Raw genomic sequence first — 57671 nt, forward strand, 5'->3', positions numbered from 1 at the left:
CATGTTGTAAGTGCCGCTAATTCCTTCTAGTTGGTTGAGGAACCATAGTCTTTCTTGAGCTGAGGATAGGGGTAGTTGTTCACTATCGGTTCTTGGTTGAATCGGAGGAAGACTTAATTGGTTTTCTGTGGTCAGTAATTGGCTTAATTTCGGCGAAATAAGAGCGATTGTAGGGCTTTGAAATACTTCCCTTAGGGAGATTTCTCTGTTGAAGGTCACTCGCAGTTGGGAAATTAATTGGGTGGCGAGTAGGGAATGTCCTCCGATTTCAAAGAAGTTGTCATGTATTCCTACATCTTTCACTCCTAGAACCAGAGCGAAGATGTTGGCGATTATTTCTTCGGTTGGGGTACGTGGCGCTACATATTCCTGTTCTCGGGTGAAGACCCCATCTGGTGCTGGTAATGCTTTTGTGTCTACTTTGCCATTGGGTGTTAAGGGCAGGGTGTCTAAGGTAACGAAGGCACTGGGCACCATATAGTCTGGTAGTTTCTGCTTGAGGAATTCTCGTAGTTGGTTGGTGCTTAGTGATTCGTTCTCACTGACTATGTAGGCGACTAGGCGTTTGTTACCAGGAAGATCTTCTGTTGCAATTACTACGGTTTGTTGGATGTGGGGGTGGGTGGACAGGACTGCTTCGATTTCTCCTAGTTCGATGCGGAAACCCCTGATTTTAACTTGGTTATCGATGCGACCAATAAATTCGATGTTACCGTCTGGTAGATATCTCGCGAGATCTCCGGTTTTGTAGAGTCGTTCTGAAAAGGAACTAGAGAAGGGATTTTGGATGAATTTTTCCGATGTTAGTTTTGGGCGGTTGAGGTATTCTCGGGCTAGTCCATCACCACCTAGGTATAATTCTCCTGGTACTCCTATGGGTAATGGTTGCAAATTTGGATCGAGAATATAGCTTTGAGTATTAACAATTGGACGACCAATAGGAATGGTTTTTTTGCTCATTCTTTCGTGGCAGGTGTAAAAATGCGTATCAATACAAGCCTCTGTTGGCCCATACAGATTGTGTAAAGTAGCTTGGCTTTGTTGTTTGAAAAGACAGTATAGTTCAACAGGCAAAGGTTCGCCCCCACAAAATACTCGCTTTAAATATTTACAAATGGCTAAATTTCTTGTCTCTAAAAGCATTCTTAGTAACGAGGGAACCAATTGAAGCACGGTAATTTTTTGTTGGTTAATTACCTCAATTAGATAATCACTATCTTGATGTCCCTCTGGTTTGGCGATTACTAATTGTGCTCCTACCAATAATGGGGCATAAAATTCCCAAATTGAAGCATCAAAGCTAAATGGAGTCTTTTGCAAAACTTTATCAAGTTTAGTTAAAGGAAAGGTTTGCCCCATCCAGCGCATATGGTTGGCTAACGCTTGATGAGAGATTGCCACACCTTTGGGAACTCCTGTAGAACCAGAAGTATAAATCACATAAGCCAAATTATGTGAATGAACCCCAACATCAAGATTCTCCCCACTATATTGCTCTATGGCACCCCAATCACTATCCAAGCAAACCACCTGGGCTTGATTTTGTGGCAAAGATTCTAGTAACGACTGTTGAGTCAACAACACTTCAACACCCGAATCGCCCAACATATAACTCAGTCGTTGGTGAGGATAATTAGAGTCCAGGGGTACATAAGCACCACCCGCCTTGAGTATCGCCAACAGTCCTACCACCATCTGTACAGAACGTTCCACACAAATACCCACCAATACTTCTGGTCCTACTCCCAAGCAAAGTAGGTGATGTGCTAGTTGATTCGCCTTTTGATTTAATTGATGGTAAGTCAACTGCTCTTGTTCAAACACCACGGCCACAGCATCTGGTGTTTTCTCTACCTGCTCTTCAAATAACTGATGAATACATTTTTCTTTTGAGTATTCCGTTGCAGTATCATTCCACTCCACCAACAGTTGATGACGTTCCTCTGCACTCAATAAAGGTAACTCACCCACCACTAGTTGGGGATTTTCCACAATTGCTGACAACAAGTTCTGGAAATGAGTGGCCATGCGAGCAATGGTAGACCGATCAAATAAGTCCGTGTTGTACTCCCATTCACCTATCAATCCCATGTCTGTTTCCGTCATTGACACGAGCAAATCAAACTTAGAGGTAGTACTTTGTTGATTGAACTCACTCAAACTCACACCGGGTAAGTCTAATTTCCCCATCGGTGCATTCTGTAGCACAAACATCACCTGGAACAGGGGGGCATGACTCAAAGACCGTTGGGGTTGCAATGCGGATACTACCTGTTCAAACGGTACATCCTGATGTTCATAAGCGAGTAGTGTGGTTTCCCTGACTTGTGTAAGCAACTGCGAAAAACTGGGATTATCTTCAAAACGGGTTCTCAACACCAAAGTATTGACAAAGAAGCCAATCAGTGACTCGATTTCCTGGCGGTTGCGATTGGCTATGGGTGAACCAATTAAAATATCAAATTGCCCACTGTAACGAGACAGTAAGGTGGCAAAAGCTGCCTGTAGCGTCATAAATAAGGTACTACCCGAGTTCCTGGACAACTGTTGCAACTTCTGGGTTAATTCAGTGCTTAAACTAAAACTTTCACTACTGCCGTGGTAACTCATTACATGGGGACGAGGACGGTCTGTGGGTAATTGTAATAATTCTGGAGCACCCTCTAATTCCTGTTTCCAGTAATTGAGTTGGTTTTCTAGGATTTCCCCAGTTAACCATTGTCTTTGCCAAAGAGCAAAGTCAGCATATTGAATCGCTAATTCGGGTAAGGGGGATGGTTCTGATGCAACAAAAGCTTGATATAAACGTGATAGTTCTTCGATTAATATCCCCATCGACCAACCATCAGAGACTATATGGTGCATGGTCAGCACTAACACATACTCGGTAGTGTCTAGTTGCCATAATTTAGACCGGATTAAGGGTGCTACCTCTAGGTCAAAGGGGGTTGTTGCTTCCTGTTGTACAAGTTGCTGTAAAATAGTTTCCCGTTCTGCTTCTGGGTATTGTTGTAGGTCTACTACATTGATGTTGATGGTGCTGTGGGGGTGAATTACCTGTATTGGTGTGCCATTGATAGTCCGGAAACTTGTCCGTAGTACTTCGTGACGATGGATTATTTCTGATAAGGCTTGTTCTAGGGCGTTAATCACCAAGTTTCCAGTGATGCTCAGGGCTGCTGGCATGTTGTAAGTGGCGCTAATTCCTTCTAGTTGGTTGAGGAACCATAGTCTTTCTTGAGCTGAGGATAGGGGTAGTTGTTCACTATCGGTTCTTGGTTGAATCGGAGGAAGACTTAATTGGTTTTCTGTGGTCAGTAATTGGCTTAATTTCGGCGAAATAAGAGCGATTGTAGGGCTTTGAAATACTTCCCTTAGGGAGATTTCTCTGTTGAAGGTCACTCGCAGTTGGGAAATTAATTGAGTGGCGAGTAGGGAATGTCCTCCGATTTCAAAGAAGTTGTCATGTATTCCTACATCTTTCACTCCTAGAACCAGAGCGAAGATGTTGGCGATTATTTCTTCGGTTGGGGTACGTGGCGCTACATATTCCTGTTCTCGGGTGAAGACCCCATCTGGTGCTGGTAATGCTTTTGTGTCTACTTTGCCATTGGGTGTTAAGGGCAGGGTGTCTAAGGTAACGAAGGCACTGGGCACCATGTAGTCTGGTAGTTTCTGCTTGAGGAATTCTCGTAGTTGCTTGGTGCTTAGTGATTCGTTCTCACTGACTATGTAGGCGACTAGGCGTTTGTTACCAGGAAGATCTTCTGTTGCAATTACTACGGTTTGTTGGATGTGGGGGTGGGTGGACAGGACTGCTTCGATTTCTCCTAGTTCGATGCGGAAACCCCTGATTTTAACTTGGTTATCGATGCGACCAATAAATTCGATGTTACCGTCTGGTAGATATCTCGCGAGATCTCCGGTTTTGTAGAGTCGTTCTGAAAAGGAACTAGAGAAGGGGTTGGGGATGAATCGCTCTTGGGTTAGTGCATCATTACCCATATACCCACGAGCCAAGTAAGGAGTACGAACATATATTTCTCCTATTTCTCCGATGCCAGCAAGCTGCTGTAAAGTATTTAAAATCAGTAACTGAGCATTGGAGATTCCTTTGCCTAAAGGCAGAGTATTTTTTGAACTTACCAGATGGTCTACGGGGTTAGGGATATAGAAATACCCCATTGCCTGAGGGGTTTCCGTCGCTCCATAGAAATTAACTATTCTCACACAGGGAGCTAGCTTGTACATTTTTGAAACATGGTCTTGAGTTAAGACATCTCCACCAAAAAATACATACCTCAAGCTATTAAGTGTGAGTTTGGTTTCAAAAAGCAGTTGTGCCATCGCTGGAGTCAGATGGGTAATGCTAACCTGTTGTTGCTCCATCCAACAAGCTAACTGACCGGGAGTTTCTATATCCTCAAGGTCAGGAATACATAAGGTAGCCCCCAGCCATAAGGGTGTCAATATATCTCTCAATAAGGGGTCATGGGCAAGTCCCGAGAGCATACTGAATCGGTCTGATTCGTGAAGTTCAAATGTCTGTGAGTGCCAATTGAGGAAATGAGCTAGGGGTCTGTGGGTGCCCTCGATCCCTTTTGGTTGACCAGTTGAGCCAGAGGTAAAAGCTATATAAGCTAAGTCATCTAGGTGAATGTTTACCTCTGGAGCATCAGTAGAAATTCCCTCTAAATTTAAGTCTGGGGTAATTTTAAGACAACAGCATAACTTATTTACTTCCTGTTGTAGTTCACCCTTAAGTGAATCTGTGGTAATCTCAAGGCAAGCGCGAGGTTTTCCAAGGCGAAGATAATTAATAAGACGAGCTACAGGATAAGCAGGATCGAGAATCATAAAAGCTGCACCGGCTTTGATGACTGCCAGTATTGCCCAAACTAAACAAGCGCTACGATCGCCTACTATGGCAACAACGTCTTGGTTTTTGATGCCCAATGCTAGCAAATAGTTGGCAAGTTGATTGGCACGGTTTGAAAGTTCGGTGTAGTTCCACTTGACCTGTTTATCGATAACAGCTAATTGTTGTGGAACCCTTGTTGCTTGTCGGTCAAATCGAGTATGGAAAGCATCAGACCATTCACAACTTAGTTTCTCCACTGGGTTGGGCAGCAAAGATTTAGCTTGGGGAGTGACTAAAGAAAAATCCGTGATCGTCTTTTGGGGATGTTGGATAATTTGTTTGAGTAAATGCTCGAATTGATGGAGCATTTCTCCCATTCTTGTGCCTGTAAACAAATCGGCATTGTAGAGTAATTTTAGTTGTATTTCCTGGTTTGATTCCGCTGCATACAGTGTTAAGTCAAATTTTGAATTAGCCGCTTCGCTTGTGTCAAATTGTTCGACTTTTAACCCTGGTAATTCCAGTTTTGTTTCTGACAAATTGAGCATGTTGAATAATACCTGGAACAGGGGGTTATAACTCAGCGAGCGCGAGGGTTGTAGTTCTTCAACTAGTTTCTCGAAAGGCACATCTTGATGAGCATAAGCATCTAAGGTTACTGAACGCACTCGTCTCAACAATTCCCGAAAACTGGGATTACCTGAGAGGTCAGTGCGTATCACCAACGTATTCACAAAAAAACCAATCAAAGGCTCAATCTCACGGCGATTGCGATTGGCTATGGGTGAACCAATTAAAATATCTTCTTGACCGCTGTAACGATGTAGTAAAGTCCCAAACGCCGCTAACAGAGTCATAAATAAGGTAGTACCACTATCTCGAGACAGGGTTTGTAACTTCTGGGTTAATTCAGTATTTAAACTAAAACTTTCAGTCCGACCCTGATAAGTTGGCGCAGTTGGGCGAGGGTAGTCAGTAGCTAACTGTAATAATTTGGGAGCACCCTCTAATTCCTGTTTCCAGTAATTAAGTTGGGTTTCTAGTATTTCTCCAGTTAACCATTGTCTTTGCCAAAGAGCAAAGTCAGCATATTGAATCGCTAATTCCGGTAACGGGGATGGTTCTGATGCAACAAAAGCTTGATATAAACTTGATAGTTCTTCGATTAATATCCCCATTGACCAACCATCAGAGACTATGTGGTGCATGGTCAGCACTAACACATACTCACTGCTGTCTAGTTGCCATAATTTACACCGGATTAATGGTGCTACCTCTAAGTCAAAGGGAGTTGTTGCTTCACGTTGTACTTTTTGCTTTAAGATAGTCTCCCGTTCTGGTTCTGGGTATTGTTGTAGGTCTACTACATTGATGTTGATGGTGCTGTGGGGGTGAATTACCTGTATTGGTTTGCCATTGATAGTCCGGAAACTTGTCCGTAGTACTTCGTGACGATTGATTATTTCTGATAAGGCTTGTTCTAGGACTAACACATTTAGGTTACCGGTGATTTCTAAAGCACCGTGCTCAATATAAGGAGCTTTTGACCCTTCAACTTGATCAATAAACCACAGTCGTTCTTGACTAAAAGATAGGGGTAATTTTTGGTCTCTAGGAATAGCTTTAATTGGTGGGTAATTAGTATTATTACCTTTACCAAGTTGTTGCAAAAAAACTATAATTTCTGCTTGACGTTCAGCTATTTTTTGGCGTAGCGCAGGGGTTAGAGTTCCTTTATTAACACGACAAAGGAGTTTTTCACCGTTGGTTGAGATATTAATGCCCTGGTTTTGAAGCCAAGATATAAATTCAACTATATTTACCTGGTTGTTATTCATAATTAAATCTCTATTATTTCTTCATCTATTGCCAGATGATCTGGAACTTGTAATACTCTATGAGCTACCTCTAGATACTCAGCTACATTCTTAAAGCCCATAAAAGCGCTAATCAACTCTAATCCAGAAGGGTATAACAGTAAAGCCCGTTCTCCTACCTAGCATTGATTGGAGATGGGCTGCGTACGCGAAGCGGTTCCAAAGGAACATCGCTGTTGCTTGTCTATCTAATTCCCCATAGGTAAGACTCCCTGATTCGGTTTCTCCGTTTTGCAGAAAGATATAGGCAAGCTGATTAGGCATAGCTTGCGATCTTTCGCTTAATAAATCAACTAAACTAAAAAAGTTTGACTCGCTATTGGGGAAAAAATTGACACAAGTCATTACTTAGCTACTCCCAATACAAGCAGTTCAAAAAATTCAGATACCAAGAATTCAACAATCAAGTTGTCAATCCACAGTAAAGCCAAAGAAGTAGTTGAATTCCAACGCTTACTCACGGCTCGTAACTTGGCTGAGTTTGTGCTCGAGCCAGGTGCTTATTAGGTCAGGGTATTCCCATTTTAACTAAGCGCGATCAGTGAGTGATTGTGCGTTGGAAGTCAGAGCACCGAATTAGATTATATAGTCATACCACATTATCGGGTAAGTTAATCGACAAATTTAGCTTTTAGTGATCAAGGTAGGGCTGGCAAATCCCTAGTATTCGTTATGCGATCGCCATTATTGCCAAGTCGTGAACGAACCATTGTTATTCTACTATAGACGAATGGCCAAAGTGTTAAAGTTTTAAACAAAACTTTACAAAAATCAGCCCATTTTTCCGATATTTATAGGGCTCTTCCGGAGTAACTATGCCGTTGTGTTAGTTAAAATAACGAAGGATTGGAAAGACTGGGAGGAGCCTCTGATGATACTAGAAAAACTCCCTTCGTAAGGTAACTATGACGGGGTTAAATACAAGGTAGTTTTTCGATTAGTTGATGCCGCCGATTGTGGCATTACTCAACAGCGGTAACGGGTGTTCATTGTTGGCATCATAAAAGAGTTAACTTTCCCTAAGTCTTTCCAAAAAAAAACCTTTTCTCGATAGCTTGTCGATTGGATTAAATTAAAAGCAAAAAAAATAGCCTAGGTGCGCTTTCCGTTGGCGAATTAAATTCGCCACGGGTCGCACCTGTAGATATTATTTATACGGCTATTTTAGTGCTGCAAACGCTATGTCATGTCTATCACTTTCCGAATCAATCCGGATCTGATCCTACCGGATCAGATCGGGGGGGAAACCCCCCCAGAAATTCAACCTATTAACCCCAATTTGAAGACTTGGTTGCAAAACTAATTACTTGCCCAGGAATCCCGGTCGGCTGCAAAGGGCTCCAGTCGGAAACATCTGCATACCCCAGTGCACAAAGACCGTAAATAGTATTGGTTACTGCTTCAGGAGAGCCCTTAATGCACTTAATACGTTGTTTCTTTGAATTATTGTCTTGATTCGGAATAAAGTCTTTAGACATGAGTAAAAAACTTAATTACGTTTACAGTGATTATTGTAATGATTATATATTTAATTGTCAAGGGTTTTGATATTTTTTTTTGGAGGTAATTTGATAATGAATTTCAAAAAAATATTCGCGTAGCGAACGTTATTGAAAAATCGGCTAATTAAAAGAGCTATATCAGCGCGCAATTACCGTCAATCGAATAACAAAGGGAATAGGAAACAGGGTGCATCTTTGGTTAAATCTTTGAGAATATACTGAGGTAGCAACAAGTCGATCTCTCAGGTCTTCCACTCTCAGATTTGGGCATTACAAAAAGGCGATTGGCCGTAGGCCACGCTACGCGATGAAGCGTTCGCAAAGCGTGGCCCAAAGGCCTCAGCTTCCGCTAAAAGCGATCGCTTTTATATTGGTGGCAAAACCAATCGTGCTTTGGTCACCTTTGAACGGGAATTGATTGAGATTTTAGAGCAGGTGGGTGAATCATCCCAGACCGTAGAACCTTTACTAGCTAAATCTGCTTAGAGCAATCCTAAATCATTTGGGTGCGGCTCTTTTAAAAGTACGGTAGACTAGATCTCAGTAAAACTGACAAATTAGTCAGAGTAATAGTTTGAGTCAATACCTCCTGGTGGGTGACCAGCTGAAAAAGTCAGCAGTAGTTCAGGAAAAGTTTGGACCTATGCAACCATCGATCTCAAATGAAGACATGTTTTTCTCACAAGCGCGAGAGCTATTTGAAGAAATAGTGGACTGGCTGGGTTCAGATAGTGTTTGCGGTTTACAACATGGGGAATTAGAGAGTAAACTGCTTGAAAACGGATACGAACTATTAAGACGACTGCTGCAAGGTTACTTCGACAGACGAAGTGATGACGAGATCGAAGGAGAATGCTTAGGTAACGACGAAGCCAAGAGAACCCATAAGAAGAGATTTACAAGGAAGCTGACAACAATATTTGGCACGATCATCGCCAATCGAATCGGTTATGGTGGACGAAAAATAACTTCCCTCAACCCACTCGATGCCGAGTTAAACCTACCAGTAGAAAAATACTCCCACGGACTGAGAGAGCGAGTGGCTGTCGAAGTAGCTCGTTCAGGGTTTGGCGAAACAGTCGAAATCATACAGAAAACAACAGCCGCAAAAGTTGGTAAGCGACAAGTTGAACAATTGGCTGATCAAAGTGCTTGTGACTTTGATCAATTCTATGCTCATCAACAAGCACAATCGGTTGAATTGAAGGAGACGGGGGAAATAGTAGTTATTAGTGTGGATGGCAAGGGTGTTGTCATGCGTACAGAAGACTTACGTGCTCCCACGCAAAAAAGAGCGCTGGCAAATAGCAAGAAGTTAAATAAACGATTAACTAAGGGGGAAAAACGCAATTCAAAGCGAATGGCAACAGTGGCTTCAGTTTATACCATCAACCCTTTTGTTCGTACACCTCAACAAATTGTCAGCACAGAAGAAGAACACAAAAAAATCAAACGACCCAAACCAATCGGTAAGCGTGTTTGGGCAAGTTTAGTTAAAGAACCATCACTTGTTATAAAAGAAGCTTTTGACGAGGCATTACACCGCGACCCCAATCAACACAAGCGTTTTTGCGCTCTGGTCGATGGTAACAAGACACAATTATCGCGCTTTGAAAAAATTTGCTCGCGAACACCATCTCAAGTTAACGATTGTCCTGGATATTATTCATGTGATTGAGTATCTGTGGAAGGCTGCATTTGCCTTCTATTCGGACACTAGTCAACAAGCCGAAGTTTGGGTTAGTAAACGTTTACTGCTGATCCTTGAAGGTAAATCGAGTACAGTTGCTGGGGGTATGCGTGGTAGCGCTACAAAGCGCCAACTTTCTGCATCACAACGTCAGCCAGTGGATAAGTGTGCCAGATATTTACTCAACAACGCTGCTTACCTCAAATACCACGATTACTTGAAAGCTGGTCTTCCCATTGCCACTGGGGTTATTGAGGGCGCTTGTCGTCACTTAATCAAAGACAGGATGGACATTACCGGGGCTAGATGGAGTCTTATGGGTGCTGAGGCGGTTTTACGTCTGCGCTCGCTTTATGTTAGCGGTGATTGGCAAGAGTATTGGCCCTTTCACTTAAAGCAAGAGCATAAACGTAATCACTTGTCTTTGTACAAAGATGGCCTTCCTTTGATGAAACGACTAATTCAAGCTCGTTGCTCTATTACTGCTCCTCCTACTCTTCCGATACCTCTCTAAACCTGACCAAACGTCTTTCCAAAAGAGCCACACCCAAATCATTTGTCAAATCACTGCACTTCTTAAAAACTAGCTCCAACTCCGGTATCATCTGCCTTCTGCCTTCTGCCTTCTGCCTTAAAGCAGTCCATTTCTTTCACGAATCAGATAGGATTGCTATAGTATTTAGCGATGCAGTGGCCTGACGGGGGTTTCCAGCAAAACCGTACTGCATCGCTTTTATTGTGCTTTCAAATTTACAGCAGTTTTCAATACGGGATTAAAAACCGCTGTATGATTAAATTCAAGACTTTTCTAAGATATAAATAGCTCTTGGAGATGAAGGAAGCAATTCATCACGCTGATAGTTAGCATATTCTTCTACCAGTCGAAAGCCAGTTAAATGAGCTTGTAAGCGGATTTCATTGGGTAGGACAATTCCTGTTTTTCTAGGATGACTAAAGTGAAAACAACTCTCCTTTGATGAGACCAAATATTGCAGTATTGTCATCTGATACATTCCGATCGGGTCGTAGCTTCGATCCTCAGTCATTTTTACAAAGTTTCCATCAGGTAACTGACGGCTACGGGTAATCGTTCGACGATATCCCCCTTGCAGATAATAACCAGGATTATCAGTAATAATTAAAAGACGTGCTCCAGGTTTTAAATGTGTTGAGATACATTGAAATGCGCGGTAGCGATCCTCTACTTCTGATATCTCACCCAAAACTTCCCCTGATAAGAAAGCAAAATCAAATTGCCGTTTCAGCTCAAAACGACGGATATCCCCATGAATCAGTTCAAGCTGTCCTTTTTTTAACCAATCACTCAGGTTAACTCGTGCCTGATTGAGCATTCCTGCATCAATTTCAATCCCTGTGACTTGAGCTCCTTTTTCCAGCAGGTGAATGCTGAACCGTCCCGAACCGGAAGCTAATTCTAAAACCTCCATACCAGGAGAAATATAAGAGAGGACAAACGCCTTGTAGTCCTCTGGTAAACTAATCAGCACATCGTAAAGCTCTCCACTAGAGTATTGAGAACGCAATCCACGGCAAGCAACAAATCGCTGTAACCCTAAAAATGGATTAGTATTTTTCCTCGTTAGGGGATCTTCCTCCAGCATTAATCCGGCAGCAGCAAAGCTTAACAGAATTTCTGAGCGCGTAAGGATCGCAGTCTTCTCCATCTTCTCCTTACCATCAGAATGGTGACGAACACCACCAATCCAATCCACCGTAACTGGTTTTGTGATCTGGTCAATTACCTCAACACCATCATCCCAGTGTCTTTCCATCAAACCTAAATTGGGTGGATCAACTACCATCACAACAATCCGTCCATCAGGACCCAATGTCTGTGCTAGGGTGACAATTTTTTGATAGCGTTCTTCTACCTGATGCACGCTGTCTAAAACACCGGGAAGCAGAATCAAAAGGTCATAGTACTGTTTTTGTCCTTCTAGGGAAGTGAGATCCTCAATTTGTTCATAGGTGCATTGCGCAGCAGATTCTCCGAGAGGGTTCCATTTTTGGGCTAATAAAGCAAAGACTTCCTTTGCCTGTGAGCCAATTACCCCTACCGGACCATTGACTCGTAGATCTGCTAAACCATTAACTAGATCGTCAGTGTTAATAAAATTCATGTTCACCTCTGTGATTGTTAATTATTAAATGACTTGACCAATGACTTGACCCCAAGGCAAGCCGATCGAAATTCTCCACTCATCGACTCGACCCTAATTTGAATCACTTAACCATGAATACCAAATCTGCTTGGTCATTACCCCTTGATCAAAATCCACCAAATCTTTTTATACCAGTAATCTAGGGCTATGGGCATGTCTGAGGGTATGGGGACAGGATGTTGGTATAAGTGAATTCTCAAACAGATAATCCTTAATCTAAAGCCATTTTTATATTTTATACATTTTCAGTTTCAAACTTTTCTCTGAATCCTTTAGGAAGTAACCGTGGCACTCCTTAAAGACTTGCGGTTTATCCAGACACTAAATAAATAGTGTCCCGAATACTGTTGCCAAATAAACACTATTATTGTTCGATACAAAATTCCTCTATAAATTGAGGAATTTTGTAGGGATAATACTTATTGATTTTGAAAAGCCTTTAGGACTTTTAAATTAACCCACGTTTCCCTAATTTCAGGCTTGATGCAGCATTTTATCAAATTGAAAACACCATCACATTAATATTGTATGAAGATTTTTTACATTTGTGCGACATTGTGTTTATTATAATTCAATAGCGACTCTATAACATATAGTGGTGCAACATGTTTGGATTAACACTTTAACAAGTAGAACATGGTAAACCCAAATTAAGTGACAGCTTAATTTTATTTTAAGTTTTAAGTTAAGTAATTTAAACATAATTTAATCTAAATTTTAACCATTTCATAGGTGCGACCCGAACGCGCCCCGCGTCGGCTTTGCCGATAGGTGCGACCCAAGGCCGGGTTCCCCGGCCATTGGAAAGCCCACCTATAGCGAATTTAATTCTTAATGGGTCAAGGGCACCTAAAACTTTAAAATGTCCATTTTGTCAATATATCTAAGACTATAAATCACAATTCTTATGATTATGATTATTTTTATATAAATGATGGAAATTTAACATTTTGGGTACTTTTAAGGTCTGAAAACTTCTGTGAGCCAAGGAAAAATGTCAATTACCTCAAAATGCCTGAAACCCTTATAAATCCTGAATTATCTACGCCTTCAAGGTGAATCCCCTTTCCAATCTGGGGTGATCGGTTATTTGATGTTAAGATTTTTTTGTCAAAGTGCCAAAATATCACATCTATTCAAGTTTTTCAATTATTCTGGAAACTTTTTGTGTTAAGCTTGTGTTAAGTTTGTGTTAAGTTTAACATTTTTTTTATGTTTAAAAGTCCAATTATTTAATCATGCTGTGATAAAATTATCTGGAGTGAAAAAAAATTGGTAAGCGCAATAAAAATTGATATGAAATGTAATCGATATAAAGGATTATGACCATAATAAACCTTAGTTATTAGTGCTATTTAAAGTTAAAAATAGTACGTATTACACGGCATTTTTATTGATTATTGCCCTTACCCTGTGCAAAAAAAGTAAAAACAGTGATCTCATGACCAAGATTAATCAAGGATCATCAAAAACGGCTGAGGAATGGTGTGGCACTACTACAGAAATGCCCTGGCACCAAGGGGTCAAAAAAATCCCAGTCTTAGATAAAGAAAGACTAGATTCACCAACTACAATCGATAGCCAGGCTCTGCGCGAAATTGATCAGGAATATCTATGTTGGGGGGATACTGTTCACTATCAAGAGCGACCAATCATTGTAACTGGTTGTAAGGGGGGATTGGTTTTCGACGATGAGGGTAAATCCTATATCGATACGGGAATGTGGCACTCAAGTTGTAACTTTGGCTATCGCAATCCAGAGATTGAATCAGAGGTTACTAAACAACTCCATACATTACCTCAAGCCAATGGCGACTTTCTACATCGTGAAAAATTATTAATCGCCAAACAAGTAGTAGATGCGATGTATGAAAGAACAGGTGTCAAAGGCCGAGTATCTTTTAATGTGGGCGGCGCACTTGTGGTGGAAGATGCCCTAAAGATTATTCGTAAGAACACCCGCAAGAATAAAGTAGCTGTGATGATGGGTGGTTATCATGGTCGCTCTCTTGGTACTCTCAACCTTTCGAGTAGTCATCGATATCGACAGTATTTTAATGAGTTTTCAGAACGGGCAGTTATGTTTCCGTTTGCTAACTGCGCTCAGTGTTTCTATGAAAAGGAACCAGAAACCTGTGACTTATACTGCGATCGCATGATTCGGAAGGCATTTTCCAACGAATTTTATGGCATCGCAAGTGAAACCAGTTCAGAGGTCGGTGCTATAGTTGTAGAACCTTGTCAGGGACGAGGCTACACCATCCCACCCACGGATTTCTTTAAAGGGTTTATCAGCGAGTTACGAGAGCACGGACTTCTTGTATTTGATGACGAAATTCAAGTTGGGATGTACCGTACTGGTAAATTATTTGCCTTCGAACATTTTGGGTTTGTGCCAGATATTATTACTTTGAGCAAATCCTTCACCAATGGTTTGAGTCCAGTTAGCTTAGTCTGGGCGCGAGAAGACCTAGTAGCACCAGACTTTTTCACTCCTGGACACGCTCACAGCAATTTTGCTAACCATCCTCTCGGAACTGCTGCTGCTTTAGCAACATGGCGTTATATGCTGGCACAAGACTACGAAACATCAGTACCAGCAAAAGGTTTGTACTTTTTGACCAAACTACAGGAACTCCAAGCCCGTCATTCCTGTGTTTATAGTGTAGATGGACTGGGACTGTTACTTAACATGGTTTTTGCTGATGAAAAGGGTATACCTTACAAAGGGTCTGCCAAACTAGCAGCAACCATTGCTCAAGACAATGATTTTATTTGGAAAGATCAGAGTTGGCGCATGATTCTCCAAACCGGAGGATACGACCTGAACGTTTTGAAATTTGCTCCTTATCTTGATATCAGCTACGAAGAAATTGATTGCACTATTGGTGTTTTAGACCAAGTGCTACACAAGCTTGATATCCTATTATGTCCAACCGCTGAAACCTCAGGAGCTATTTAATGAGAGCAGCAGTTTTATCCAAAGCAAATCAAGTAGAAATTCGCGAGTTTCCTGAGCCTAGCAAGACTCAAGATAATGAAGTAATTGCTAAGGTAGAATTTGTGGGAGTCTGTAAAACAGACCAGCAACTAACCGCAGCAGGCTTAGATAAAGACTGTATTCTTGGTCATGAAGTAGTCTGTAGCTTGCCTAATCAAAAAGGTCATTTTGCCCTCAATAATGAGATTTCCTGTGGAAAATGTAGTTATTGTTTAGAGGGATTAACTAGTCACTGCCTCAATCTCCAAGAACTTGGAGTAAATGAACATGGAGGATATGCTGAGCAAATTTGTGCTCCTAGAAATTCCTTACATCCTTTTGAATTCTCTAATCCAACTTTAGGGGTGCTGATTGAGCCGTTAAGTTGTGCAGTAAGAGGAGTAAAACGGATTATAGCTGGTGTTAATCTATTAGCTACTTCACACCCTAAAGTGTTGGTGATTGGGGGAGGGATTTCAGGTACTCTAATTACCTACCTCCTCAATCATTCCCCCAACTTCAAGGGAGAGATTAAAGTTTACGATATCACCAAAGAGCCGCTCCCTTGGCTAAACAAATTGGGAATTGAACGGATCCAAGTTCCAGAACCAAACCAGGCACACGTGGTGGTGGAATGTTCTGGTTCACCAGGGGGTCTGGCTACAGCACTGGATCTTGTTCGTAAAGGGGGTTTAGTCTGTATCTATGGTGTTCCTAAACCAGGGATTTCTTTACCGATTTCTCCCCATGAGTTATTTATGCGAGAGATTGCGGTAGTGACATCTTTTGCTGGTGCTACAGACGAAACCATTGCGGCTGCGATCGCATCCATCAAGGGCGACGAGGCATTCTTTGAACAACTGTTGGGTCGGTTTATCCCTCTAGAGAAGCTTCCTATAGAATTGACTAATTGGAGTCCACAGCCTGGAACCCGAACTGTTGTAGATCTCGACGCTTGAGGAAGATTCTGATGCAGGATGTAGCTGTGATCTTTGATATGGATGGTTTACTAATTGATAGTGAACCGTTTTGGTCTAAGGTAGAAATCGAAGTCTTCAATGACCTTGGCATTCCCATGAACGAGAGTATGTCTTCTCAAACAATGGGTTTGCGAAACGATGAGGTGGTCAAGTATTGGTATGCTCGATTTCCTTGGACTGGTATGAGCCAAGCTGAGGTATGTCGAACAATGATTGCTCGGATGAGTGACCTATTGATGACCATGGGACAACCGATGCCAGGTGCAATTGAAACCGTAAACTTGTGTCGGGAATTAAACTTACCCCTAGCCCTAGCCACGTCATCTCCCATCGGTCTAATTGATACAGTACTCAAACGGCTCGATTTAAAGGATGCCTTTGATGTGATTACATCAGCAGAAGCCGAGGAATTTGGTAAACCCCATCCAGCAGTATATCTCACCGCTAGCCGTCGTCTGGGTATAGAACCAACCAAGTGTGTTGCCTTAGAGGATTCGGTTCGTGGCGTGATTAGTGCCAAAGCTGCCAGCATGGCATGTATTGCAGTTCCAGCACCAGAAAATCTAGAGGATGAACGTTTTGCGATCGCAGATGTCACCCTTGAATCCCTAGAACAAATCACTGAGCCTTGGCTGAAAAAGTTTTTAGCTGAATATAGCTAGGCTAAACCTCACCTAAACATGTATGTATACGGAGGTAGAGATCCACGTGCTATCAGCTAATCCCGATTAGCTCTTGGGCTGATGGCTATTAGCTGATAGCTGAGCACTCAAGGTTAGTGGACAGTAAACAAGATTGGAGCAGGATAGTATGACAACCATGCAGGCTGCGGTCTGGTATGGTCCAGGACGTGAGAACTTTCGCTTAGAAAAAATAGACCGACCTGAACCTAGCCCAGGGGAAGTATTGATACAGGTTCAGAGATGTTTCTTTTGTGCGATGCACGCACGGGCCGTATTAGTGGGACACGCCAAGCATCATCCTCCAGTCATTTTTGGTAGGATGCTGGCAGGAGATGTTGTTGCTGTAGGGGAGGGTGTTACCAAAGTCAAACCAGGGATGCGCGTTACCGTCAACCCAGAAAAACCCTGTGGAGAGTGTTTTTACTGTCAGCGAGGAGCATTAGGCCATTGCCTCAACCCAACTAAGTTACAACCCGGTGGCATGGCTGAGTTTGTATGCGTTCCGGCTTCCCTGGCTAGCGGAATTGTTGAACTGCCTTCATCGATTCCCTATGAATTTGCTGCCTATACAGAAACACTAGCCTGTATCCTTCAGGGTATTGACTTATCTAATATTGGTTTGTCCGATTGTGTGGTAATTATTGGTGATGGCGGTGTGGGACTGACCTTCCTTCAGCTAGCGCGCTTGAGAGGTGCTACCAAAATTATTCTAGCTGGCAAACATGATGATTCTCTGGAACAGGCATCAGCTTTGGGTGCTGATCGTACCGTTAATGTTACCCGAGAGTCTCTCAAAGAGATAGTTATGGCTCAAACCGACGGTTATGGTGCTGATGTGGTTATTGAAGCCGTTGGCTCTGGGGAAACCTATGAGCAGGCATTGACCCTGCTCAGGTGTGGCGGTACCGCAGTTGGGTTTGGTGGAACACCCCCGGGAACTGAGTTTCGGGGCAATCCTAATTTAATTCATTATCGTTCCCTCAAGATTTATGGTAGCTATCGATATACTCCAGAGCATTTTCGTCAGGCCATAGAACTAATTTGCACAAAGAAGATTGATCTAGAACCGATTATTACCAATACTATTCCCTTCTCAAAATTAACAACAGAAGCAGTTGATATCCACAATCAACCGGATTGCCGAGCCTTAGTGATTGATTTTTAAGAAGTTGATTAAGGTAAGCTATCAGCTATCAGCTGACGGCTGACGGCTGACGGCTGAATGCTTACTGATTAAGGTATAATTAACTTAAAACGTTGATAGCATTTTTTTATTTGTAATTTTGAATTACTTATGATATTAGCAGGTGACTTAGGCGGAACAAATTGCCGATTAGCGGTATTTGACGAGAACCTCTCTATAGTCCAAAAAAGCACTTATAAGTGTAAAGACTATCACAGTTTTGAAGATCTGGTTGGGGCTTTCGTTAAAAGCTGTGAGCATCCCATTAAAATTGCTTGTTTCGGCTTACCTGGTCCAATACAGGAAGGTGTGTGTAAATTGACTAATTTACCTTGGGATAAAGTAGAAGCGGCTAAATTAGTTTCAGTTACCGGTGTTCCGGTTAGTTTGCTCAACGATGTAGAAGCCAATGCTTATGGCATAGAAACCCTAAAGGATGATGAGTTAGTTACTCTTAATGTCGGCACTAAAATACCAGGGGGCAATCGAGCAGTAGTATCACCTGGTACTGGCTTGGGAGAAGCAGCAACCGTTGAGGTGGAAGGTCGAGTTCATGCGATCGCATCTGAAGGTGGGAGTACTGACTTTGCTCCTTTGGATGAGCTTCAAGTGGGACTGATGCGTTATGTTCAGCAAGAATACAAGCGGGTTAGCTACGAGATTCTTCTAGGAGGTCCTGGGTTAGTTCGTATGTATAATTATTTGCGGGATAGCGGTCATGGCAACACCCCTGAATGGTTAGCAGAAGAAATGAGCAAAGGAGAGCCAGCTGCAGCAATTAGTAATGCAGCTCTGGCCAATAAATGTCCCCTTTGTGTGCAAGCTTTAGAGATGTTTGTCTCAATCTTGGCATCTGAAGCCGCAAATGCTGCCCTTAAGTTTTTCGCAACTGGCGGTGTTTATATCGGTGGAGGGATTCCCCCTCGCATTCTCGATAAGCTGCGTGAACCTCTGTTTATGGAAAATTTTATTAATAAGGATAAGATGGTAGATTTGCTGAAGTCTATTCCTATCTATGTGATTCTTAATGACCAGGCCGCTTTGCAGGGTGCTGCTTGGTATGCTCGCAGAAGTCTATCTTCAACATAACTAATCCTAATTTATTAATAGGTAAGCATGTTATAGCAGTTCTCAATCCAGTGAAAACTGCTATACCAATTACCAATTACCGACTAACCCAATTACCGACTAAATAATTATAGCATCCATAACGGAAAATGGTCTTAGGTGTTTTGTTCCTTAATACTTGGCTTATCAGCACCTTTGCCAGTTTTTGCTAGATATATTCCCTCTATAATCACAGCAAAAGCTAGTATGTTAAGAATACTTAGGCTTTCTGAAAATAGAATCCAGGCCAGAATAGCGCCAACGATTGGATCAAGAAGCAGCACTAAGGAAACAAAGCCTGAAGAAAAATTCTTGAGGCTGTATACTACTAAACCATGTCCCACAGCTTCGCAGACAAGAGCTAGGGAAATCACTGCTAACCATCCTGACCAAGAAATCGGGAAAATTTGATCGCTGAATATCAGAACCACTGGGATCATAAACAGTGTTCCCAAAGCACAGCGCCAAATCAGTATTCCTTCTACAGAAAACTTGGTTCGCAGTTGTTCTAGTAGTAAAAAGTTTACTGCATAAAATACAGAAGATGCTAAGGCCGCAGTATCACCGATAAAATTATTGGAGGATTTTAGCAAATCCTCAATTTGTATAGTAGTTGCCCCTAACAATGCAAGTAGCAGACCAATGAGGAATCTACGGTCGAAACGTTGCTTAAATACTAACCATCCTCCTATAGTAGCGAAAAATGGTGTTATGGATCCTAGGACATTGCTATTAGCAACGCTCGTCTGAGTTAAGGACCAAGTCCATAGAAATCTACCACTCAGATGAGAGATCGCTACGCCTACCAAAAGTAAGATATCGACAATTTTGTAACCTGACTGTGGTTCAGAGTTCTTCTGGGATGTTTGAGTACGTACTTGGCTGAATCCATTCCACAAACCAAAGACTAGAGTAGCTATCCAAAGACGATTGAATACTGTGGCATTAGCACTTATTTCTTGAAGAGAAAACCTGATTAAGATGGCTGTTATAGATAAAGCAAGTAAGGCAATTACTAATAATAGTATTGGTAGTAATTCTGATGTTTGCTCTCTATTGTATTCTGTTACTATCGCTTTCATTTTTTGGTGTTAGATGCTGACTAAAAATACCGTAATTTGTAAGTATTTAGCTATCAAATGATAGCTAAATTAAGGCAATCATTGGGTTGATCAACCTAGGAGAGTATAGACGTTAGAGTTAACGTCTATAGAGGAGAGGTTTTTTCCTCGTGGGTGATGCTGACGTTACTTGGGTCTTTTTGGTCTGTTATCTTACACTCATCATGAATAGCTGATTAGCTGATAGCTTAGTATAGTTTAGCTAAGCTATAACCTACTATTCTGCTCCAAATAAATAATAGTCTAATCATAAAGTATCCTGCTCACCAAATCAAAGGTAATCAGTATCAAATTTTTATATCACGTCTGGAGGATTAGTGATGATTAACAATATCGTAATTTTTATTATGGACAATTAAACGGATTTGATATAGTATCCTGTCCGATAGTATTGGCAATGTATCCCAGAGTTAGGCTTACTATTATTGCGATATGGCGATATAGCGTTCGCGAAGGGTCGGGCTTTGCCCGAATCGCACTATTATTGCGTTCCCGTAGCGGCTCTGAAGGAGCATCCCTTTGGGGTGATCGGGCGACCATCCCTAAAGCACGACGAGGCATTCTTTGAACAACTGTTGGGTCGGTTTATCCTCTGAACCTCAGTCGCGAGCCTTTGAGCCTAATCAGTGAATCCGATATCTGCTACACTCTACCGGATCTGGTATAATAGAGGATTATCAGTAACTACCCAAGTAATTTGGGATCATTTCCCATTCTCTTGTCTACCATTAAAGTGGCAACTAATCCAGAAAATTCCTAACTAAACGGGCAAGGGGTCTCCCGTTATAATCTTTGATAAGCGCGGGAGGGGAATTGCCCGACGGGGTATCTTGGTTCTCAACAGTACGCAAGTAGTACAATCACATTATGCTGTTAACTTACTGCTATCGAATCAAGCCTAGTGACGAACAGATAGCCATCATGGAGAGATGGCTTGAATTGTTGCGTCGTCACTGGAACTATGCTCTAGGGCAACGGCTTGACTGGCTCAAGCGGACTAGAACCCCGATTGACCGTTGCAGTCTTGTGAGTGAGCCGATTGGTGAAATTCCGGAACCTGTCAACTACTACACCCAGCAAGCCGCCCTTAAAGAAACTAAGCGGTGGTTCCCTGAGTACAAACAAATCTACACAGAAACTCAGCAGGTTAACCTACAACGGCTTAATAAAGCATGGGATAGATGGCGAAAACCTGATGTTAATGGTCAACGAGGGGGACGACCACGGTTTAAGAAAACTGGTGACTTGCGATCTTTTGTATTCCCACGGGTTAACAATTCCAGAGCGGGAGCACATCTAAAAGATGGAGTGCTTGAGCTGAGTCGGATTGGTGAGATACCTGTGGTAATGCACAGACCTATACCGGACGGTTTCACTCTCAAACAATGCACTATCGTTAAAAAAGCAGACGGTTGGTATTGTTGCATTTCAATGAAAGATGATACTGTCCCTGAGTTTCTTCCTGTAGATTCAGTTAAATCGTCTGTTGGTATTGATGTGGGTTTAGAAAAATTTTTAACCACATCAGATGGTGAGGCTATTGCAATTCCTCAGTTTTACCGAAAGGCTCAAGACAAGTTAGCAAAAGCCCAACGGGTTATGTCGCGTCGTGTTAAGGGTTCTAAAAACTGGGAAAAAGCTAAGAATCAAGTGGCTTTATTGCACCTTCATTTAACCCGTTGCCGAAAGGAATTTCATTATCAAGTTGCTCATTGGTTATGTAGTAATTACGACCTGATTGCTCATGAAGATTTAAACATCAAAGGACTTGCCAGAACAAAACTGGCCAAATCAATACATGATGCGGCGTGGGGGGCATTTATGGAAATTTTACAAGCAGTAGCGGTCAAACGCGGTTTGTTACTCCAGAAAGTTGACCCCCGTCGGACAAGTATTGAGTGCTTCAATTGTGGATCTAGGGCCCTTGAAAAGTTTAAGTGAGCGCGTTCATCATTGTTCCAGTTGTGGTGTTTCGATTGACCGTGACTGGAACAGTGGTATCAACATTTTGAATCGTGCGTTAATGGCGGTTGGACTGCCGCTGAATGGCTGTGGTAAATCGATACAAGATATTGAGGATCAGCAAGTCTCATTTGTAAATCTGAGAAGCCTACATCATAATCTTTGATTTGATGTAGGAATAGTCACACAGTCCACTGCTAATGGCACTACAGCGATGACCAACACCATCCAATGCACCTTAACTGGAAACATCGAGTCAGTAGCTCAGGTAAACTATCTCCTAAGTCAGGATGGCCTTCGATTCAAAATCAAAACCTTACCCACTGATGAGATTCCTACTGGAATCCATTCCTGGCAAGTCGCCCCTAATACTAGCTCAGATGGTGTAATTGGCTCTCTCTACCTAGAAGCGATGACTGAGACAGTCCAGGAGGAGCAATGGTTAATCGCTGGCAGAGTCGTGCAGTTAGGCAAACGGGGACAGTTTGTACAACTTAAAGTGTCCAGACCAGGACAGAAAACCCTAAAAATCAGTGTCTTAGGCTCTAGCAAGCACATGAAAATTGGGGAACTGTGGGAAGTAGTTGCTAAGCGCCAACGGGATACCCTGATTTTACATCGAGCTTTACCCCAAGTAGAGCACAATTCCAATAGCCGCCCAGCTTCGAAGAAAAACCGCAGCCACAAACCGGTCGAGTCTAGGAAGTATAAACATGAGTCAACATTTCAACAAACCCAAACAACCTTGTTACAGCAGGCTCTGACCAGGCTATCAGATGACCTAAATCCCTCCAAATCCACACTAGCTGCTCCCCCGACGGAAACCATTGATAGAGTCTTAGCCACGTTGAAACAGAAAACTGGTGTCAACGATTGGCAATTAGACTTGCCTAAACAGCGAGGTCGAACAAGATGGGAATGGGAAGCGTTCTCCCCTTCAACCCAGCAACAAGCACGAGTGAGTTTGAAGGGAAACTATATCCATGTATATTATTACCAGTTTCCGGATATCCCATCTGCAAGTGTTGATTCTCAATCCTATGATCGTTTAATTGTTACTCCTTTAGGAGCAGCTAGAAGCATTGGTGCCAGTTGTTTCAAAATTCTGATTGGTCCCTATGAAGTAGTTTTAGACTGTGGCACTCGACCCAAAGGCTACGACCCTTTGCCCGCGTTGGACTATCTGGATAATCCTAACCTGCTCCTGATCTCCCATAGCCATCAAGACCACCTTGGTGCTGTCCCCGTCTTTCACAGCCGCTACCCTGGTGCGCGGATGATTTCCACTCATGGCACCAGAGAAATTGCCCATGTCATGCTCAGGGATGGACTGAAGATACAGCAACTGAATGAAGACTCTCCCGAGTTATTTGATGAGGCCGATTTAGAACAAACCTTGTTTCAATTGGAAACTCAACCAGTAGGCAAAGACTTTGAGCCCTTACCAGGACTAATGGTAAGGTTTATCAATGCCGGGCATATCTTGGGTGCGGCTTGTATCTATCTGCGCTATAAGGATATGTCTTTACTCTACACCGGAGACTTCCACACCACCAATAGTCGCACCACTAACGGATTGAATTTAGCTGAGCTTCCTGAAGCGGATATTTTAATTACTGAGTCTACCTATGGTTCCTCTGTCCACCCCGCTAGAAGAAATCAAGAAACTGCATTGATGGAATCCATTGCTGAAGTAGTGCAAGCTGGGGGCAATGTCTTGATTCCCTCTTTTGCCTTGGGTAGAGCTCAGGAAATCTTGTTAGGGATCCGCACCTCCAAGTTATTTAATAAATTAACAGTTCCCATCTTTGTGGATGGATTGGTCAGAGCAGTCACAGAGGTATTTCGAGAAAACCTGGACTTGTTACCTGTTCCAGTTCAAAACTTAGTTAAGATTAACGGCCAGGAACCATTCTTTGATAAAACCAGTACACCCCCGATTATTTCTATCGAACACTTTCGGGAACGTCCGATTGCGATCGCAAAACCCAGTGTAATTGTGGCCAGTTCCGGTATGCTGACCGGTGGACCTTCAGTCTATTATGCCTCAGTACTGCTAGAGCGAGAGAATGCTGCCATCTTTATTTCTGGCTACACTGATGAAGAATCCCCTGGCCGACTCCTGCAAAGTCTCAAGACTGGGGACACTATTGAACTAGATGGGAAACCAATTACCGTCAAAGCTCAAATCAAACGGTTTAACCTCTCTGCCCATACCGATAAGGTGGGACTCGGACAAGTAATCAACAAGGTAAAGCCCAAGCACCTAGTCTTAATTCACGGAGAATTAGAAGCCTTACACCAAGTAGCCCGGTCTGGAGACAATCAGTCCTTGTTCTATATTCATATTCCTGCTGTGGGGGATAAAATTGAATTAGGAGTAGCACCGGAACAGCTTTCCCGACAGCAGCTTGCTAAGATTCAGCAACCCCAAGAGTTTGACGTGATGGTGGAGACCTTTGGGACCGATGCTTGGTTGCGAGTTCCCGAAGAGGTAGTGGAAAAAGACCCTCGATGGCAGACCTTGAGTATCAGCGGCATTATCAAAGCGCGATGGGATGGTGTGAATCTCAAGCTTGCTCCCATGCAACCGGAAATGATACTTCAGGAAGAAGAAATTGAAGCAGGGCTTAAGAGTGGAAAGGATTGCTGTGCCGTGTGTCAGTTTTTCAGTGGTAGATTTTGTGAATCTCCTGATAGTCCTTTGTTTGAGCGGAGGGTTGATCCCTTGGCAATCTGTGATCAATTTCAATCTAAAGTCCAGGATTTGTCAACTCTTGACACTGACCTTCTGTTGGCAGAGGAAGTTGATTACTAGCAGGAGCGCTCTCCTACTCAATATCTCCGAGATTTTCCCGAGCTTATCCATTTAAAAAAGGCGGCACCCAGATTCGAACTGGGGATAAAGGCTTTGCAGGCCCCTGCCTTACCACTTGGCTATGCCGCCACTAGTTTCTTATTATATCATACTATTTCTGTTTAATTACCCATATTACAAATTTTTCCGCGTCCAGTGCGTCCCCTTTCTCCGGTGCTGACCTAGTCAACGAAGACGCAAAGAACGCTTATAAGTAGTTTTTTTACTGGTTAATGCTACCGTTAGGCCAAGTTACCTGATTTAGATTAGTATTCTCGAAATTAGCACCATTGGTCATAGCATCCCTGAGATCAGACCTTTCTAAGTCTGCCCTCGCCAGATCGGTACCATTGAGATTGGCACCAGTCAAGTTAGATCCTTTTAAATCTGTATTACTTAAATTGGCACCAGTCAGGTTAGCACCGCTTAAATCCGCATTGGCTAAATCTGCTCCAGCAAAATCGGCACCAGTGAGATTGGCATTACTTAAGTTAGCCTGACTTAAATCAGCACGGCTGAAATTAGCACCAGTCAGGTTAGCATTAGTCAAATCTGCTCCTGACAAGTCCACATTCGTACAATCTGCTCCACTTAGGTTAGCACCGCTGAGGTATTTATCGATCAGGGGTGTACACTTATTAATATGCCCTGACCCTAGATTATCCCCAAACGCTGTGGATTGGTCTTGAGGCACACTTACCTCTGTTGGCGCTGCTTCTGGGACTGGTGTAGATTCCAATAGCTCCGCTTCTGCGACTCGTCTAGGTTCTACAAAATTAGCTAACCATCCTATACCCGCAAGAGCGAGTAAGACTGTACCCATACCAATCAACATCAGACCAGACCGATTACTATGATGTTTGGGGAGTAGGGATTTAGAATGCGATCGCTTTTTAATCTCAGCAAGGGCTTTTTCCATAAATTCTGGCGGAATTTGTGCCTCTTTACCTGCTTCAATCAACTCCTTTACAGAATAGCTTTGGTTGTGCTGAGCATAGAGTTGAGCCGCTAGGGCGAATACTTGGTGGGCTTGGTCTTCAGGGATACGATCTTTTGGGAGTTTCATAGTTATTTGGAGCGTTGGGAAGCCAGTTAGAGCTGAGATAGTATCAGCGTCAGGCTGTCAAGCCTTTCAGTTTCTAATCTAGCAAGCCAGACTTTCAAGTGTTAATGGTTGGTTAATCGAGGTTGGTGACCTCACGGCTAAACTGATCACGGAAGTGAGGGTAATCTATCCCGCCAGTCAATAAACTTACCTTAAAGTGACGCTGGGCCTATGGTTAATTAGCGTATGCTTTGGATTTATTCTTCTGTATCTTGCTAATACTTGCTAATATAATGAGATCTGTTCGCTCATTTCGCTCATAGTAACGTGGTGACCCTTCCTGTTCAACAAGAGCATCTCTTTAACCGCAGCCTCAACACCATCAAAGGTGTAAAACTACTCTTTGTGGAAGCAGAGCTGCTTTTCAATGTCTCTTGCCCTGATCTTGATGCCCTCAAACAGCAACTGGAAAATCCCTTCTCGATCTTTGTCTGTGGAGAATTTAATGCCGGAAAATCCAGTGTGCTGAATCGGTTGAGTAATGACGAGCTAGCTGCTGTGGGCATACTTCCGACCACAAACTCGATTCAACCCTATTACCCAGAGGGGTTTGATGGCATTGTCTTTATTGATAGCCCAGGCACAAACTCTATCATTGAACGTCACCAAGAACTTACAGAGAATTATCTACAGCATGCTGATATCATCCTGTTTGTCACCTCAGTGGAACGACCTCTGACTAAATCAGAGCTGGACTTTCTCTCGTTAGTCAGTAAGATCTGGGTACGTAAAGTAATCGTTATTATTAATAAAGTGGATCTGGTCACCCCACAAGAGAGTGAACAGATTATCTCACACGTCAAAGATGGACTTCATGATGTCTTTACAGAAGTACCACCTTTATTTACAGTATCAACACGCACTGGCAACGACATCGACACCCTACGAGACTTCCTACTAGAGTTTCTGGCAGAAACCGAAAAAATACGGCTAAAACTTCAGGGTCCTCAGAACTCTTTGTTAGTTTACCTAGAGCAGTTAGAGAAAAAGAACCATGAGGCACGGCAGAAAGTCATTGCCGAAAAGACGATATTTGACCGATCTCTGTTGCGAATCGATGAGCGAATTGAGCAATATGACCTGATTTTTGGTGTCTTTAGAGAAAAAATTCGTGACCTGTTTACCAATCTAATTCAACAATTACATAAAGTAATCCAGGATAATTTCGCCTTCATTAGCCTATTGAAAAAGCGTATTATTAGGGAAGACGACCTACTGGAAGAAAAAGTAGCTAGGGCGATTAAGGAGGTAAAACTTGAGCAGCAGATGGAGGAAATTGTTAAGGAAGCAGCATCAACTCTTGTGAAATATCGAGAACAAATTATTCGGGAAGCTAGGGAAGATTTACAAGTAGCAGCAAGCCTCTCAGAAGACTCGTTTCAGGTTCCCGAACTTAATAGTGGTAAAATTGATACCACTTCTATCTCTGAAAATCTTAAGGTAGCCTCAGAAAAGGGACTCAACAATTTTTTGACCTTGGGAACTGCCGCCGCAGCAACAGGAATTGGCGGACATGTGGTAGCCACTGCTGCACTATTTGATCTGTCAGCTTTTGTACTAGCTCTGATGTTGACCATGTTTAGCTTCAATGCGGTTCCTAAGCAGCGTGATAAGGCAACCCAACAGCTTGATGAAACCTTGCGTGAGTTGCAGAATAACTATACCGATAAGCTAAAACAAGGTTTGCAGCAAGAATTGGTAAACAGCCTCAAGCAGTTCACTGACTCTCTGAAGCCGAGACTGGGGGAAATTGAGCATAAACTCGCTGCCAGTCAATCATTGGAGGATAATTTACAAAGTCTCCGGCAGGAGATTAACGATATTTTAAAGGAGGTAGAGCAGCTATAGCTGTCACAGCGTAAGCATTCAGCTATCAGCTATCAGCTATTAGCTATCAGCTATCAGTTATCAGCTTATGCGCTACAGATGGTGCTACTTGAGGTGCTATCAGCTATCAGTTATTGGCCAGGTTACTGTTCGCGCAGCGTGCGCGTAGCGCAATCCGTGCTTTTGAATAAAATAAGCTGACCACTGACCGCTGACCACTGACTGCTGAACGCGCACGCGTGCGCGTAGCGCATATGCTTAGATGGGCTTTTGCCCACACTTTCAATTCTGTAAAATCTCGAACTATTAAATTCTCCCTGTCGATGTTTATTTTAAGCATGATAGCTGACGGCTGAATGCTTAAGTCACGGCTGTTTCATCAAATGATTTTTAATATTCATAGTCGCAAGCTCACGGTCTACCCTGATTCGGAACGAGTGTTTGTTCATCTATTTGGCTCACAACCGACAGCATTCTGGCTAGACAGCTCTCGCGTAGAACCTGGTCTATCTCGTTTTTCTTTTATGGGAGATGGTACAGGACCAAACAGCCTGGTAGTGCAATACTCGATTACTGACCAAAAACTTACCATTAACTGCTCAGGCCAAACAACACATCGTAGAGAAAGTATCTTCTCCTATCTACACAGAGAACTTGAGCGTCGATACAACTGTTTAGAAGGGCTTCCGTTTGACTTTAACTGTGGTTTTGTTGGCTACTTTGGTTACGAACTAAAAGCAGAATGTGGAGGAAATATAGTCCATCAATCGCAATTTCCAGATGCGATGTTTCTCTTAGCAGACCGAATTATTGCTTTTGACCATCAAGAGCAAGTAACCTATCTGTTGTGTCTGACTAAAAAAGGGGAAACTGAGCAAACAAATGCTTGGTTTGAAGGTATCGAAAAACAGCTTTGTACTCTACCTCCTTTGCCTCCCATTGAGTTAGACTATACTCATCGAAAAGTTAGCTTTCGATTGAGTCGTTCCTACCAGAGATATCTGGAAGATATTCAAGAAAGTCTCGATCAAATTAAAGCTGGAGAAAGCTACGAAATTTGCTTGACTAACAAAATTTATGCCAATATCGAACTTGACCCCTTGGCATTTTACCGAAGGTTGCGCCAACTCAATCCTGCACCCTACTCTGCCTTCCTAAAATTTGGCGAGCTAGCTGTGGCTTGTTCATCCCCAGAACGATTCCTGAAAATTGACCCCTCAGGTTGGGTGGAATCTAAACCCATCAAAGGAACTGCCGCACGAGGCCAAACAGAAGAAGAAGATCGACTGTTGTGCGAAGCGTTACGCACTCAGGAAAAAAACCGTTGTGAAAACATAATGATTGTAGACTTACTTCGGAACGATTTGGGCAGGGTTTGCGAAATTGGCAGTGTCCATGTCCCTAAGTTAATGGATGTGGAAACCTATGCCACAGTTCATCAACTGGTGAGTACAATTCGGGGTCGTTTGCGTCCAGATGTAAGGGTGGGAGACTGTATCCGTGCCACATTTCCTGGAGGATCCATGACTGGTGCTCCTAAGATCTCAACCATGGAGATTATTGATCGATTGGAACTTCAGGCCAGGGGAATCTATTCCGGAGCGATCGGGTTTCTCGCACTCAACGGTGCTGCAGACCTTAACATTGTGATCCGAACTGCTGAGATTACTCCCAATCAAGTATCGATTGGTATCGGTGGTGCTCTGATTGCGTTATCAAATCCCCAGCTGGAATTTGAAGAAACCCTACTCAAGGCTGAAGCCCTAGTGCGTGGGATTGTCTACACGGTTTGTGGAGAGTTTTCTCCAGAGTTGTTTGAGATTGTTGATACTCCCGTCGCTAAATCACGAGATTATAGCGAGGGATTCTTAAGAGTATAAAACCCTTAACGGCTGAACCAAACAGCCTCTACACCCTCAGATCAAATCCTTGGGCTTACTTTTTCAAGGTTTTTGTTGATTTAAGTTTCCAGCAGAGGCTTTTCAGCTTGCACTTAAACCGACACTCTTCTCTCCCTAGGAGACGCTAAGCGAACGAGTGTAATAATATATCTATTATAGCAGAAATATTTAGGATACGCAACAAATTCGGTATCCAATTTCCAAGGGGCTGTGTGGGTCACCTGCAGGAGCACTTTATACGCCCCGTCTCCCGCGCTTGTCTAAGGGCTATAACGGGAGGGGAATTGGAGTTTAGATGGTTTACAAACCGAGATGGTTAATTGTTAATTGTTTGTTAATTGACCATATCTGTTAGTTAACCCTTTTGTCCACTGCTGTAGTGAAAGTCAACAACTACCAGACAATAACCTATCGGTAGACCCTCACTTGGGCGGTAGAGTGCCGAACTTCGTTCGGTAGAGTTGTTGAATTGCCAAAGCTACCAAACCAATGGTAGTAATACCAAAGATAAACGTGGCTAGGGTACTGACTCCCACTACCAGCGTCCGAACTGCGATCGCAATTTTGAGGGCTGTCTGAGAGTTAGAGGTGAGGGGTTTATTAGCAAAGGTTGTAGCAATCGAGGCAGTTATAAAATAAATAGCGCTCGTCAATCCTCCAGAAATCAATGCTCCCGTAAGGCAGCGCCAGGGGGAAGGTAGCGCTTGAGTACTGTTAGGGGTTTCCGTGTCTTGGTTAGATGTTGTCATTAGTCATTAGTGACCAGTATTCAGCAAGTATTAAGCAGGGTTTAAACTATTATCCAGTAGCTTGTTATCTGTACTAGGTGTTATCTCTACTCGTTGAACTCTCCGGAGGCTCACCCACAGGGGATTCTAACCTGACAGATCTCAACCAGTTATCGATACCAGGATCAATAACGAAGCTACCAGATATAATATTACCTTTGTGTGTGTGTAATTACCTTTGTGTGTAATACTTAGTTTTAAGATGGTTTGATAGCTGCTTCCAACCTTTGTAGGGCTTCTTTGAAGTCTTGATTAACAATAGTCACATCAAATTCATCAGCAGCTTCAATTTCGGCTTTGGCAATAGAAAGGCGTTGGGCGATTACTTCTTCACTATCCTTACCCCTCAAGCGAATCCGCTGCTCTAATTCATCTAGACTTGGGGGTAGTACAAAAATACGCAGGGCAGAGGGAAAGGTTTTGTTGATTTTCCTTGCCCCAACCAATTCTATTTCTAAAATAACTGACCTACCCTTCTCAAGAAGCTGCTTGACTGGCAAACTAGGTGTACCGTAGTAATTACCAGCGTACTCAGCCCACTCTAAAAGCTCATCCCCTATGATCATTTCTTCAAACTGGTCACGAGTGACAAAGTAATAGTGTTTCCCATGCACCTCCCCAGGACGTGGTTGCCTGGTGGTTGCTGAAACCAAAAGCTCAAGTTCCGGGTGTCGCTTCAGGAGCTGGCGCAGCAAGGTTCCTTTACCAACACCAGAAGGACCAGTCAATACAATGAGTCTCCCTGCTTCCATGTTGAGTCTAGTTAAGCTTCAAGCTTAATGGTTACCATTGTGACTATCTTTATTGATAACGAAGCGATGGGCAACAGTTTCTGGCTGAATTGCCGAGAGGATGACATGGCTGGAATCGGTCACAATTACCGCTCTGGTGCGACGCCCGTAGGTTGCATCAATGAGATATCCACGCTCTTTTGCCTCAGTAATGATCCGCTTGATAGGAGCAGACTCTGGAGAAACAATTGCTACAACTCGGTTTGCTGAAACAATGTTACCAAAACCAATATTAATCAGCTGAATGTCCATGAGCAACTAACGGCAAAAGCCGGATGAGAAGCTAGTATAAGTATTCAAGTACAATAGTAGCGACATTAATTTAGCCTTACAAGCCTAAAATCCGGTTTTTTACCAGATTTTAGGGAATCATCCGTCTTAACTCTTGAGTGCATAGGGTATTTTGTTCCCAGATAACCAACCCATGGCTCAAGCTGGAGCAAGGGTGCGTGGGTCACTAATCCTGGGATGATAACTGCTGATAGGCAAGGTACACAGCCTCCAGAAACAAGTTAGCCGTGACAACTGACGGTACCTTTTCCAAGGCAATCATGTCTTTGACCTGATCAGCCAGTTGTCGGCTTAACTTCGCTTTTGCCTGAAATGTCATTGCCTCCCGCCGCTGCAAATACTCTCGAATCATAGCAAAGTCTTCTGGCTGCAAGGGGGAGAAATCTGCCTGGGTTTGGAGCTGATTGGCTAAGGCTTGAGCCTGATCGGAGATCTCGAAGCTAGCAGAAGCCATAGGCTGCTCTTCTTGGACTACCAGGGTTCCTGCTAACCAATCTCCCAAGCGTTTCTCTCCCTTGCTAAAGATAATTAAAAATACTCCCAGGAACCATAAATCATCAACAGGTCTCAGCAAAGCACGTAGGGTAGCTTGCTGTAGTCTCACTGGTCTAGCATCATCACGAATGACACGAATTTTACCATAGCGCTTACCTGGTGTTTGTCCCTGCCATAGGGTTTCAAACAAAACGAAATAACCCACGTAAATCGAGAAAGTAATAAATAGATAAATGGCTAATAGCCACAACCCTAAATCATTAATACCAAAAAAATAGTCTAATAAGTCCAGCAGTTGGGAAGATAAAAAGCCCCAAGCAATTAGAAATACTAATAAAATTAATCCTAAGACAATATAATCAATTAGCAAGGCATAAGCTCGACTGCCAATCCCTGCTAAGGTTAATTCTAATTCAACACTTTCTGGGGTTTGTATAGTGACTCGATTAAAAAAATTAATCGGTGTTGAGCTTAGCTTCCCCATAGCTGTAAATCTATGCCTTCTTTACGACTACATAGATCGTAGTATATCACTGATTTAATCGCTTGCCAGAAAGGAACCAACAAGGCACCACTAGCAAAGCTCAACCCAAAAACTAGCACTAAATAAAGCCAGATAAAAATTGCTGATTCTTGAGGAAACAAAAGAGATAATAGAGTTTGTATGATGAATGTAGCTATCTGTACAGCAATCGAAATTGGTAGTGATATTAAAAATCCAACAACTACTATCCCTTGAATACGTAATATAAATCCCTGAGTTAATTTCCAGCTGCGACCAATGGCTGCCCTGGCACCGATAGAATTTTCTATAGCCAGGGTTATTTCATAAATCAACAACCGAGATATAAACCAGATAAATCCAAATAAAAAAGCAATCATAAAAATACTCAAAACCAGAAATCCTATGATAAGCATAGCAACACTATTCTCAGGGAGAGTATCGAGACTATCTAAAATAGTACTGCTATTCCCAGAAATTGAAGCAAGGACTCCGATCAAGATACTAAGAAGAACAATAATTACCATTATTGCCACCCAAGTTATCAAGGATACTAGGATTGCTGCTCCAAACGTTATCAAGGATACTAGGATGCCTGCTCTGAGAAAACTCCACATCCGAGCATTGACATGGCGGCGAGCCTCATTCACTGTTTCTGGACGTTCAATGATTTCCCTAAAGGCTAGACGTGAAATTAGCCCAAACATGGCACAAAACTTAGCCCAGCCATATATGGGAACTAATAGCCATAGATAACCGATAAAAGCTAGACGATAATATAACTTAAAATTGTCGCGGTAGATCCGCAAACCGACATTAACGACATTACCAATACTGAGTGGTCCTAAAGATTGGTTGGGACTAGGCTCATAAGACATGGGTCGATGGGGCTATTGATGGCAAGACAAGTTTTAACGCTATCTTAAGGGAGGTTTAGGAAAATTACACGGAAACTTTATGAATATTAAACGTTGGATTGGGCGGCGGGAAGCAAATTGGAAACAGTTGGATACTCTCCTGCAACAAGTGGAGAAACGAGGAATCAAGTCTTTGCCAGCATCCCAAATCAAGGAACTCGCTAGTTTGTATCGCTCCGTCTCAGCGGATTTAGCCCGTGCTAGAACTAACCAAGTAGGCCATACCCTGGTCAAGGATTTACAACGACTCACCTCTCGGGGCTATAACCAGGTTTATCAAGGTTCTCGCCGTCAAGACTGGCAAGGCTTAGGGGAGTTTTGTCGGTGGGGTTTCCCTGCTGTAGTGCAACAGACGTGGAGTTATATTGCGATCGCAACCGCAGTGTTTCTGCTCGGAGCCTTAATTGCCTGGTGGTTGGCTTGGCAAGATCCAGTGTTTATCTCCCTGGTGGTTCCGGAACAGTTAATTGAACAAGTACGCGATCGCCAGGAATTGTGGATGGGTTCGATTTTGGGCATGAAACCCTTAGCCTCCAGTGGCATTATGATTAACAATATATCGGTATGCTTTCGGGCAGTGGCTGGTGGGATTACCTGCGGTGCCTTTACCCTATATATCATGGCATTCAACGGAATACTGATTGGTGCCATTGGAACCTTAGTGGGTCAAAATAACTTAGCTTATCCCTTCTGGGCATTTGTGTTTCCCCATGGTTCCCTGGAATTACCCGCTATCTTCTTTGCTGGTGGAGCTGGTTTACTCATCGCTAGAGCAATTCTGTTTCCAGGCCAATATCGCCGGGTAGATGCATTGAAATTTTATGGCTCCCAAGCGGCTCAGTTGATGTTTGGGATTGTGCCGATGTTGATTATTGCTGGTATTATTGAAGGGTTTTTATCTCCCAGTCCCTTAGTGCCATCATTCCTCAAGTATTTGGTTGGAATCGGACTGTTTACCCTTTTGGTTATATATTGTAGTAGTCAGAAACTTGAGGATACATGAAGCTTCCACCACCTGAACGAGGTGGTGGTGTCCTATGCTAACCTGGAACTACCCCTAGTCCACAGGTCACACAAGCACGCCCAGCTTCTAGGCGGTCGTCCAGAGCTTTTGCTGGAACGACCCTCGTTGCTATTTCTACGAACGAGTTTAAGCACACCTCTAGCACCGATGTTGTAAGCACCGTTTAAATCTGCATTAAACCGCTTACCTGAAGGGAAGGTTGCCTTGGAGTATTGTTGGGAATTTCGTTTGACCGTACCAGAGCCATCAAAAGCCAACTTTGAAGTATAGGCAGCAACAACCTCTATTACTCTGCCACCTAATTCAGCCCATTTCATTTCCGTGAAGCTGCGAATTTTTGCTTTGAGCCATCCGTGGAATCTTTGCCTTAAATTAGAGCGCTTTTTCCCACCTCTTGGCTTCCACCCCAAAAGATTCTCAAAGACAATTGCTAAGGCCGTAGGCCACGCTACGCGAACAGAATTAAACTTTTCAGCAATCTCTACAATCCGCTTGGAGACAACATGGCTAATTTGATTATTAATTCTTTGGCACTTTTGATAAGTCTTGGAGCAAAACCCTTTATGCAGTTTTCCTCCTCTGCCCATCGTTTTTGATGCTCTTTTTGATACGGACTTTAGTCGTTTATCCCTGCGGTCTATGTCTCTTCCAAGGTGAAGAAAATCACGATGGATTACAGTGCCGTCATGGGTTACGACTGCTACGGTAGCAGTAGTGTTTATACCTAAATCTACCGCAGTAACATTAGCCTCTGGTTTGCGTTTTTCTGGCTTACAAGTGAATGGAACAGACAGATGGCAGCACCTATCATTGAAAATCAACGACGGAGACATCATTTTGTTTGTAGTCACCTGGTGGCGCTCTCTTAAACCGGTGATTTGAACCATAGTCCAGACCCAGTTTTGGCCATCAAAAACTTTGATTTCTACTTGGTCGAAACCATGCAGCTTGTAACACTGTCCTTTGTACAAAGCTGGATAGCAGCCAGTATCAGCATTTAATCTTGGTGGCTTACTATCTCTTCTTTTTCGACTACCAGATTGCCATTCGCGGTATCGAGTTACATAGCTACTAACCTGCCCAGCTGCAAATGCAATTGCTGCTCGACGGTAGTAACTAGGAAACTTATAAAAAGTCTTATTGAACTGGGGATATTTTATGTCAGGTCGCTTGGCTGTTTGGTGCATTAGCCGCTCAACAGCAGGAGTTAATTGATCTGCTGTTAAATTGCCAAGCTCAGACCAATGAGTATAAATAATACCAACCAAATACCGACAAGCGCGGCGATATACTTTAACCGTTTCCCCTAATAGTAGTTTTTGATCGGGGGTCGGACTAAGTTGCCACTTGTCAGTTCGTATAACTTTAGTTGGCGTTTTCACTGGTTTAATAAAATCTCCTATAGTTAATATTTTAACCTACAAAAGATAAGATGGCAATCGACTTATCAATGCTCCTTGACCCCCACCTGAGCGTTCGCGCAGCGTGGCCTACGGCCAGGTGGGGGAATGCGTCGCATGTTTGTTCAAAGTAGATTCCGAGCTTTAACTCGTAAGTAGCTCTCAACCAGTTGCTGACTAATCTGATTCGCTGGTGCATCCAAGACCAAAACTCCTTTTTGCTTCAACCGGGCAAAGGCAACTTGGCGCTGGGCAATTAAATCCAGAGCCACAGCACGGGTATAAGCGGCTTGCCCCGGGTCAGGGTTGAGATCAACACTAATGCTATTTCTCCCCTGGGCCTGGTATTCCCTGTGCCAAAGCTGGTCTTCACTAGGAATTTTCTCTAACTCAGCTGTATTAGGCGGAGTGTGCGCCAATTGGTCAACAAGGGGGTCTCGAAGGGTGACACAAAACGGTAAGTAGCGAGGGGTGAGGCGTTCTAGGGCTGCTAGCAATTCAGCGGAAGCAGTAACATCCACGATGTCTGTAATCAGTACGACTAAAGCACGACGAGTTTGCTGATTCACGAGTTTTGATACAGCACCAAAATAGTCCGGTTCTAATAACACTGGCTGAATCGGAGTGAGGCGTTCTATGAGTTTCGATAGTTGATGTTGACCCCGTTCTGGTGGAATCCAGGTCGTTATGTCTCGATCGAAGACACCCACGCCCACGCGATCGCCCCGATGTAACCCAGCTAATGCTAGGGCTAGAGTACTATTCAATCCCCAATCAAACCGCTTCAGTTGAAGTACCTGTGCAGTCATCAACCGTCCCCGGTCCAGTAATATAATTAAAGTCTGCTCTTTTTCCGGTTCCAGCACCCTTACTAAAGGGCGAGAGCGGCGAGCGGTGGCTTTCCAATCAATCAGGCGAGTGTCATCACCAATGCCATAGTCCCGCAGTTCAGCAAATTCTGTGCCACCACCCAAGCGTCGGGAACGGCCGATGGTACCAGTATTTTCCAGGGTCAGGCGAATAGAAAGCGATCGCAAACTAACTAAGTCTGGATAAACTGCTACGTTCTGACTCCCTGGGATTTTCCAATCATGCCACACCAAGCCCCAAGGACTCAACTGGCGCACGTGAATATCTCCCCAGTGAAACTGACCTCGCTTGGCTGGGTGAACCGTATAGGTTAGTTCCTTGTTACTATTCCGGTCAAGGGTAGCAGTGATGGTTGGGGTGGAAACAGCAAACTCTAATGGATAGTAGTCCTTAATCAGAATTCGAGCAACCTGATTTCTAGATTCCACTGACAGCACGATCGGATTATCTCGCCCAATGGATAACCGTTGTAAAGGGGTGCGGGTTACCTTGACTCGGTTAGGTTTGACCCGTTTTCCATCCCATAAGGCTATACCAAGGACAATTCCATCAAAGACAAGAGTACTAATTAGACTGATTTGCTGATTAAAAACAGTAGCGAGTAATAATGCGATCGCAATACCTAGTATTAACAGTAAATAGGTTCGTTGTGAGGGAATCATAATTTTTTTTGAGTGCTGAGTGCTGAGCCACTCACCTAGGCACTGGAACTTGCTTGAGTAATGAAGCTATTACGCTATCGATCTGTAACCCATCTAACTGCACCTCTGGTTTCAGAATCAGACGGTGACGGAGTAGAGGGAGTGCGATCGCTTTTACATCATCCGGTGTCACATAATCCCGTCCTGATAACACAGCTTGGGCTTTACTGGTTTGTAACCAAGCTACAGCAGCTCTCGGGGATGCTCCCAAGGCTAAATCAGGATTTTGCCTGGTTTGCTGAACTAAGGCTAGCAAATAATCCAGCACCTTCTCGTCTACTTGGACAGCTTTAACCTCTTGACGAGCACTCAAAATTTGTTCTACAGTTGCTAGAGGTTTCAGACGTTCTAAATCCAAACGGCGTCCACGAAATCCTTTCTGAGTATTGAGCAACATTTGCTTTTCTGCCGCTGCATCTGGGTAATCCACTACCAGCTTGAATAAAAATCGGTCTAACTGAGCTTCTGGTAGGGGATAGGTGCCTTCAAATTCTAGAGAGTTTTGGGTAGCAATCACCCAAAACAATTCAGATAGGGGCAATGTTTCCCCGTCCAAGGTGACTTGCTGCTCTTCCATTGCCTCTAGCAGCGCTGCTTGGGTTTTGGGTGGGGTGCGGTTAATTTCATCAGCTAGCAAAATCTCAGTAAAGACTGGTCCCTTTTTGAGGGTAAAGTTGCGGGTATTCAGGTCAAAGATATTGGTTCCTAAAATATCCGATGGTAGAATATCTGGGGTTAACTGAATCCGCCGAAATTCGGCTTGGATTAGCCTTGCTAAAACTTTGACAAGCAAGGTTTTACCGGTTCCTGGTACCCCCTCAATAATGACATGTCCACCACTAAGCAACGCTACGAGTAACTGTTCGACTAGGGTGGATTGACCGACAATTATTTTGCCAAGGGTTTGCTTGAGGCGGTTCAAGACAGGGATATCATTGCTCATTTGGGTTGATTCGCTATCCTGTGGGACAGTTTTCGTGGTACCACAATAGCATGGGCAAACTCTGGTTGATTGGGGTTGGGATTAGTTAGCTTGGTATGCGGTAGTTTACACAATCGGGCAGTTCTGATAATCCCATCAATCAACACGAATTTGCTGCCATTTTCCCAACCATTTTAGTAAGTCTGACTCCCTAATACGACGTTTACTAGATTGAATTTCCAGCAATTGTTTCAGTTCTGTAGCTGGACGTCCAGTTTGCTCAACCCAAGCATCAATTAGAGCTTGATCCTCAAGCAGAGTCTGTCCTAATCCCAGTGCTTTTTGCAGTTGCAGTTGTTCGTCTTTTCCCACAACTTCCAACACAAACTCACTGCTGCCTGCTTTTTGCAAAACACCTGCTAATGCTCGGATGTAGGCTTCGCTGTTATCCACCACTGGTTCAGATAAGGTCAATGGTTGTCCAAAGCGGCGATTCAGAGCCCAGATGGCAACCAGAAGAATGATTAATCCTTGGATAAAGGCTGGCAACAGAGGGGTTTTCGCTAAATAACTGAATAGAGTCTCACCTACCTCTCGCTTGATCACATCTACATCTTTGTAACCGTGGAGGTATTCATCCACCCAAACGGGATTTTGCTTAGTTAAATTCCCCTCTGCTTTCAAGGGAGTAACCAGTTGGGCTAATAATTCATAGTTAGCCGGAAAGTCCTGATAGGCATTGGCAGCCAGATCCGATGTAGTGGCAAAGATAACTCTACCATCACCAATAGGCTTTTCCCAAACCACAGCACCAAAGCGATCGCTTAAAATTTTCTTCCCCTGATTACCCTTGTATCGCCGCCTGGTGTTAACCTTAACCTTTCCCGTGGAAGCCTCTTGGAGAGTACTAAAAGCAGCGTCAGTAACCGGCTGCTTGACTCCCAAAATCACCATCCTATTGCCCTGTTTAATCCATTCTCGCTCTTTACCATAAATAGCATCTACTGTCAACCAACTAGTGACACGCAATAAGGTAACCGAGCCTTGAGCATCCGTCTGATTCGCTAAATCCTCAAAGGGTTTTTGCCAACGCTGTACAGGAGTTCCCCGTTTTGCCATGTAAGCGTACCAAGCGCCATAGCCATAGGGAGCGCGGCTGTAAGTAGAACCGCTATTGATTTTATTATTAGCTGGAGCAGCTACCAGGGTAATCATCATTAGTACCACGATTGCGATCGCACTAATTACCCCTAACCGACGCTTAGGAAATTTCATCCTTCATCCTTGGCCTTTCACCCACGCTACGCGAACATACTTTATCCTTGGCCTTTCGGCCACGCTACGCGAACAACCTTCATCTGTTGATAAGCCTCCTTGCACCGTTCAAAAACCTGACTAGAGACTTCGGCGTTACTAAAACACAACTGCTGGTGGGTGATCAGTAAGATTTGGTATGGTTTAGGTTGCGGTAATTGCTGGATGAGTTGTAGATATTCTCCATCCGTGCGACTAGGATGGCGAGGGGCAATGCCAGTATCGTGTAATTGCTGCAACATCCCCATATACAAGCAACGACAGGCTTCCCTGTAGTTAGCCTGCTGCTGATAGTTTTGCGATCGCTCCCACCAATTGACCACTGATAATTCTCGAACTGGTCGTTTTGTCACTCTGTTTGCAGCTTGAGTAAGTTGTTGGTAATAAGAAATAATATAAGGATGTAATGCTCTGATCAGTCGCACCCCTAGCCAGCTTAGGATTACAGCCACAAGTAACCAAAACGTTATCCTAATCCCCTGGCCTAGTATAGGAGACAGTAACCAAGATGGCAGTGAGCTTTGGGGTTGGTCAAGAGGCACCTGAGACATTGTCAGCTCCCACCACTCCCCGAATTGTCGTTGCAGCAGCTGCAACTGCCAATCCAAACTGTTTTTTTCAAAGGAACCAGTAGACATAAGATACTGATAACTAATAATATCAAACAGCGGATTTAGGGCATGGATTAAGTCATCCGTGCATCCGTGTTATTATTGTGTGTAGTCCACCCTTCTATGCTTTCCCATTTACCATAATCTAAAATAACAGTACTTGAAGCCGGTAAAACTGCTATTTACTAACATGACAAGTCTCTATACTGACATTGAGATCAATGTCCCAAGGCAGAAGGTTTGGCAAATTTTGTTCCATAAACAGCAGTGGAAGTACTGGAACACATTTCTGTTTGATTGTGACTCAACTTTACGGTTTGAGCAGGGGAAAGAAGTCTTTCTGTCGCTGCGACGGCTTCCCAATGAAGAAGAGACAGAATTTGAGCCATTGGTGACACAACTTCAGCCTGGTGTGTGTCTAAGTTGGGTGTCTTCTATCCCTGGCTTTCGTAGTGAATGTGTATTTGATTTGCAAGAAATAGGAGTGGGTCGTACCAAATACGTCCACAAACACTCTTATTCCGGTATATTGTCTCGGGTGTTTCTACCGTTTATCCGAGAGGATGAGTTACGAGGTATTAAACGAATGGCATGGGAGTTGAAGCGTTATGCTGAGGGGTTTTAGAACGTTAGTATGGCGCTAGCACACGCTTAATCCGGGTGAAGTGTTAAAGATGACACTGTAGACACTAACGACTTAACCACACCCGGAAGCACTGGTTTACCAGACAAGTAATCCCTTAGTCAAGATAGCCCATTAGTTCATCTGTCCCTTCACTAACATTTGTAGCAATAGGACGATTTTGGGGTAATGGCTTTACGCTCAGCTGTTTCCTATCGATGTATCCAGAGGATCCAGTTCCTTTAGCAGTGAATTGGAGTTCCTTGTCTTTATTGCTATCTGTGCTGCTCATATCCCTCCTGGGACTCCTGAGTTAGAGTCAAAAATACCTTATTATATAGCTAAGTCTGGTCTAAGTTGACCAAGTTAGGCTTACATTGACACTCCCCACGGCGCTTATGCCGGGGGATTCTTGCTTCGACGAACTGACTTTAATACACAAGGGTTTTGCCGTTCCTCGCACCGAATAACCGTGTACAAACGTATTATCTAGTTTGAGCAAGTGTACCCAGCGGTCTGATCTCCACAAGCGTACTGGAATAAGTCATCCAGGGTTTGGGCGTGCCCCGCCCTACCTTTCACTAAAAAAACTAACTTTGGCGCTTTGGTCGGTACTCTGTCGAGTCCATGCGTTTTAAGGGTTTTTCGCTCCCTTGCTACTACCATCGCTTTACGTCGTAGATTAATTGGTGATACCGACGAATTTTCACCTGTGGTAGGCCAGCCATAGCATTATAACATAAATAAAAGAAATAAAACGCCGAATCGCTCAATACTTTAAAAGCTCAATTCTTTTAAGTGAGGGGTCAGACTAACCCCGTATCTAAAGCTAGAGGCGTATAGACCTCACCCCTGAAACTACCCAATTTTTCACTCAAGGTTATACTATCACATTTGATAGCCTTTCTATAGCTAAAGTTGCTAGAACTACCACAGCCACAGTGCTCCCCCGTGATGTTTAGTAGATTTTGGGATTGATTGAGAGATCAGTACAGTTACCAGTAAAGCTAGCAATACAGCTACCAGTTAAAGCTATTCAGGGCATGAGTACTCTAGATGTTGGCCTCAACAACTATGATTGTGCCAGCAATAGTGAACAGATTCATCGGCCATAACCCAATAGTTACGGCCAATAACCATTAATCATTACTAATCACTAATAAATCTCTAGCCTTGCTCTGGATTGTTCTATAGTCCTTAAGGATTGGTTCTAGTCCTTCTTCTTCTTTTTCAACATAATCGTCTAAATCTCCAAATACTCTTTTAATTTCTTCATAAATCAGAGTACACTTTAAGGTAAGTTGCTGATGAATATCAGATATCAACTTAGTTTTATCACTCTCTAATTTTTTGCCAATCTTGCTAATTATCATTCTTCTTTTCAGATAAAGCGCTCCCCCGGAGACTAAAATTCCAACTCCGGCAAACGCAGCACCGATAAGATCCAATATTACTATTTCCGTTATCGCCATAAATAGGCCAGCAATTACTGTTACTGCCGCTCCACCTAATATATTGGTAGCGACTCCACTAGCGTTTGATTTTAAGGAATTGATAAACTCAGCATCTTCAAGGAGCTTAGACGCTTTTTGCTTAACGTCTTCAAACACCTCATGACGGCGCTCCATAACTCGGATAGATAGATTGCTATTACTGGAATAATTCTGGATAGTCTCCAAATCTTGTATTAACGAATCAATTAGGTTTTTAATATCCCCTAAAAAATGGAGTGTCCCCTCTTTTAAGGTTTCTTCTAACGAGAGCTGTAGCTCTGGTTCATACTTAGCCTTGATCTGATCGATCCAGGCTTGGATTGAGGCATTTTTCTTAACGGTACCAACAACGGACTTATTGATTAGTTTAGGAAAGGTGAAACCAGCGCTAAAATCAGATTTTATTTGCTCAGCAACTAGATCATAGTTGGCAGCCAACTTATCCACCAGTTTAGTAATGTCATCTTGAGACTTTTTTTCACCGACAGCTAGTTTAGTTTTGATTCGTTCTACTGATGATTTATCCAGCTCTAGTTGCCGTTGGATAGATTTTAATTCATGCTCTAATTCATCAATCACGTTTTGAGTGCGATCGCTAATTGATTTAAGTTTAATTTTGTAAGTCTCCCCACCGGTAACCATATCATTAATAAATCCTCTCACTTCCCTAAACCCACTCCCCTCCTCATTCCCATTGTTTTCTAATTCCGCTGATGTCGCAAAAACTATAGGAGACTCAATATGTCGTTGACTAGCATAGTCTTTAACTCTCTGAGTATTTCGGCTTAATTCTTCTGGTTTAGTTAAATCAGACTGTTGAAGTATAAAGACTACTTTTTTACGCCATTGCTCACTAACATAATCCAGGAGTTCCCAAGCTGTTTTATGATAGGGATTCTTAGCGAAGAAGACAAAAAACACTAAATCACTGTTAGGAATATAGTTTTCAGTAATCTCTTGGTGGTTTTCCAGAATCGTATTCGTTCCAGGAGTATCGACAATTGATAAAGTTTTCAAGATATCAATGGGTAAACCAATTTTTCGTAACGTTGGGCTAATTTCTTTTTCAAACTGCTCCTCTGAATAAACAATTTTTTGAATAACATCCGTACATGGCTCAACATCAGTTTGACAAATTTTTTCTTGAATTATGGCATTAATAAAGCTACTTTTTCCGGCTTTTACTTCTCCAACAATAACTAACAAAAACGGTTCATTACTATTTTTTTGTATCGTCCTTATTTTTGACTGTAATTCCGGTTTATTGATTTGAATAACAAATTTATGCAAATCTTGTAATAGGTCATCAATATAAAGTTTGTGGTTGTACAATACTTGATCAATAATTTGATTGTTCATTAATCTTACTCCCCTAGATTATACTATCCTAAATTAGGACCAAATAATTAGTCAATTTTCTAGCTATGGTAGATTGATTATAGTTTTTTTAAAAGGATATCGCCAAAAACACTGATCAGGTAAACATTCAGCTCTCAGCTGTCAGGGATCATCCCTTGATTAGTCATTAATCAGTAGTCATTGGTCATTTGTCTAATGCGATCGCGAAGCTGTTCCTTGTTCCGTTCGCGAACGGAACATCGCATCTTAACAAGACTCAGCCGTCAGCCGTCAACATATTTCACTCGACTCTGGTTTGCGTTCGCGAACGGAACATGGCATCTTAACAAGACTCAGCCATCAGGGATTACCCCTGAATATTATTTCACTCGATTCTAGTTTGCGTTCGCGAACGGAACATCGCATTATGAATCGGGGGGTAGAGTCCCAATGTTGACGAGACCCGAATCCCCTCATATCGTTGTAAATTTTCTCGAAGTGCTGACGCAGTTGAGGAAGAATAACCTTTAAAATCTCTCTCACGGTAACCAACTCAAATGGATAAAATTCGCTTATTGCTTATTGTTTCAGTTTAATCCCTCTTGGCTAGGTTTGTCTAAAGACCATTGCTCAGGACTGAGCCACTGATCCAGTATAATCAAATTAAGTCGAGATGGCATAGTGCTTGTAGATAGCAAGACTAATCATGGCAGCAACACACATACGCTTTGACTGGGCGATCAAAAAACAACTGCGAGATAAAGCTAATTATGTTGTCCTCGAAGGCTTTATCAGCGAATTACTCGGGGAAGTGATTACCATTGAATCGATATTAGAAAGCGAAAGTAATCGAGGGACACAAGACAATAAACTCAACCGGGTGGATATTCTAGCTCTCAATAGTGCGGGAGAGTTATTGCTGGTGGAGGTGCAAAATAGTTCGGAAAATGATTACTTTCAGCGGATGTTATTTGGAGTTTCGACTCTGATTACCGAATATCTGGATAAAGGAGAGCCTTATAGTAAAGTCAAAAAGGTCTACTCCATTAATATAGTTTACTTTCCCCTCGGCCAAGGAGAAGATTACATATATGAGGGAAAATTAGATTTTATCGGACGTCATATCCAGGATAGACTAGAGCCATCAAATCTCCAGAAGGAGTTGTTCAAAATTGAGCAGGTGTACCAGATATTTCCCGAATATTACATCTTGAGAGTCAAACAGTTTAATGATGTGACCAGAAACAGTTTGGATGAATGGATATATTTCCTAAAAAATAGTGAAATCAAGGAAGACTTCCAAGCCAGGGGATTAGCCCAAGCCAAAGAAAACCTGAGGATTGAGAATCTCCCGAATACAGAAAAGGCAGCCTATCAGAAATATCTGGAAGATAAACGGTATGAAATTAGTATGCTGGAAGGGGCAGAGGCAGTCGGAGAATTAAGGGGTAGAGAAGAGGGCATAAAACAGGGTAGAGAACAGGGCATAAAACAGGGAATAAAACAGGGCATAGAACAGGGCATAGAACAGGGCATTCAACAAGAACGTCGTGCTAGCTTGGAGCGAATACTCCAACTAAGATTTGGAACGATTCCTTCAGAGATATCTGAAACAATACAAGGCTTAGATATCCAACAAGTGGACAACTTGATGGCAACGGCATTAACAGCTCGTTCTTTAGATGAGTTTAGCCAACATCTGCCGAATTAATGGCCAGGTGTTAAACTAGAAGTCTAAAAGAGATTAAGTCGAGATGGCATAGTGCTTGTAGATAGCAAGACTAATCATGGCAGCAACACACATACGCTTTGACTGGGCGATCAAAAAACAACTGCGGGATAAAGCTAATTATGTTGTCCTCGAAGGCTTTATCAGCGAATTACTCGGGGAAGTGATTACCATTGAATCGATATTAGAAAGCGAAAGTAATCGAGGGACACAAGACAATAAACTCAACCGGGTGGATATTCTAGCTCTCAATAGTGCTGGAGAGTTATTGCTGGTGGAAGTGCAAAATAGTTCGGAAAATGATTACTTTCAGCGGATGTTATTTGGAGTTTCGACTCTGATTACCGAATATCTGGATAAAGGAGAGCCTTATAGTAAAGTCAAAAAAGTCTACTCCATTAATATAGTTTACTTTCCCCTCGGCCAAGGACAAGATTACATATATGAGGGGAAATTAGATTTTATCGGACGTCATATCCAGGATAGACTAGAGCCATCAAATCTCCAGAAGGAGTTGTTCAAAATTGAGCAGGTGTACCAGATATTTCCGGAATATTACATCTTGAGAGTCAAACAGTTTAATGATGTGACTAGAAACAGTTTGGATGAATGGATATATTTCCTGAAAAATAGTGAAATCAGGGAGGAATTCCAAGCCAGGGGATTAGCCCAAGCCAAAGAAAACCTGAGGATTGAGAATCTACCGAATACAGAAAAGGCAGCCTATCAGAAATATCTGGAAGATAAACGGTATGAAATTAGTATGCTGGAAGGGGCAGAGGCAGTCGGAGAATTAAGGGGTAGAGAAGAGGGCATAAAACAGGGTAGAGAAGAGGGGATATTAGAAGGCATTCAACAAGAACGTCGTGCTAACTTGGAGCGAATACTCCAACTACGATTTGGAACGATTCCTTCAAAGATATCTGAAACAATACAAGGCTTAAATATCCAACAACTGGACACCTTAATGACAACGGCATTAACAGCTAATTCTTTAGATGAGTTTAGCCAACATCTGCCTTAACCATTGAACCTACCCTAATAGGGATGCCAAGGGCGAACAACCTTTAACCCAACGATACCACAACTCCTAAACTTTCGTTCCCAATCCTATCCACTGCTGACAAGGCATAGATTCCCGACTCTAGCGCTATCTCTAGCGTGGCTGAATTCAGAATTTTGTACAACCTCCAAACCCCATCTTGTTGTCGATAAAGAGTCCAATAACAAATCTCTCCATCACAAACTTTCTGCCAAATTAGCTTACCATCTCTTGCTCTGACATTACCTGGTGTCTTAGGTGGCTCAGTCTTTAACCACTCCATAGTAGGAACAACAGCAGGTTCAGAATAAATAGAGCTTTTCAACTGGTCAACCACCTCTAAACGATTTTCTGTGAATACTTTCATGCTATAGAAAATATTCCCTAGGGAGAGTTGAGACACTAGATCGCGGCTAATTTCAACTTGTTCTTCATACTCAGAAATCGGCCACTCTTCTCCATCTAACTTACTGAGTCTATTCCCAGAATAAATGTGTCGATTTTTAGGATTATTTTCTGTCCACCATTGCAGTAAAACCGGATAACTTTGGGCAGGAGGCTCAATGCGCCAGTAAAGTTGAGGAGCAATATAATCGACCCAGCCTTCTTCTAACCATTTTTTCGGGTCAGCATAGATAGCTTCATATTGATCTAATCCCTTAATTTGAGGAGGTTGTCCAGGACGATAAATTCCAAAGGGACTAATCCCAAATTTAACTTTTGGCTTAGTAGCTTTAATGCCAGTGTAGAGACGCTCAACCATCTTATTCACATTGTCCCTGCGCCAATCCCCCAAACTCAGTTCACCCCCAGCTTCCTGATCAGCTTCATAGGTTTTTTGATCAGGAAAATCTTGATCTTTGATAGGATAAGGATAGAAATAGTCATCCAGATGAATCCCATCGACATCATAACGACCCACTACATCCAGAATCACGTTATAAGTCCAGTCCTGAACTGTTTTTACTCCTGGATCCATCCACAATTGTTTACCGTGTTGATACACATAGTTTGAATGGGTAACGCTGATGTGAGGCTTGACTTTTGCGGAAACTTGTGATCCTGTTGCAGCGCGGAACGGGTTAAACCAGGCGTGTAGTTCAATATTGCGTTTGTGACATTCTGCGATCGCAAACTCCAGCGGGTCGTAAAACGGTTCTGGTGCTTGCCCTTGGGTACCTGTTAGCCATTCACTCCAAGGTTCTAATTCTGAGGCATATAACGCATCTCCCGTCGGTCGTACCTGGAAAAACATAGCATTGAGGTTAAGTTCCTCAATCCGGTCAATAATCTCGATCAGTTCCTCTTGCTGTTTTTCTACAGCTAGACCCTTTTCAGAGGGCCAGTCAATGTTCCAGACACTGGCAACCCAAACTCCCCGAAACTCTCGCTGATGGCTAACCTCCCTAGTGGTTTGGAAAGCAACCGTGTATTTTGAGTTTAGGTCTGGCACCTGACCCAAATACGCCAAAGCTTGATAGATAAACGCTGCCACATCAGCACGAGTTGCCACTTGAGTGGGTCGCAGTCGCTTGGGATTGGGATAATTGACAATTATGTTAGCATCCGTAGCGGTGGCTATCCTGTCTCGGGCATAACCAGGAATTTTATCCACATCTTGATAGAGTTGGGGTAGCTCTATCTGTACATCCGATATCTCACTCAAGGGAAGGTTCAAGCCAGCTGCGATCGCTACCAAGGCTTCCACTCGAACCAGATTAGTGTCTGGGCGGAAGCGATTACCAGGATAACCCGACATAAAGCCAGTTTCGTAAGCATATTGAATCGCCTCCAAAGCCCAGTGTTTCTGTGATACATCAATAAACTTCGGAGCAGATCGTTGTTTTTCGGGTTGGGAAAAAGCGTTTTTTAATATGGCAGCAAACTGAGATCGATTCATGGGTAGATTAGGTCGGAATCTGCCATCAGGGAAACCGCTAATCATTCCCTGATTGGCTAAACCTTCAATAAATGGCTTTGCCCAGTGATTTTCCGTATCAGGGAAGCCAGTAAAAGAAGCTACCATAGTTTTATTGCTAGGCATATTGGGGGCTTAACCGCAATTTTAGCCGCACTATTATAGCAAGTGGCAAATTAATACCAAGTTGCGTTTACAGATAGTAAATTCACCGATGGGGAGATGGCCAGAGGTCGTGATGGCACGAAAGAACTATATTGATGCATGATCATGCATCAAAAGTGCCTAGATGAGACCGGATCAGTAATGAAGTGATCAGGGGTGATGGTAATAATGCGTGATTCAATAGTCTTCCGTGTCTTATCCCCTCATCCAGTCATCCCCTCATCCAGTCATCCCCTCATCCAGTCATCCCCTGCTTTGGTGAAGCCATACTTAAGCAATGTCAGGAGGTTGATTGTTAGAATCTGACTTGGGTGCTGACCGGATTTGCTGTAGTTGAGCTTGTATTAAATTTCGTAGGTCCTCTCGAGAGACCTCTGAACCAACCGCTAAATTACCAGGTGTATCAAAGAAAACAGTACTAGTGACGGTGTCGATTGCCAACATCTGAAACAAAATGTGAGTGACTGGCACCCCGCACGCCATAAGTTGAGGATCCCAATCAGAATGAAAATTGGCAGCATCTTGAACAGTCGGAAAAGCATAAATAACATTTTTCTCCAGGTCAGGGTTAGCACGATTACTCAGTGTAGTCAACACCCAACCTTGGTCAAGATTTTGGAGAATGTAATATTCCAGATGGTTTAGTTGTTCCGCCAGAAGTTTGAGTACTGGAGCGATCGCTTCAATCGATTGAGGCGTCGTTCCATCTTGTGGGGCATTATCAATCAAATTGTTAATTTGTTCGTCTAATTCCATAGGAGCTATAGGGTGAGGAATTTGGCTGCACATAGTCTAAACCTAAATCAAATTTGTCGAGAGTACGTGTATGTTAGGGTCGTTATTGAATGAAAATCATGATGAGGGAAGTCTGCCTGGGCGTGGAAGGACTATTTGAACTGCTGTATAACGAACTCCGGCAGTCCACTCGTGCTTCTAAGCAAAACTGCCAGGACGTAGCAAGACGTATCGCTGATGAAGTTAATCGTATTTGCAATGAAAGTAATCGGATTCAAAACTCTGGGGATGTGGACAGCTGGGCTCAAAACCTCGCTAACCATCGTCTCAAGCAAGTTTGTCATTACTACAAACTGGGGTCGCTCCAAGGAAGGGTAGAACTACAGAGTACTCTTAGTGCGATTATCTACCGCTACATTACACCCCATCAAACGCCGACCAGTTACCAGGCGCGGCTGAATATGATTGAAGATTTCTTACAGGGATTCTATGCCGAAGCCTTAAATGCCTTTCGGCGGGAAACCTCCCTGGAGGAAACCTATCGTCCCCGCAGTCTCCTGGAACTATCAGAATATATGGCGTTTACAGAGCGCTATGGTAAACGACGTATTCCTTTACCCGGTCGCCGTTCCCAACAGTTGGTCATTCTACGTGCTCAAACCTTTTCCCAACAGCAACCTCCAGAAACCTCTGTGGATATGGATACAGCAGCGGAAGGAGCAGCACAGGAGTCAGATGCGACTTGGAATGATGCGGCGATCCAGCAGGTGCGGGAAGCAATGGTGTTATCAGACTCTGAACCCCTAGACTCCAGCCTGCGGGAAACTGTAATCAAAGAATTATTTGCCTATCTCGAAGAACGCCAGCAACATGATTGTGCAAATTACTTTACTCTGCGGCTGAAAGACCTGCCAACCAGGGAAATTGAGGAGATTTTAGGCATCAATCCCAGACAGCGGGACTATTTACAACAACGGTTTAAGTATCATCTGATTCGGTTTGCTCTGTCTCACCGCTGGGAATTGGTACATCAGTGGCTGGGAGCAGATTTGGATCGAAATCTGGGGCTAACACCAAAAGAATGGCAACGATTTCAACAAAAACTGAGCTCCCAACAGTCAGAATTACTTAAACTCAAACAACAAGGTTACTCCAATGAAGAAATTTCTAAGACCTTGGGTTGTACACTAAACCAGGCACAGAAGCGATGGTTTAAGTTGCTCGAAATTGCCTGGGATATTCGTAATAGTTCAGTATCCGGATCCGGTAGATCTAAAGATGAATAGTGACATAGATAACAATATGGACGCTTTCTATAGCCGCTTAATGGCTTGGCTAAAAGAGTCCCGTCCCGCTGCTTCAATACCATCAAACGGTCAAGTAAACGATACTGTACCTCTGGGTGAGACAACAGCAGCGGATTTTGACTTTGATGTATATCCCCTGGATTTATCAGAATCACTGGACTTGGAAAACTTGAACATTGTCCCTAATCACAATGGCGAAGCGGTTTTAGACCGCATGTGGGTGGATTCACTAGAATCGATCACCCATGATGACCTTACACTAGGCGGTGAAATCCGCCGCTACAACTTGGGAGAGATGTCAACCGTGCAAAATCGTTTCCAGACGCTATTGAAGCGCAAACTACAAGCTCAAATTGAACTTAACCCACCTCTGTTTCCTTGGGAGACAGAAATGTCTGACTATGAAACTGATATTGTTGACGCAATAGCAGAGTCTTGGGTTTCCGGAGTTAGGTTTTGGATGCCACAGTTGTCTAACTTGGCTTTACCAACTGCCATACCAGAAAACGTTTTATCTCAATTGCTAGAAGCCTGCTCTGAGGCAGTGTCTTCCCAGTATCAGCTAGGGGCTAAACTGGTTAGGGCAGTTCAAAAGCTGTTTCCTGACGAATTCTATGCCCTTAACTCCTGGAGTGGCACCATCTTGATGGGAAGTGCCCGTTCTACAGAACAACTACTGCCATCCCTACCTTACGAAGAAGCTAACAATGACCAAAAGATGGTCTTAGCTCTGTTAGCAGCTAAGGAAATTCTTACCACCCTGACCATTCCAGTTTCACCAAATCAAACTCCTGTGGAGCGCCAGTGGGAGACTAGTGCTGGTTTAGTGACTCTGCGAGCCGAATATCATCAAGAAGATGGTGTGTCTCAGCTACGGGTCAGCACTCGTTTGCCTAGAGGTGGTAGCTTAACTCTAGGTACACCTCAAGCCTCCGCAAAAGCAGAACGTACCTATCCAGGTTACCTGAGTGTAGAATCCTATGATTTACAACCGAATCAGATTTGTTCTATCGAGATTCGCTTCCATCATGGAGAACAGAAACCTTTGACCTTTGCAATCTGCCCGACAAATTAGTCAGAATACTTGCAGGTTAACAGGTGAATAGGTGAATAGGTTGCAGGTTAACAGGTTGCAGGTTGCAGCTTAACAGGTTAACAGGTTGCAGGTGAATAGGTGAATAGGTGAATAGGTTGCAGGTGAATAGGTTAACAGGTTGCAGGTGAATAGGTTAACAGGTTGCAGGTGAATAGGTTAACAGGTTGCAGGTGAATAGGTTAACAGGTTGCAGGTGAATAGGTTGCAGGTTATAACCTTCAACATTCCAACCTTCAACATTCCAACCTTCAACATTCCAACCTTCAACATTCCAACCTTCAACATTCCAACCTTCAACATTCCAACCTTCAACATTCCAACCTTCAACATTCCAACCTTCAACATTCCAACAACATTCCAACCTTTAACATTCCAACCTTTAACATTCCAACCTTTAACATTCCAACCTTTAACATTCCAAGCTTGACATATAACCTATCACGCATCTACCATGGTGAGTCAGTTTTGGCAGCGTCTTGAGGCGAAGCCATTGCCTCCTACAGAGGAGTCGATTTCGTTAAGGGTGTTGGTACAGGCACTGGTAGTAGTAGGAATTGTGGCTGTTGATGTCGCCGCATCTACCTTCTGGAGTCTTTGGGCAGTACCCTTAAGTATTGTGGGAGCAACCTGGAGTTGGTATCGTCGTCGCCAACGTAACATTGCTCTGAAATTCTTGCTGGCATTGGGGATGTTGCTGGCATTGGGAGCCTTTTTGGGCAATGTATTCAGTCAGCTCAATGATACCCGCTTGGCTCTGGCTCAGTTGTTAGTTCAGCTGCAAATTCTCCATAGCTTTGACTTGCCGCGCCGCAAGGATTTAGGCTATTCGATGGTAATTGGGCTAATCCTGTTGGGGGTCGCTGGTACTGTGAGTCAGACTCTGGCGTTTGCCCCTCTGTTGTTAGTATTTTTAGCGATCGCATTACCGGTTCTTGTCCTGGATTACCAGTCACGCTTGGGTATATCTACGGAAAAAAAAGGTAAAAAATTATATTGGTTTAATCCACACTCCTCACCCATACCCCTAAAGCGTCTCATTTTATTCATCGGGGTAATTATGGCGCTAGGGTTAACGATTTTTGCTCTGATGCCTCGTTTCCCTGGTTATCAAATCCAGATGTATCCCGTCAGTGCTCCTGGGGAAATGGCAAACCGGAGATTTGATTCACAAAATAGGTTAATTGTTAACCCTGGCTATGTAAGTGAAGGGAAACAGCAAGGGGAAAATGGTAGTGGTGACTCTCAAAACGCTACGGGTTCTGGTGAGTTGGATGAGACATTTTACTATGGCTTTAATAGCAAGATTAACCAGAATCTGCGGGGAGAACTCAAACCTAAGGTAGTGATGCGGGTGCGTTCTCAAGCACCGGGATTTTGGCGAGTGCTAGCGTTTGACCACTACACGGGTCAGGGTTGGGAAATTTCTCGGGATAATCAAGTTCAGAAAATAACTCGACCAAGCTGGTCCTATCGCTTCCAACTCTTACCTGCCTTGATCACAGGTCAAACCAAAAAGGTAATTCAAACCTATACAGCTGTATCAGAATTGCCGAATCTGATTCCCGCTTTGGCCTATCCTAACGAATTGTTCTTTCCGTCGCGGGAAATAGGTATTGGAGCAGAAGGCAGTTTGCGATCGCCTTTAGGTTTAGTAGAAGGACTGACCTATACCGTAATATCAGAAGTTCCATTTCGCGATCGCACTAAGTTGCAGCAAGCTGGGGATAACTACCCCAAGTCGATTCAAAACTACTATTTGGATATTCCTGCTCAAATTGCTGTGAGGGTCAGGCAACGTACTGAAGAACTCCTAGCCACTTCAGAAAAACCTCTTACTTCTTCCTATGAAAAAGCCTTGTATCTAGCCCAGGCGGTTAAGCAGCGTTATCGCCTCCCCCAAGACCCCTCACAATTCCCTTTTTTAGAAGAAAATCAAGATTTGGTGGAAGCCTTTCTCTTCAAGTATCAAGGTGGTTATCCCGACCACTTTTCCACCACCCTCACGATTATGCTCCGTTCCATAGGCATCCCAGCCCGATTAGTGGCTGGATTTGGCACTGGCGAATTTAACCCCTTTACCGGGTTTTACATCGTCCGCAATACTGATGCCTATGCCATGACTGAGGTTTATTTCCCTCAATACGGTTGGTTTGCCTTTGACCCCATCCCAGGTCATGAATTGCTGCCCCCCTCCGTCGAGCAATATCAAACCTTTAGTGTCTTGCGGCAGTTTTGGCAGTGGGTAGCAGGTTGGCTCCCCTCACCAATCACTGGTTTACTGAGCAACCTATGGCATTTCACCATTGGTACCATTATCCGAATATTTGTTGGATTGTGGAAGATGGTATCTAGTGGTTGGTTAGGTATGTTGAGCGGCTTGATATTAGCGATCGCATTTGGTTTTCTGAGCTGGCTAGGTTGGCATCAGTGGAAAAACTGGCGCTATCGTTTCTGGTTGGCAACATTGCCACCAATGGAACAGATTTACCAGCAAATGATCAAGATTTTAGCAACCAAAGGGTATGTCAAACATCCGACTCAAACTCCCCTAGAGTACGCTAGCTGTATAAGTCAAGACCAGCCTCAAGCATCCGCTGAGGTCATTGAGCAGATTTCCCATGCTTATATCCGTTGGCGTTATGGAGGTCACAGACCTAATATTAAACAACTGCGGCGGCGACTGAAGCAGTTTAGCAAAAATAGGTTTAAGGTTTAAGGTTTAAGGTTGAATGTTGAATGTTAAAGGTTGCTTGAAGGTCAACAGTCAACGGTCAACACTAAACGGTTAATAAAAAGACTTTTGCTTTAATGGGGTTCATCTCAGTATTTATCTAATGACTGTTCTTCTACCTGCTGTCGTTTCGGTCGGTTTAATTATCCTGATTGGATTTATTGCTGGTCGCACGTTATCTCTGGACAAGCAAACTCTTTCTCAGCTATCTCTTTATATTCTGGTACCAGCGTTGATAGCAGACAGCTTGTATCGGACAACACTGTCTACCGAAAGCACCACTGGTTTAGTTGCTGGCTTGATCATTACCGCTGTGTTGCTTTACCTACTGAGTTGGGGGTTAGGCAAACTGTTGAAATTACCAGCAGTTGTCCAAAAAAGCTTTATGGTTGCTGCTATTTTTCCCAATGCTGGAAACCTCGGGCTTCCTCTCAATTCCTTTGCCTTTGGTACACCGGGTTTAGAACGCGCTATAGTTTACATGATCACAGCTGCCTTGTTGATGTTTGCTATTTGTCCCGCTTTACTTAAAGGGGGTAGCATTAGTTCTGGAGTGCGCTTAACCCTAAAACTACCGCTACTCTGGGCAATGCTGGCAGGATTAACCTGGCGTTTATTGCGCTTAAAACTGCCTTTAGGGCTAGATAAGGGTATTCACCAGTTGGGTATGGCAGCAATCCCTATCGATTTAATTGTGTTGGGGATACAATTGTCCCGCACCCGTTTGGTAATAGGACGGTATGAGGTGCTTGCGACTAGCTTGCGTTTGTTGGTAGCTCCCCTAATTGCCCATACCGTTGGTCAAGCATTGGGACTGGAGGGATTAAATTTACAGGTGTTGGTGTTACAAAGTGCCATGCCTGTAGCAATTAGTACGGTAGTCTTGGTCACTGAGTTTGGGGGAGATGCTCCGGTAGTAGCACGGACAGTGGTTTTGTCTACCTTAGTGAGTTTCCTTTCTCTTCCCCTAGTTTTGTGGGCCACTACTTAGTTAGTATTTATCCATGAATAAGAGCTAAAGTAGAGAATTAACGGATATAGAATTGTAAAAGATTTAACAGGATCAGTAATTATCTGGATTACGAAAGCCAGGTTATTTTGTCATGGTTACATACAGAGATTATTTCTCTGACCATCTTTTTGAACTAGCGCTTTCAGCAATTCAAAGCAGTCATGAATACTCAACTTGCCAGTCCACCTGCTCAACACGACAGTTTAAATGTCCCTACTCGCCAAAGCTCATGTAAAGAAGGAGGTATTGTTACGGATGGAATTGGAGAAGATGGCAATATTACCACCTTCGCGATCGAGGAAGAAGGGGGTGCAAGCACAAAGCGCCTTGTCAGAAGAAGGGGGAGACCTGCTTGAAGCCTTGAGTAACAACCTAACTGCTATCGAACACAAACAACATCTCTCAGGTATTGACCTTAAACCATTACCAGTGAAAAGAATCTCAAGATTGGCACACTTGCCAATTTTTTAGTAATTATAAAGATTAGGGCATATAGCAATCCTATAGGATTGCTATAGTGAGAAATGTCGCCCTCAAGGGGTAAGCCATCTAGTGACAATTCCCTGGACCGATTAGCAGCGTTTTTCAGCATTTAGGCAATTTGTCAACAGAGTGCACTATATTTTCGGAGTAATATCAGGATGTATTTAACTATAAAATTTACCTGTGATCAGGGAAATATAACTTATAGTATACCAAAATTAATTTGGCTTAGAGTGTGTTTTAAAATACCAATTTATTACCAAACAAAGTATGATATTGACTTGATTAGCCACACTATTATCTAGTAAACCGAAACAAAAAAAGAACTTGGGTAATCAGCAGAACAGTATAAATACTAGTTCGTTTTGTTTGGCAATAGATGAATATTTTAATTTTGGGCAACCCTGAAGATACTCACGCTGCGCATATCAACTATGCTCTGACTAAGGCTGGAGGCAAGACAAACTATCTCGATACCTCTCTGTTTCCTACTAAATTACGCCTATCTTGGCAGCCACACACTAACGATGGAATTCTCACCCTATCCGATGGCTATCAATTACGTCTGAGAGATATTCGTAGCATCTTTTGGCGTAATTTTTCTGGAGTTCAAATTCCCCCAATCAAAAATCCATTACAGCATAGAGTTGCTTTTAATGATGCTATGAGTACCCTAAGAACGTTGATGCAAGGAACCTCAATTCACTGGGTTAACTCATGGCAAGCTTATGAATTTCATAAGGAAAAACCTCTACAATTGAGCAAAGCTCAACAAATGGGTGTAACGATTCCCCATACTCTAATTAGTAATGATCCAGACGCTATCATTAAGTTTACGAAGTCTTATGAGCAAGTAATTTTTAAGCCAGTCTATGGTGATGCTCATGTCCAGTTTTTAACAGAACAACATCTACAACCTGAACGACTAAACTTAGCCCTGCGGCTTTCTCCTGTTACTATACAGGAGTATATCCCTGGCACCAATATTCGCACCTATGTAATTGGGGACTCGATGTACTCGGCAGAAATTCGCTCCAAGTCTCTTGACTTTCGAGAAGATATCGATGCTCAATTGATTCCGGTCAGGCTGCCAAAGACCGTGCAACAGCAGTGTAAAGCTATCACTAGAGCGTTTTGGCTCCAGTGGACGGCGATTGACTGGCGTTTAAAGCCAAATGGTGAATACGTGTTTCTTGAAGCTAACCCCAGTCCGATGTTTTTACACTTTGAGCAACAAACTGGTTTCCCTATCACCCAAGAATTAGTTAATCTTCTGATCAGTGATATCAATTGAGTCCTGAGTCGGAAAGTGCAGAGTTCCGACTCCACAGTCAAAAGTTAACAGTTAACAGTTAACAGTTAACAGTCAAAAGTTAACAGTCAACAGTCAAAAGTTAACAGTCAACAGTCAACAGTCAACAGTCAACGGTTAACAACATTAGTCTTAGACTTACAAGCTAAGGTGTGAAAACCATTCATGACATGAACCGTTGGAGTATCGGGTGTGGGTATTGTGTACCAATCATTCTCCGATTCTTCCCGGCTGATTATACTA

The 57671-nt window shown here is 43.1% G+C and carries 44 protein-coding genes, 1 tRNA gene and 3 pseudogenes (1 of these 48 cut by a window edge); 25 read left to right on the top strand and 23 right to left on the bottom strand.

Annotated elements, in window-relative coordinates; genetic code table 11:
* From LYNGBM3L_RS32260 to LYNGBM3L_RS37615, 3 genes are all read right to left on the bottom strand, one after another.
* Window positions 1-6699, bottom strand: a 6699-nt coding sequence (locus tag LYNGBM3L_RS32260; protein WP_048815377.1) for a non-ribosomal peptide synthetase, incomplete at its 3' end; no start/stop codon positions are given.
* A gap of 108 nt (window positions 6700-6807) precedes the next feature.
* The gene (locus LYNGBM3L_RS32265) at window positions 6808-7083 is read right to left on the bottom strand and encodes a hypothetical protein (RefSeq protein WP_008191327.1); all 276 of its coding nucleotides are present in this window, start codon (window positions 7081-7083) and stop codon (window positions 6808-6810) included.
* Between the two features lie 923 nt (window positions 7084-8006).
* Window positions 8007-8216, bottom strand: coding sequence for a hypothetical protein (locus tag LYNGBM3L_RS37615; protein WP_071986990.1), 210 nt, complete (start codon window positions 8214-8216; stop codon window positions 8007-8009).
* A 261-nt stretch (window positions 8217-8477) separates the two neighbouring features.
* On the opposite strand from LYNGBM3L_RS37615, the pseudogene LYNGBM3L_RS50730 reads away from it, so the two are divergent.
* Together LYNGBM3L_RS50730 and LYNGBM3L_RS37620 are read left to right on the top strand one after the other, a co-directional pair.
* Window positions 8478-8726, top strand: a pseudogene (locus LYNGBM3L_RS50730) (hypothetical protein); the annotation flags it as partial.
* Between the two features lie 157 nt (window positions 8727-8883).
* A protein-coding gene (locus tag LYNGBM3L_RS37620; RefSeq protein WP_193374691.1) for an ISKra4-like element ISMpr2 family transposase occupies window positions 8884-10444 on the top strand; the annotation gives its coding sequence in 2 pieces (ribosomal slippage) (window positions 8884-9846 and window positions 9848-10444; 1560 coding nt in all).
* Window positions 10445-10727: 283 nt separating this feature from the next.
* Here LYNGBM3L_RS37620 and LYNGBM3L_RS32280 read toward each other — a convergent pair.
* Complete coding sequence (locus tag LYNGBM3L_RS32280; RefSeq protein ID WP_008191335.1) at window positions 10728-12071, bottom strand: methyltransferase domain-containing protein; 1344 nt, start codon at window positions 12069-12071, stop codon at window positions 10728-10730.
* Window positions 12072-13554: 1483 nt separating this feature from the next.
* On the opposite strand from LYNGBM3L_RS32280, the gene LYNGBM3L_RS32285 reads away from it, so the two are divergent.
* From LYNGBM3L_RS32285 to glk, 5 genes are all read left to right on the top strand, one after another.
* The gene (locus LYNGBM3L_RS32285) at window positions 13555-15075 is read left to right on the top strand and encodes an aspartate aminotransferase family protein (RefSeq protein WP_008191337.1); all 1521 of its coding nucleotides are present in this window, start codon (window positions 13555-13557) and stop codon (window positions 15073-15075) included.
* Window positions 15075-16052: a zinc-dependent alcohol dehydrogenase gene (locus LYNGBM3L_RS32290; protein WP_008191340.1), complete on the top strand. Its 978-nt coding sequence runs from the start codon at window positions 15075-15077 to the stop codon at window positions 16050-16052. Before LYNGBM3L_RS32285 ends, LYNGBM3L_RS32290 begins: the two co-directional genes overlap by 1 nt.
* Window positions 16053-16063: 11 nt before the next feature.
* Window positions 16064-16735, top strand: a complete 672-nt coding sequence (gene hxpB / locus LYNGBM3L_RS32295) for a hexitol phosphatase HxpB (RefSeq protein WP_008191342.1) — start codon at window positions 16064-16066, stop codon at window positions 16733-16735.
* 148 nt (window positions 16736-16883) lie between these two features.
* Window positions 16884-17921 (top strand): zinc-dependent alcohol dehydrogenase, encoded by a 1038-nt coding sequence (locus LYNGBM3L_RS32300; RefSeq protein ID WP_229414776.1) that lies wholly within the window; start codon window positions 16884-16886, stop codon window positions 17919-17921.
* Window positions 17922-18050: 129 nt separating this feature from the next.
* Window positions 18051-19028: a glucokinase gene (gene glk / locus LYNGBM3L_RS32305; RefSeq protein ID WP_008191346.1), complete on the top strand. Its 978-nt coding sequence runs from the start codon at window positions 18051-18053 to the stop codon at window positions 19026-19028.
* Between the two features lie 134 nt (window positions 19029-19162).
* Here the strand turns inward: glk and LYNGBM3L_RS32310 are convergent, their stop codons facing one another.
* Window positions 19163-20128 carry a DMT family transporter gene (locus tag LYNGBM3L_RS32310; protein ID WP_008191349.1) on the bottom strand — a complete coding sequence of 322 codons (966 nt, stop codon included), beginning with the start codon at window positions 20126-20128 and terminating at the stop codon, window positions 19163-19165.
* A gap of 503 nt (window positions 20129-20631) precedes the next feature.
* Between LYNGBM3L_RS32310 and LYNGBM3L_RS49235 the strand changes: the two genes are divergently transcribed.
* From LYNGBM3L_RS49235 to LYNGBM3L_RS32320, 3 genes and pseudogenes are all read left to right on the top strand, one after another.
* A complete protein-coding gene (locus LYNGBM3L_RS49235; RefSeq protein WP_267872131.1) occupies window positions 20632-20763 on the top strand; it encodes a hypothetical protein in 132 nt (43 codons plus the stop codon).
* A gap of 271 nt (window positions 20764-21034) precedes the next feature.
* Window positions 21035-22295: pseudogene (locus LYNGBM3L_RS32315) on the top strand (RNA-guided endonuclease InsQ/TnpB family protein).
* Between the two features lie 48 nt (window positions 22296-22343).
* Window positions 22344-24947, top strand: coding sequence for an MBL fold metallo-hydrolase (locus tag LYNGBM3L_RS32320; RefSeq protein WP_008191354.1), 2604 nt, complete (start codon window positions 22344-22346; stop codon window positions 24945-24947).
* Window positions 24948-25005: 58 nt separating this feature from the next.
* On the opposite strand, the gene LYNGBM3L_RS32325 is transcribed toward LYNGBM3L_RS32320, so the two are convergent.
* Window positions 25006-25076, bottom strand: a tRNA-Cys gene (locus LYNGBM3L_RS32325).
* A gap of 133 nt (window positions 25077-25209) precedes the next feature.
* Complete coding sequence (locus LYNGBM3L_RS34455) at window positions 25210-26052, bottom strand: pentapeptide repeat-containing protein (protein WP_008191356.1); 843 nt, start codon at window positions 26050-26052, stop codon at window positions 25210-25212.
* Window positions 26053-26361: 309 nt separating this feature from the next.
* Between LYNGBM3L_RS34455 and LYNGBM3L_RS32335 the strand changes: the two genes are divergently transcribed.
* Window positions 26362-27939 carry a dynamin family protein gene (locus tag LYNGBM3L_RS32335; protein ID WP_202799293.1) on the top strand — a complete coding sequence of 526 codons (1578 nt, stop codon included), beginning with the start codon at window positions 26362-26364 and terminating at the stop codon, window positions 27937-27939.
* A 362-nt stretch (window positions 27940-28301) separates the two neighbouring features.
* Window positions 28302-29798: an aminodeoxychorismate synthase component I gene (gene pabB / locus LYNGBM3L_RS32340; protein ID WP_008191361.1), complete on the top strand. Its 1497-nt coding sequence runs from the start codon at window positions 28302-28304 to the stop codon at window positions 29796-29798.
* Between the two features lie 443 nt (window positions 29799-30241).
* Here pabB and LYNGBM3L_RS32345 read toward each other — a convergent pair whose 3' ends face one another.
* From LYNGBM3L_RS32345 to LYNGBM3L_RS32365, 5 genes are all read right to left on the bottom strand, one after another.
* A complete protein-coding gene (locus LYNGBM3L_RS32345; protein WP_008191363.1) occupies window positions 30242-30568 on the bottom strand; it encodes a DUF3082 domain-containing protein in 327 nt (108 codons plus the stop codon).
* 236 nt (window positions 30569-30804) lie between these two features.
* Window positions 30805-31359: a guanylate kinase gene (gmk, locus tag LYNGBM3L_RS32350; RefSeq protein ID WP_008191364.1), complete on the bottom strand. Its 555-nt coding sequence runs from the start codon at window positions 31357-31359 to the stop codon at window positions 30805-30807.
* 24 nt (window positions 31360-31383) lie between these two features.
* Complete coding sequence (gene remA / locus LYNGBM3L_RS32355; protein ID WP_008191366.1) at window positions 31384-31650, bottom strand: extracellular matrix/biofilm regulator RemA; 267 nt, start codon at window positions 31648-31650, stop codon at window positions 31384-31386.
* Between the two features lie 205 nt (window positions 31651-31855).
* Window positions 31856-32668 carry an RDD family protein gene (locus tag LYNGBM3L_RS32360; RefSeq protein WP_008191368.1) on the bottom strand — a complete coding sequence of 271 codons (813 nt, stop codon included), beginning with the start codon at window positions 32666-32668 and terminating at the stop codon, window positions 31856-31858.
* A complete protein-coding gene (locus tag LYNGBM3L_RS32365; protein WP_008191370.1) occupies window positions 32656-33564 on the bottom strand; it encodes a hypothetical protein in 909 nt (302 codons plus the stop codon). The genes LYNGBM3L_RS32360 and LYNGBM3L_RS32365 overlap by 13 nt, the downstream gene beginning before the upstream one ends.
* A gap of 79 nt (window positions 33565-33643) precedes the next feature.
* Here LYNGBM3L_RS32365 and LYNGBM3L_RS32370 point away from each other — a divergent pair, with 79 nt between their 5' ends.
* Window positions 33644-34606 carry a stage II sporulation protein M gene (locus LYNGBM3L_RS32370; protein WP_008191372.1) on the top strand — a complete coding sequence of 321 codons (963 nt, stop codon included), beginning with the start codon at window positions 33644-33646 and terminating at the stop codon, window positions 34604-34606.
* 32 nt (window positions 34607-34638) lie between these two features.
* Here LYNGBM3L_RS32370 and LYNGBM3L_RS32375 read toward each other — a convergent pair whose 3' ends face one another.
* The 5 genes from LYNGBM3L_RS32375 to LYNGBM3L_RS32395 form a co-directional block, all read right to left on the bottom strand.
* Window positions 34639-36009: a zinc ribbon domain-containing protein gene (locus LYNGBM3L_RS32375; RefSeq protein WP_008191375.1), complete on the bottom strand. Its 1371-nt coding sequence runs from the start codon at window positions 36007-36009 to the stop codon at window positions 34639-34641.
* Between the two features lie 143 nt (window positions 36010-36152).
* Window positions 36153-37559 (bottom strand): DUF58 domain-containing protein, encoded by a 1407-nt coding sequence (locus tag LYNGBM3L_RS32380; protein WP_008191377.1) that lies wholly within the window; start codon window positions 37557-37559, stop codon window positions 36153-36155.
* A gap of 31 nt (window positions 37560-37590) precedes the next feature.
* Window positions 37591-38541 carry an AAA family ATPase gene (locus LYNGBM3L_RS32385; protein WP_008191379.1) on the bottom strand — a complete coding sequence of 317 codons (951 nt, stop codon included), beginning with the start codon at window positions 38539-38541 and terminating at the stop codon, window positions 37591-37593.
* Between the two features lie 135 nt (window positions 38542-38676).
* Window positions 38677-39795, bottom strand: a complete 1119-nt coding sequence (locus LYNGBM3L_RS32390; RefSeq protein ID WP_008191383.1) for a DUF4350 domain-containing protein — start codon at window positions 39793-39795, stop codon at window positions 38677-38679.
* Between the two features lie 41 nt (window positions 39796-39836).
* Complete coding sequence (locus tag LYNGBM3L_RS32395; RefSeq protein WP_008191386.1) at window positions 39837-40472, bottom strand: DUF4129 domain-containing protein; 636 nt, start codon at window positions 40470-40472, stop codon at window positions 39837-39839.
* Between the two features lie 163 nt (window positions 40473-40635).
* Between LYNGBM3L_RS32395 and LYNGBM3L_RS32400 the strand changes: the two genes are divergently transcribed.
* Window positions 40636-41070: an SRPBCC domain-containing protein gene (locus LYNGBM3L_RS32400; protein WP_008191388.1), complete on the top strand. Its 435-nt coding sequence runs from the start codon at window positions 40636-40638 to the stop codon at window positions 41068-41070.
* Between the two features lie 115 nt (window positions 41071-41185).
* Here LYNGBM3L_RS32400 and LYNGBM3L_RS44775 read toward each other — a convergent pair whose 3' ends face one another.
* Window positions 41186-41359 (bottom strand): hypothetical protein, encoded by a 174-nt coding sequence (locus tag LYNGBM3L_RS44775; protein ID WP_008191390.1) that lies wholly within the window; start codon window positions 41357-41359, stop codon window positions 41186-41188.
* A 682-nt stretch (window positions 41360-42041) separates the two neighbouring features.
* Between LYNGBM3L_RS44775 and LYNGBM3L_RS44780 the strand changes: the two genes are divergently transcribed.
* The gene (locus LYNGBM3L_RS44780) at window positions 42042-42182 is read left to right on the top strand and encodes a hypothetical protein (RefSeq protein WP_154659988.1); all 141 of its coding nucleotides are present in this window, start codon (window positions 42042-42044) and stop codon (window positions 42180-42182) included.
* 24 nt (window positions 42183-42206) lie between these two features.
* Here the strand turns inward: LYNGBM3L_RS44780 and LYNGBM3L_RS32405 are convergent, their stop codons facing one another.
* Complete coding sequence (locus LYNGBM3L_RS32405; protein WP_008191396.1) at window positions 42207-43919, bottom strand: dynamin family protein; 1713 nt, start codon at window positions 43917-43919, stop codon at window positions 42207-42209.
* A gap of 180 nt (window positions 43920-44099) precedes the next feature.
* Here LYNGBM3L_RS32405 and LYNGBM3L_RS42360 point away from each other — a divergent pair, with 180 nt between their 5' ends.
* The 3 genes from LYNGBM3L_RS42360 to LYNGBM3L_RS32415 all read left to right on the top strand — a co-directional run bounded on the left by LYNGBM3L_RS42360 (window position 44100) and on the right by LYNGBM3L_RS32415 (window position 46651).
* Window positions 44100-44297 carry a hypothetical protein gene (locus tag LYNGBM3L_RS42360; protein WP_131826841.1) on the top strand — a complete coding sequence of 66 codons (198 nt, stop codon included), beginning with the start codon at window positions 44100-44102 and terminating at the stop codon, window positions 44295-44297.
* Window positions 44298-44604: 307 nt separating this feature from the next.
* Window positions 44605-45609 (top strand): PD-(D/E)XK nuclease family transposase, encoded by a 1005-nt coding sequence (locus tag LYNGBM3L_RS32410; RefSeq protein ID WP_008191398.1) that lies wholly within the window; start codon window positions 44605-44607, stop codon window positions 45607-45609.
* A 76-nt stretch (window positions 45610-45685) separates the two neighbouring features.
* Window positions 45686-46651: an Rpn family recombination-promoting nuclease/putative transposase gene (locus tag LYNGBM3L_RS32415; RefSeq protein ID WP_008191400.1), complete on the top strand. Its 966-nt coding sequence runs from the start codon at window positions 45686-45688 to the stop codon at window positions 46649-46651.
* Between the two features lie 43 nt (window positions 46652-46694).
* Here the strand turns inward: LYNGBM3L_RS32415 and LYNGBM3L_RS32420 are convergent, their stop codons facing one another.
* Entirely contained in the window at window positions 46695-48695 is a 2001-nt protein-coding gene (locus tag LYNGBM3L_RS32420; RefSeq protein ID WP_044495731.1) for a glycoside hydrolase family 10-like protein, read from the bottom strand.
* Window positions 48696-49022: 327 nt separating this feature from the next.
* Entirely contained in the window at window positions 49023-49508 is a 486-nt protein-coding gene (locus LYNGBM3L_RS32425; protein WP_044495767.1) for a hypothetical protein, read from the bottom strand.
* 101 nt (window positions 49509-49609) lie between these two features.
* Between LYNGBM3L_RS32425 and hetZ the strand changes: the two genes are divergently transcribed.
* Both hetZ and LYNGBM3L_RS32435 read left to right on the top strand, forming a co-directional pair.
* Window positions 49610-50773 (top strand): heterocyst differentiation protein HetZ, encoded by a 1164-nt coding sequence (gene hetZ, locus LYNGBM3L_RS32430; RefSeq protein WP_044495770.1) that lies wholly within the window; start codon window positions 49610-49612, stop codon window positions 50771-50773.
* On the top strand, window positions 50766-51869 hold the full coding sequence (locus LYNGBM3L_RS32435; RefSeq protein ID WP_008191411.1) for a hypothetical protein: 1104 nt from the start codon (window positions 50766-50768) through the stop codon (window positions 51867-51869). Before hetZ ends, LYNGBM3L_RS32435 begins: the two co-directional genes overlap by 8 nt.
* Window positions 51870-52023: 154 nt before the next feature.
* On the opposite strand, the gene LYNGBM3L_RS48150 is transcribed toward LYNGBM3L_RS32435, so the two are convergent.
* Window positions 52024-52251 (bottom strand): hypothetical protein, encoded by a 228-nt coding sequence (locus LYNGBM3L_RS48150; RefSeq protein ID WP_008191413.1) that lies wholly within the window; start codon window positions 52249-52251, stop codon window positions 52024-52026.
* Between LYNGBM3L_RS48150 and LYNGBM3L_RS50050 the strand changes: the two are divergent.
* The 5 genes and pseudogenes from LYNGBM3L_RS50050 to LYNGBM3L_RS32460 form a co-directional block, all read left to right on the top strand.
* Window positions 52149-52370 (top strand): annotated as a pseudogene (locus LYNGBM3L_RS50050) (pentapeptide repeat-containing protein); the annotation flags it as partial. The gene LYNGBM3L_RS48150 and the pseudogene LYNGBM3L_RS50050 overlap by 103 nt on opposite strands.
* Window positions 52342-54606 carry a transglutaminase TgpA family protein gene (locus LYNGBM3L_RS32445; RefSeq protein ID WP_008191415.1) on the top strand — a complete coding sequence of 755 codons (2265 nt, stop codon included), beginning with the start codon at window positions 52342-52344 and terminating at the stop codon, window positions 54604-54606. The pseudogene LYNGBM3L_RS50050 and the gene LYNGBM3L_RS32445, both read left to right, overlap by 29 nt.
* A gap of 118 nt (window positions 54607-54724) precedes the next feature.
* Window positions 54725-55612 (top strand): AEC family transporter, encoded by an 888-nt coding sequence (locus LYNGBM3L_RS32450; protein WP_008191417.1) that lies wholly within the window; start codon window positions 54725-54727, stop codon window positions 55610-55612.
* 228 nt (window positions 55613-55840) lie between these two features.
* A complete protein-coding gene (locus LYNGBM3L_RS32455; RefSeq protein ID WP_008191419.1) occupies window positions 55841-56104 on the top strand; it encodes a hypothetical protein in 264 nt (87 codons plus the stop codon).
* Between the two features lie 391 nt (window positions 56105-56495).
* Window positions 56496-57410: an MvdC/MvdD family ATP grasp protein gene (locus tag LYNGBM3L_RS32460; protein ID WP_008191421.1), complete on the top strand. Its 915-nt coding sequence runs from the start codon at window positions 56496-56498 to the stop codon at window positions 57408-57410.
* A 128-nt stretch (window positions 57411-57538) separates the two neighbouring features.
* On the opposite strand, the gene LYNGBM3L_RS32465 is transcribed toward LYNGBM3L_RS32460, so the two are convergent.
* On the bottom strand, window positions 57539-57671 hold the 3' end of the coding sequence (locus LYNGBM3L_RS32465) for a surface-adhesin E family protein (RefSeq protein ID WP_131826842.1). It continues 308 nt past the right edge of the window; the window shows 133 of its 441 coding nt (coding positions 309-441); its start codon lies off the right edge, out of view; the stop codon is at window positions 57539-57541.

It is taken from the genome of Moorena producens 3L (genome assembly GCF_000211815.1).
Lineage (GTDB): Bacteria > Cyanobacteriota > Cyanobacteriia > Cyanobacteriales > Coleofasciculaceae > Moorena > Moorena producens.

Bases quoted from the DNA above. Each gene is read 5' to 3' on its own strand.
- LYNGBM3L_RS32385 (WP_008191379.1), bottom strand. From the start codon at position 38,541: ATGAGCAATGATATCCCTGTCTTGAACCGCCTCAAGCAAACCCTTGGC.
- gmk (WP_008191364.1), bottom strand. From the start codon at position 31,359: ATGGAAGCAGGGAGACTCATTGTATTGACTGGTCCTTCTGGTGTTGGT.
- LYNGBM3L_RS32290 (WP_008191340.1), top strand. From the start codon at position 15,075: ATGAGAGCAGCAGTTTTATCCAAAGCAAATCAAGTAGAAATTCGCGAG.
- LYNGBM3L_RS37615 (WP_071986990.1), bottom strand. From the start codon at position 8,216: ATGTCTAAAGACTTTATTCCGAATCAAGACAATAATTCAAAGAAACAA.
- LYNGBM3L_RS32320 (WP_008191354.1), top strand. From the start codon at position 22,344: ATGACCAACACCATCCAATGCACCTTAACTGGAAACATCGAGTCAGTA.
- LYNGBM3L_RS32370 (WP_008191372.1), top strand. From the start codon at position 33,644: ATGAATATTAAACGTTGGATTGGGCGGCGGGAAGCAAATTGGAAACAG.
- LYNGBM3L_RS32410 (WP_008191398.1), top strand. From the start codon at position 44,605: ATGGCAGCAACACACATACGCTTTGACTGGGCGATCAAAAAACAACTG.
- LYNGBM3L_RS32280 (WP_008191335.1), bottom strand. From the start codon at position 12,071: ATGAATTTTATTAACACTGACGATCTAGTTAATGGTTTAGCAGATCTA.
- LYNGBM3L_RS34455 (WP_008191356.1), bottom strand. From the start codon at position 26,052: ATGAAACTCCCAAAAGATCGTATCCCTGAAGACCAAGCCCACCAAGTA.
- LYNGBM3L_RS32345 (WP_008191363.1), bottom strand. From the start codon at position 30,568: ATGACAACATCTAACCAAGACACGGAAACCCCTAACAGTACTCAAGCG.
- LYNGBM3L_RS32380 (WP_008191377.1), bottom strand. From the start codon at position 37,559: ATGATTCCCTCACAACGAACCTATTTACTGTTAATACTAGGTATTGCG.
- LYNGBM3L_RS32400 (WP_008191388.1), top strand. From the start codon at position 40,636: ATGACAAGTCTCTATACTGACATTGAGATCAATGTCCCAAGGCAGAAG.
- LYNGBM3L_RS32395 (WP_008191386.1), bottom strand. From the start codon at position 40,472: ATGTCTACTGGTTCCTTTGAAAAAAACAGTTTGGATTGGCAGTTGCAG.
- LYNGBM3L_RS32285 (WP_008191337.1), top strand. From the start codon at position 13,555: ATGACCAAGATTAATCAAGGATCATCAAAAACGGCTGAGGAATGGTGT.
- LYNGBM3L_RS32450 (WP_008191417.1), top strand. From the start codon at position 54,725: ATGACTGTTCTTCTACCTGCTGTCGTTTCGGTCGGTTTAATTATCCTG.
- LYNGBM3L_RS32310 (WP_008191349.1), bottom strand. From the start codon at position 20,128: ATGAAAGCGATAGTAACAGAATACAATAGAGAGCAAACATCAGAATTA.
- LYNGBM3L_RS32420 (WP_044495731.1), bottom strand. From the start codon at position 48,695: ATGGTAGCTTCTTTTACTGGCTTCCCTGATACGGAAAATCACTGGGCA.
- hxpB (WP_008191342.1), top strand. From the start codon at position 16,064: ATGCAGGATGTAGCTGTGATCTTTGATATGGATGGTTTACTAATTGAT.
- LYNGBM3L_RS32390 (WP_008191383.1), bottom strand. From the start codon at position 39,795: ATGAAATTTCCTAAGCGTCGGTTAGGGGTAATTAGTGCGATCGCAATC.
- LYNGBM3L_RS44775 (WP_008191390.1), bottom strand. From the start codon at position 41,359: ATGAGCAGCACAGATAGCAATAAAGACAAGGAACTCCAATTCACTGCT.
- hetZ (WP_044495770.1), top strand. From the start codon at position 49,610: ATGAGGGAAGTCTGCCTGGGCGTGGAAGGACTATTTGAACTGCTGTAT.
- remA (WP_008191366.1), bottom strand. From the start codon at position 31,650: ATGGACATTCAGCTGATTAATATTGGTTTTGGTAACATTGTTTCAGCA.
- LYNGBM3L_RS32365 (WP_008191370.1), bottom strand. From the start codon at position 33,564: ATGTCTTATGAGCCTAGTCCCAACCAATCTTTAGGACCACTCAGTATT.
- LYNGBM3L_RS32425 (WP_044495767.1), bottom strand. From the start codon at position 49,508: ATGGAATTAGACGAACAAATTAACAATTTGATTGATAATGCCCCACAA.
- LYNGBM3L_RS32435 (WP_008191411.1), top strand. From the start codon at position 50,766: ATGAATAGTGACATAGATAACAATATGGACGCTTTCTATAGCCGCTTA.
- LYNGBM3L_RS32405 (WP_008191396.1), bottom strand. From the start codon at position 43,919: ATGAACAATCAAATTATTGATCAAGTATTGTACAACCACAAACTTTAT.
- LYNGBM3L_RS32455 (WP_008191419.1), top strand. From the start codon at position 55,841: ATGTCCCTACTCGCCAAAGCTCATGTAAAGAAGGAGGTATTGTTACGG.
- LYNGBM3L_RS32300 (WP_229414776.1), top strand. From the start codon at position 16,884: ATGACAACCATGCAGGCTGCGGTCTGGTATGGTCCAGGACGTGAGAAC.
- LYNGBM3L_RS32445 (WP_008191415.1), top strand. From the start codon at position 52,342: ATGGTGAGTCAGTTTTGGCAGCGTCTTGAGGCGAAGCCATTGCCTCCT.
- LYNGBM3L_RS32415 (WP_008191400.1), top strand. From the start codon at position 45,686: ATGGCAGCAACACACATACGCTTTGACTGGGCGATCAAAAAACAACTG.
- LYNGBM3L_RS32460 (WP_008191421.1), top strand. From the start codon at position 56,496: ATGAATATTTTAATTTTGGGCAACCCTGAAGATACTCACGCTGCGCAT.
- LYNGBM3L_RS32265 (WP_008191327.1), bottom strand. From the start codon at position 7,083: ATGACTTGTGTCAATTTTTTCCCCAATAGCGAGTCAAACTTTTTTAGT.
- LYNGBM3L_RS32360 (WP_008191368.1), bottom strand. From the start codon at position 32,668: ATGGGGAAGCTAAGCTCAACACCGATTAATTTTTTTAATCGAGTCACT.
- pabB (WP_008191361.1), top strand. From the start codon at position 28,302: ATGATTTTTAATATTCATAGTCGCAAGCTCACGGTCTACCCTGATTCG.
- glk (WP_008191346.1), top strand. From the start codon at position 18,051: ATGATATTAGCAGGTGACTTAGGCGGAACAAATTGCCGATTAGCGGTA.